The following is a 57,671-nucleotide window of genomic DNA, read 5'->3' on the forward strand; positions in this document are numbered from 1 at the left end:
GATCGACTTACATCCCCTCCACAGGCAGAAGCGCTAGTTCCTAACGCCAAAATCCGCAAGGCTTCATTTCTAATGTTTATCGAGGCGTTTACGTCACGGTCATGGTGAGTACCACAACGCTGACAACTCCATGCTCTAACATCAAGAGTGAGATTATCAACTCGATTTAGGCATACATGGCAAGTCTTAGAGCTAGGAAACCATCGATCAATCTCGATATATTGTTTTCCTTCACTCTCCGACTTGTACTTAAGCATCGTGCAGAACATACCCCAGCCAACGTCACTAATGGATTTGGCTAAATTATGGTTCTTTACCATGCCTTTGATATTGAGACTTTCTACTACAATAACTTGGTTTTCGTTGACTATCTTGCGGGATAGCTTTTGTAGAAAATCTTCGCGGCATCTGGCAATTTTGGAGTGAACTTTTGCCACCGCCCGTCTTGCCTTTTTCCTGTTTTGACTGCCTTTCTTTTTGCGCTCAAGCTTCTGTTGCTTGCGCTTTAAGTTTCTTTGGCGTTTAACAAAATGCTTGGGATTACCGAACTTGGAACCATCACTGGTGATAGCAAAATGGGTTAACCCGACATCAATGCCAATAGCTTTATCTGCTGGGACTAACTCAGGCTTTTCTTTCCCATCGTCAATCAAAACAGAAATAAAATGTTTGCCGTCCGGGTTGCGAGACACGGTAACGGTCTTGATGTCGCCCTCAAAATCACGATGTCGCCGACAGAAAACTAAACCAATCTTAGGTAGGTTGATATAGTCACCGTCGAATTTGACGTTTTGAGGGTAGCTGATCGACTGTCTGCCATGCTTGGCTTTGAACTTGGGCAGCATCGCCCTCTTGTCAAAGAAGTTTTTGTAGGCAGTAGATAGATTCAATGCGACCACTTGCAAGCATTGAGAATAGGGTTCTTTCAGCCATTCGTATTCTTTTTTGAGTACAGGCAGCAAGCCTTGTATGTATGCTCTAGATAGTCCTTTCCCGGTATTCTTGTAAGTTTCTTGACATAGATTCAAAGCATAGTTCCAGAACCATCTCGCACAGCCAAAAGACTTTGAAAGCAAGACTTCTTGCTCATCTGTGGGATAAATTCTGTACTTGTATGCTTTATACATTTATCAAGATTGGCGAATACAGATAAAATCATCATAGCGCACAAAAACGATATTGATTCGCTGTCGCTCAATTTATTTTTACCGCGAGTTTTCATCCCGACGCTCACCTTCGGTAGAGCGCGGGACTTCCCATTCGCATTAGTTAAATAAAAGTTAAAAAACCCACAAAATTATTTGATGGGTGGTATTGCTTTGATGATTGCCGAGGCAGGACATGGAATTTTAGCGATCGGCTATTATTGAAAATAAGCAGGAGTTTAGTTTTTGACGAAAGCTTAAAACAGCAGCTTAAAAATGGAAACTCAATTTCCCTCAAAGCTCAACACATTAGGTGGTAATATGGCTGTTCTGCAACTAGAAGACGGTAGAACATATACGGATATCCGGGCGATCGCGAGTCAACTGGCAGTTTTAAATATTGAGATCGATTTCCTGCCCGCAAACGAAAATCCGGCGTTTCAAGAACTGCTCGTTCAAGACATTCTCAATGTTACAGAAAAACAGCAGATTCTCGCAGCATTTAATAGCGAGTTTGAACAGTTCAAGCGCGTCAGCGGATATAAGTGGTGCGACTTAAAAGTTCTGCATCCAGGTTCGCAGCAGATTTACGCGCTGATGACTCAAAGCGATCGCACTCACACCCACACAGATGCAGAAGTTCTTCACATTTTAGCTGGGGAATGCGTTTTTGGGTTCGTGTATTCTAACGGCTCTCAGGTACAACTAATGCTGCAAGCTGAAGAATACATTAAAGTGCCGGCCAATACCGAGCATTGGTTTTATCTCACTCCGTCGCTGTACTTAAAAGCCTTGCAGTATTACACCACTGCTCAAGGCTGGGTTCCTCAGTATACTAACAGGAAACTAAAAATTAAAAACTAAATGTATGGTGCGCTTCGGCGCACCTTCCTCTATCAAAATAGGCGATTAAAATGGCGACTCAACAAACAAAATCTCTCTCTAAGAGACTAGGATTAAATGCTCTCTACTTCATTAGGTGCGGCCATTTCAATTTCTTCGCAACGCTGCAAAAGTGCTTCTATTTCCTGGGCTAAAAAAATTACTTCCGGCCAAGAAGAACCGTTAATTAAATCTTGAGCGTGAGCTAATTTGTTTCTCAATGCTTCTGCTGACTTTAAAAAACGCTCCCCGTAGCGTTTGGATTTGAGCCCCAACCGATCGACTATTTCAGCAGAAGTCAGGATTAAATCTCGCTTGTCGCAGAATTGCAGGTAATCGATTAAGTCAATTGCTTCATTTCGCGATCGCCCCAATTCCCACAGGTGTTTTGCTGCTAAGATGCGATCGCCCTTAAGCAATTTTTGCCAAGAATCCTGGGGAAAGTAAATCCGCACGATCCGCAGTAAATTCATTTCCAGAAGCGTCACCAATCCAAACAGCAGCATCCGCACTGGTGCTTTTTGCAAATCGCCGCAGGTAACGATACCGTTGATCCTGTTGCTTTCTAATACAAATAATCTCGGTTTTTCTCGCAGCAGCGGCAGCAATTCCATCAAAGGAGTCGAAGCGGCGATTAATTGTGAGGGGTGAAAAATTTGCTGGTAGTCGCTGCACTTGCCTTTACCTAAGTGCGATCGTTCTACATAGCCGCAAACCGTGCCCTTTTCTTCAATACCGAGCACGTCAAAATCGCGGGCCTCCATCCACGATCGCAATTTGGCTGCATCATCGCAAGCGGGGACAGATTTCAGCGGTTCCGCGAGATATTTAACTGTAATGCTGTCTTTGAATAAATCCCGCAAGTCGGCGGAACTTGATTTTAAATGTTTCATCTCATGTCTGGTAATTTCATGGATCGTTGCGCGACAAGAGGACAATTAATATTGTAACTGCAACTAGAGACGCGGCATTACCGTGGGAAACATCTCAGTTTTGTAACAAGTATTTTTTACGAGTGGCAGGGGGACGATCGCACACGGATAGTAAAAGCAAAACTGAGATGCTCGCTTAGCGTGTCTCTCCAAATTTCATGATATTACTTACTGGCTAACTCCGGGCAATAATGGTTGGCGGCAAGGGTGGTAATAATATCGGCATCCGCAAGAAAACTTTCTTTGAGACTTGGATTTTCGATACTGACAGCTTGCCCGATCGCTCTTAATTTAACTTCCGGCAGAGAAACTCCCGCTTTTGCTTCCGCACACATTCTTTTAGCGGCCGCAATTTTTTGACCGGGCGCCCTTTGGATTGCTTGCAGTAAATTATCCGTGGCTTCGGGAGAGTAGCTTTTTGCTAAGCGTTTGTAGTCTTCGAGAAATTTGCCATCGTTTCCTGTCAGCTTAATGTCTGCTTCTTGAGGCGAACACAACAAATTTAAGTTAATTACTTCTCCCACTGAATTAATAAGAAAACATCCTTCGCGTTCTTGGGCGATCGCGCTTTGGTTGCTGGGTACAAATTGTATAATAACCGCGGACAGAAAAGCAGTTAAACGCGAGTAATTTAGCATGGTAATTACGTGATATACTTGGGATTTTTAACCGCATAATGCGGAGCAATATGGCGTTCTTGAGTTAGAGCGAGTCAGGGAAATTAACCGACGAAATACTTGGAAAAGCTAGTTTCACCAACACTCTCTAATTTCTACTAAAAATTGGCATACATAAACCAGCCCCGACTAACCGACAAGAAATCATTGCAGGAAAATCAACCGACATAATATCAGACGAACATTTCGTTGTCTAGCGAAGTTTTCATTAACAGCAAACATCCCCCTCGTGTGAGGGGCGAATGTGTGGAACCGGGAACCGATCGAATGTAGTCGCCGTGATGGCAAATTTCCCCTTCTACAATTAAGTCTCCTTCTAATACAAAAACTTCCTCCGAGGCAGCGTGTCGGTGCAGGGGAAATGTTGCTCCCGGTTCTAGTCGCATCAAGCAGGTAATTTCGCGCTTTTTTTTGTCAATATAAAGCTTGCCAAACGAGACTCCCGGAACTCCATAAGATTTCCATTTGACATCGTGCGATCGCACTATTAAAGATGGAGTATTGTTCTCTGTTGGGCAAGTAACAATTGGCTTTAAATTGACTGATTCTACCGGGGTTGGCGGCCGTTCTGCTATGCGCTGGAACAGGCGGTTTTTGAGGTCGGGTGCGACGGGAACTGGGGGGGCTGTGTAGGCGATCGCGGCAATTGTTGCTTCCAAAGTAGCTAATTCACTTTTAATTTGTGCGGACTCTTTCAATTTCTCTGCAAATGCGCCACGTTCTGACTCGTCGAGGATATCGAGAGCTTGAAGGGCTGCAAGGATGTTATATTCCTCGTCTGGCATCATTTCCATCTGTTTTCCGCGATTAATTTTAATTCAGCCTAGGTTGATTTTAAATTTCAGATTTGTCTACTGCCCTCGCACTCAAGATGGATGATTGGAGATGCCATAATTTTAGATTGATGTTCAACAACTTAAATTTTGTTTTTTGACTCTCTAAAATTCTTCGCTCAAAGCTTGACGCAATTTGGAAATACCCAACCGAATTCTGGTTTTGATTGTACCTGTCGGGATACCAGTTTTAGTTGAGATCGCCGCGCAAGTCAATCCTTGGTAGTAGGCTAGTTCGATCGCCTCTTGCTGTTCCTTTGGCAGTTTTTCTAAGGCTGCTTTGACTTGTTCCCTGCGTTCTTTAAACATTGCATCTTCCATCGGTTCTGCAACGCTAGAGATGGGTACTTTAGCATCTTCCAGACAAGCTTCAGCCGCCCGGACTGTTCGCTGGATCGCTCGCAGGCGATCGAGGGAACGACTGCGGGTAAGCATGAACAACCAGGTATCTGCTCGACTGCGAGAAGGATCGTAAGTTGCTGCTTTTTGCCAAATTTGGGAAAAAACATCGAGTACAACTTCTTCAGCTTCTTCTACCGAACCCAGGATTTTGTAAGCGAGAGCGTAACTTGGGCGACCGTAGCGATCGTAAAGTTTAGCTAATGCCGTTTCGTCTTTCCGGGCAATCTGCACTAAAAGCAGCGATTCATCGCCTGACTTCTGGCCTGTCATTTCAGTGTACCTAAAATTTTTGTTTTGACTGCACAGATCCAAAATTAAAAATTCGGCGTATATCACTACAGAACATAATTGTAAGTTTGAAGTTGGGGTACAAACTGGAGTATGCCTTTTTCGGCTAATTTTGTCGTGCTTTGAATTGTAAAAATCCCAAGTCATCTGGAATTTTACCACCTAATTAGTGCTTTTCTGGAGACTTAGCAATCCGCTTTATGCAGAATAAGCGATGCTCTGGCTCCACTCGATCGAGAGAGGCTCTGTCTCGAATCGGGCCTTCCCAAGCATAGTCCGGGAACGAGTAAATCCTCAATTACCCACTTTTTTACATAAATTAGTCTGGCAGCACAGATCCAAAATTGCGAAACCTTCGTATACCACCAATAGGAGAAGGCTCAGCAATAGCGCAAAAGCCCGACAGGTTGACAGATTTCAACCTGTTGCTACAAAAGTAAAACCCGCGAATGCGGGTTATTTACCATTGATTTGTGGAAAAATCTCATTGAAATAAAGGTGCTAACTGTGAAGCTCACAAAAAAAATTCGCCGAACCATACTAGCTATTGAAGTAGCTCTAATTGCTCTATTAACTCCAGGGATAATTGTCGCTTCGGATCACGACGACGGCGAAGTAGATATCAAAGGTCGCGCTGTAAATTTAACTGACCTGTACGTATATCGCGAAAAAGACCAAAACTCCGGTGCTGCGGACGGGGATTTAGTATTTACCATGAATTCAAATCCCAGGTCTGTAGCTCGCTATCAATATTATTTCAGCACTACAGCCCTCTACCAATTTCACATCACGCAAGTAGGTGACGTGAATTCTACACCTACTGGACGTTCGGATATTATCTTGCGGTTTGCCTTCAGTCCGCCTAACAATCAAGGTATGCAAGCGGTAGCTGTAACTGTTGTTCGCAACGGCTCGGAGACTGTTGCTAAGACTACAGTTAACGGCGGGCTAATTGCCACAACTCCGCTGAATTCTAATGCTGTTTTGAATACAGTACCTGTGGGCGGTTCTAATTTGACTGTATTTGCGGGTTTACGCGAAGACCCGTTTTTCTTTGATGTGGAACAATTTTTCCGAGTTCGCGCCGCAGCTTTAGGAACAGGGCCGCGCACTGCTTTTAAACAACCGAATCAAGCGATCGACTTTACTAAAGGTTACAACGTCAATACAATTGCCGTGCGGGTTCCAAAAGCGTTTTTGCAAGCAGGAACTGGGGCGAATACTTTTGATGTTTGGTCAACTGTTTCGATCCGGGATGGAGCTGGCGGTTTCAAACAATTCGAGCGTTTGGCGAGACCTGCAATTAATGAAGGTTTGATAGTTTCTCCCGCTTATCTGGAGGCATTTAATAATATTCCTCCGAGATTAGATTTGAGTGCTGCTGCTGCTCCGGTGCGGCAGGAAGCTGTTGCTACTCTGAATGCTGTGGATCTTTTGGACGGTCGGGATAATGTCGATCCAAATGCGATCGCCGGAGCTTTCTTGCCCGATGTCATGCGGATCGATACCACAAAAACCAGCGGCTACGCTAGCGCTACAAATGCTCAAGGAAGCTTGATCGGAGGTCGTATGCTGATGGACGACGTTATTGATATCACTCTGGGAGCTTTGGTAGGTTCTCCGGTTGGCGATAACGTTTCATATAACGGAACTCCGGGAAATCCGGCTCAGGGACACAAACCTTTAGAACCGAATTTTCCTTATTTGGCTTTGCCTAATTAGTCATTAGTCATCTGTCATTAGTTATAGTTTAGTGATTAATGACAGATGGAAAATTATTTTTTTAACCGCAGATGAACGCTGATTAAAGCGGATGTATGAAAACTAAAATTAAACCGGAAATAAAATCGGATTTTTTCTCGTGGTGGCTTCTGATAGCGGTTCCTTTAGTTGGGATGGTAGTAGTGAATTTACCTCCTAATTTGCGTTTTATTTCAGAAAAATTTTCTAACAAAAGTCCCGAAAATCTCGATATTAATTACCGCTATCATTTTTCGGAAAGTTTGAGAAATAATCCCAATCAAAAGGAAGCAATTCAGCAAGAGATTGCTTTTTACCAGCAGCGGTTGGCCGTTGATTCCCGCAGCGGTTTGAACCGGGCGGCGCTGGCGGGATCTTATTTAAAAATGGCTCGCGCTACTGGGGAGGGAGGTTGGTTTTTATTGGCAGAACAAGCGGCCCAAAGGTCGATCGCCGATTTGCCTTTTGACAACAAAGGTGCGCTGTTAGTTTTAGCTCGAATTGCCGAGGCGAGACACGATTTTGCTACTGCTTTGCGCTTTGCTAAACAGGCGGGTTCTGACAATGAAGATGCGATCGCCCTTGCAGTTACATCTCACTTAGCGATGGGTAAAGTGAGCGAGGCAAATGCAGCCGCAGAAGCCTTAGTTAACCGGATTCCTAACTTGGGTTCTCTCACTTTGAGAGCTTTAGTGAGAGAGTCTCAGGGCAGAGATGCTGAGGTTGTGCAGGATTACCGCCAAGCAATGGCGGCGGAGGAACCGGGAGAGGTTGCTGGTTCGGCGCGGGCCCGATCGCTCTTGGGTCGATTTTACGCGCGTCGCGGGCAGTTTGTGCAGGCGAAAGCGCTGTTTTTGGAGGCGCTGCGGTTGGTGCCGCGATACCCGCTGGCGCTGATTTATTTGGCGGATTTGGAGACGCGGCAGGGCAATTACCGGGAGGCGGAAGGCTATTACAGCAAGGTTTCTGCCTATTCTGGCGGGGTTGCGACTGTGTTCGATCGCATTGTCGATCGCGGTATGGCAAGGGTGAAGGATTTGCAGGGAGATGCGATCGAATCCCGGCGACTTCGGGAAAAAGCAGAAGCAGGGCTGCGACAGGAACAGGTTTCTGGATCGGGCGGTTTTGGCCACCGCAGGGATTTGGCAAGTTTGCTGCTGGAAAAAGGTCGATCGCAGGATGTCACCGAAGCGCTGGCGTTAATGCAGGAGGAGGTGAAAATTCGGCGGGATGCTGTAACTTTGGATACTTTGGCTTGGGCGCTTTCGAGTGCTGGGGAATGGCAAAAGGCCGATCGAGTGATGGCCGAAATAATACGATCGGGGATTCGGGATGCGGGGATGTTTTACCGGGCTGGTGCGATCGCCCGGACTTTAGGAAAGGATACCGAATCTCGCGCTTATTTTCAAAAGTCAAAGGAAATTGACCCGAATTTTGACGATCGATCCCGCCAAGCATTGGGTTTGGGAAGTTATGAATTTTGAGATTAGCTAATAGCAGCCATTCGGCCAAGTTCGCCATTCCGTCAATCCGCCAGGGGTTGAAACCCCTGGCTCAAAGCTTAAGTCCTCTTGCATAGGACTGAAATGCACAATTGTTAAATTTGATTAGCTATTCAGTCGGTTTTAACCGACTTTCGCTATGAGACGGGGATTTCAATCCCCGGCGGGCTTGCGGGTAAGCGCCCCGGAAAAATCACAACAAAAACAAATAATTCATCCGAAAATCACTAAAACACCCGGGATTTATGCAGTACAAAATTAACCGAATTTACCAATTATTTATCCTATTTTTCCTAACACTTTCATTCTTACTAACAACCTCAACCAGACCAGTTTACTCCCACTGGTCAGACTTATCCGTAGCAGAAATAGTAGTCAACGATTTGCAAACCGAAATAACATTAACTTTCCCAACCGGCTTAACAAACTTCGCCGACGACAATCGAGACAGCCAGCTACAACCTGCTGAAGTTCGCAGCCACCAAACACAACTAGAAAAGTTTTTCAGCCAACAAATCCGCCTCACCAACAGTAGCAACATTCAAGGCTCCGTAGCAGTAACACCGCTAGACATAGCAGCTAAAACCGCCAGTGTTATCCAGCAGCCCAATACCCACAGCACCTTAATTTTAGAATACACCTGGCCCGCACCTTCTCAAGATAAAACCCCCCGTTTACCTGACTCAATTTCCATCTCCAAACCAGAGAAATTGCGTATTAATTACAATCTGTTTTTGCCCGAAGTTCCGACAGCTAGCTGCCAAGCTACGATTGTACAAGCCGGTGCTGTAAAAAGCTTTGTGTTTACGCCGCAAAACCGCGACTTTTTGTTAGCAGGAAAGGAATCTATCTGGGATTCCGGTTGGAGTTTACTGCTAGCAGTAGCGGGAGCATTTGCTTGGGGATGCGTGCACGCGATGTCGCCCGGACATGGAAAAACCATAGTCGGCGCTTATTTAGTGGGTTCGCGGGCTACTCCGGTACACGCTTTATTTCTAGCAGCAACAACTACAATTACTCACACTGCCGGCGTGTTTGCTGTGGGCGGAATTACTTTATTTGCTTCTAACTTGATCGATCCGGAAAAATTAGATCCTTGGCTGAGTTTAATCTCTGGTTTATTAGTAGCCGTAATCGGGTTTAACTTACTCTTATCAAAAATTAAGACGAGGTTGCTAGTGAGGACTGAAGTTCTCAAAAAAATCAAAACTAAAATTTTTAATAAAAACTGGTTTTTAAGGAGTAAAGTCCTTACTGCGGAATGTGAAGAACCAGTAAATCTTTTGAGCAGAGGAAGTTGGGAGCGAGAATTCAAGCCTGTAAAACCCGATATATCTCACCACTACCACCATCACGGAGACGGCCGGATTCACTCGCATTTGCCTCCCGGTGCTGATGGTTCTGCTATCACTTGGAAAAGCTTATTAGCGTTGGGAATTTCCGGCGGTTTGTTGCCTTGTCCTTCCGCTTTGGTGATGCTGTTGAGCGCGTCGGCTTTGGGCAATCTTGGTTTGGGAATGACGCTAGTGGTAGCGTTTAGTTTGGGATTGGCTTTAGTGCTGAGTGCGATCGGATTAATCTTAGTTTATGCCAAACAAAATTTTGAGAAACTGCCAAAACATATAACAGCAGTTAAATTTCTGCCCGCGATTAGTGCGATGTTTGTAATCTTTTTGGGGTTGGGAATTACCGGACAGGCGATGTTGAAAATATTGGCTGCAAATCAGTGGGTAATTGGCAATGGATAAGCATAAAATTAGGACTCTTTCTCCTAACTGCAAACTTACGAATAAGTCTGATTGTAGATACCCGATTTCTGGAAGAATCCGGGTATCTGGGTATCCTGTTTTTTAGCCGTTGCTCACTTATCAGGCCGCACTATGTTTATTAATAATTTGGGCTAAATCCGGTACTCCCTTTTCTACGTAAGTCTTAGCTGAGGGGCGGAGTTTGGCATAGGCGCCTTTAACCATCCCTCTTGTGCTTTTCTCGACCCTTTTGTCACTTATCTGGAGCAATTCGTCTGCTACTTCACCTTTTCTTTGAGCAAAATATTCGACTGGGTTGCCATTGTTTACGGCTTCAGTCCACATCGGATCGAGTGCGATCGAGATTTCTGGCAGAAGTTGATCGACGACTTGGGCGCAATAGTCAGCCCGTATCCCCTTGACAGTAGAGTAGGCAGCTTTAAGAGCCATACCACCCAATCCTGACGCTGCTGCAACTTGTTGGTCTATCAACTTTACACAGTCATCAACAAAAGTTTCTCTGTGGTTTTCATTCAAGAGAATATCACTAAGTCCCATTTTCACTTTCCTTGATTTAATAGTCAATGTGCTTATTAGCTTTAAGCTTAATCTGACATCATATATCTATTTTGACCCTTTACTCAAGGTTTCCCAAGTTTTTTAAGGTTTGAATGTGTCTATGACACAACCTAATGTTGAGATTTGTTGAGTATGTTATGGGAATTAATGTTCTATCTGCTACTAATTATTTGCCTAGGGTTTGTAGTAAGGGCTTTAGTCCTTATTAGGTGATATTAATGAGGACTAAAGCCCTGACTACAAACTGATGAGTTGTGAACAGTCACATAGAAAAGAGAACAGCTTGAAAAAAATATTATAAAGGCTCTGCCTAAGTCCGATCGCACTTGCACGTATGAGCTGGCACGTATCATTAGGATTGGACATTCGGCTTGATGCCCGCAGGTACTGCAACAATGGGAAGTTTCACGGTTTGAGCCGGGCGATCGCTCGATTGCAATACCAAATTTTTCGGTAATTTCGCGGAAGTGCTTAGTCCGGGAAATATGTGAAGCGATAAGGTTAAGCCGGCAGCTAATAATAGTTTTTCTAACATGGCACTGTCTCCCATACATACGCCCTAGGGCATAATTCCTCTTACACCTACAACATATAAACATCCTCAGTCGCTTGGTGCGATCGCACGGGCATAGTTAAGTGACATCTATCACCACTGAGAAGGGGGTGATGGGGATAGGGGGTGTGGGGATAGGGGGTGATGGGCCTTAGGGAAGTGGGGGAGAGTGGGAAATCTTTCATCGCACTTCTACCGTCAACATCCGTTGAGCGTGTTAAATTCCTTACATCGGTTCGTTGCCGAACTTCCCTACAAATCAAGAATTGTCCTAGAGAAAGAAGCCGTTGAGTCTCTCTCAAAGGTAGAATTAGCGCGTAGAAGTTATTTGACACAGCGGAGGTACCGACAAGATGCTTGCATACATTCTGGCGTTGGCGGTCGGTCTAGGCAGCTTCAGTATTTACATGGCGGCCTTCTTTTTTCCAGAAGTGCACCGCAAAAGTGATTTTACCTGGAGCGGGGTAGGGCTTTTTTATGCGTTAATTTTATGGGCTTGTGCGGGACGAATTACTGGTGCTCTCCTGCTTGGTCAAATGGCGGGCGTGGCGATGTTGGGCTGGTTTGCCTGGGAAACTCTGACTTTGCGCCGGCAGGTGACGCCCGTTGCTGAGCAAACGCCGATTCCTCAGTCGGCGAATTTGGCGGCAGCAGGCGTGCCGTTTGCTGGCTTGTTTGCCAAGAAAAAAGAACCAGCAGCAGCGGCGAAAAAACCTAAGTTTGTTCGATCGCCCAAACCGAAAACTGATGTGGTTCCAGCACCCACTCTGGATAAGGGCGAGGTAAAGCTAGAGGAACAGCCGGCGATTTCCCCCATAGCTGAAAGTATTGCTGAAAGTGCGATCGACGAGGCAACTGCAGAAAGTGCGATCGCCCCTGACTTGAAAATTCCCGACTCGAAACCACCTGCAATTGCAGAAATACCAGTGTTTTCAGTCGAAACTCCTGCTGCTGAGACTTCACAACCCCTAACAGAATCAGCAGCCAGCAGCTTCACTCCTCCACCTCTACCTCTAGAAATTTCAGAAATAGCCGTTGCACCAAGTGTGGAGTCAGCAGAGGCTCAGCCAGAGCCTCAACAGCAGCCAGAAGTCGATGATTTTGACGAGGAAACAGAATGGAGGGCAGCCGTTAAAGAGTCGCAGGCGGCAGCGGCGGCGGCAGCGACCCCAACTCCTCCAACTCCTCCAACTCCTAAACCAGTTAAAAAATCCGGCGGTTTCGGAAGTCTGTTCGACAATATCAAAAATAGTCTCGGCGGTATGTTGGGACTCGGTGCGGGTAAAAACAAGTCTGATGTAACTCCCCAGACGCCAAAACCTTCAGCGACTCCAGAATCGACCGTACCTGAATCTAAAATAACGGCAACTCCTGCACCGGGTATCGACCAAATTCTCGAATCCGAATTAGCCCAGGCGGCTGCGGAAGTGGCAGCCGAAAGCAGCAACACTGTTGTGGAAACAAGCCCAGGAGTGCCGTTTCCCAACGATGTTGAAGCAATGGCATTTTTGATGGCAACAGAAACCGCGAGTTCTGACAAAATAGGGGAAACTCCGATCGAAGATCGATCGTCCGCTGAAATCCAGACACCGCTGGCTGCGGTTGGTGAACCGGAAGCAGCAGCAGGCGTGCTAGAAGCAGAAGCCCCTGCAGTATCTCTGGAAACCCAGACACCGCTGGCTGCGGTTGGTGAACCGGAAGCAGCAGCAGGCGTACCGGAAGCAGAAGCCCCTGCAGTATCGATAGAAATGACTGTGGTGGAAATGGCAGAGCCTGTAGAGATAGAAGTACCGGGAGAACCTGGGTTGAGCGTGCAGGTGGAAACGGTTTCAGTATCAGTGATCTCGATCGAATCTACAGATAAAACACCATCTTCTGAGGGAGAACAACCGGAATTGATTCGCCCGAATCCCCCCCCTACAGATAAAAAACCATCTTCTGAGGGAGAACAACCGGAATTGATTCGCCCAAATCCCCCGCCTACAGATAAAAAACCATCTTCTGAGGGAGAACAACCGGAATTGATTCGCCCGAATCCCCCTCCTCCGGATCTAGTATAAGCTGCTCAAGCGGCCACTGAATCCAAGTCTGAGAAGGTATCCGGCGAAGATCAGCCGTCATCTTGAGGCAGAAAGTAAAAGGTAGAAACCAGAATTTTTTTTATTCTGCCTTCTGCCTTCTTACTTTTTACTTCTTACTTTTTTCTTCTGCCCTCTTCCTTCACGCTTGACTTCAGTCCTCAACATCGATCGGTTAAATCCGTTAAATCCGTTATATGGTTTCCGGTTGCATCGGAATAATAAAATTGAGTCAACAGTTAACACTCAACCATTTAGTTTTTAGACTCCGAGTCAACAGTTAACAGTCAACAATCAACAATCACGGACGGTGTAACCGGAATAGATATTAAATCCCTTACACTGCGCGTTGCCGAACTTCCTTCTCCCTTAATATTATGAAAGCAATTATGGTCGTGGGAACAACATCTCACGCAGGGAAATCTTTACTCGTGGCAGCTTTGTGTCGAATCTTTTCTCGGCGAGGCTGGCGGGTAACTCCGTTTAAAGGTCAGAATATGGCACTGAATTCCTATGTCACAGCGGCCGGCGGAGAGATTGGTTACGCTCAAGCAGTGCAAGCTTGGGCTGCGGGCGTCGCACCTTGGGTAGAAATGAATCCGATTTTGCTAAAGCCACAAGGAGACATGACTTCTCAATTAATTGTCAAGGGTCGGGCGATCGCTAATGTGCGAGCATCTCAATATTACGAGCAGTATTTCGATCTCGGCTGGCAAGCTATTCGGGAATCTTTAGAATTTCTCGGCCAAGAATTTGACATGATTGTTTGTGAGGGAGCCGGTAGCCCTGCTGAGATTAATCTCAAACACCGCGATTTAACAAATATGCGGGTAGCTAAATATTTAAAGGCTCGAACTTTGCTAGTAGTTGATATCGATCGCGGTGGTGCTTTTGCTCACATTATCGGTACTTTGGAATTGCTCGATCCAGACGAACGGGCTTTAATTAAAGGATTCATTATTAATAAGTTCCGAGGACAAAAATCGATCTTAGATCCCGGTCTGACTTGGCTAGAAGAAAGGACGGGAATCCCGGTAGTTGGGGTGATTCCTTGGATAGACGAAGTGTTTCCCTCAGAAGATTCTCTGGATTTGCTCGATCGGCGTTCTCCCAATTCTCAAACCGACATCAATATTTCGGTCATCCGCCTGCCCCGAATTTCCAATTTTACCGACTTTGACCCGTTAGAGTCGGAAACTAGCGTCAGCGTCAAATATGTCAGCCCAAAAGACCAGTTAGGCCATCCAGACGCCGTGATTTTACCAGGCTCTAAAACTACAATTTCCGATTTGCAAGTGCTGCGCCAAACAGGTATGGCAAAAGCTATTCAAAATTATTTAGTAGCTGGCGGTACAGTCATGGGAGTTTGCGGCGGCTTTCAGATGCTGGGACAAAGTATCACCGATAAAGAAGGGGTTGAGGGAGAAAAGGGAGAATTTCCAGGATTGGGGTTGCTGCCTTTGAAAACTGCGATGGCACCGAACAAAATTGCCCGCCAACGAATCGTAACATCTAACTATCCTCAACCGGGTTTGCCAGTTTCCGGTTACGAAATTCATCAAGGAAAAACGCAAATCCTAGAGTCAGATTTGACTCAACCGCTATTTGACGATGCTAGTTTAGGCATTGTCAATACTTCTCAATCAATTTGGGGTACATACCTGCACGGCATCTTTGACAACGGAGCTTGGCGGCGAGCTTGGTTAAATCACTTGCGGCAGCAGCGGGGACTCCGCGCCTTGCCTACAGGTATTCCTAATTACCGAGAACACCGAGAAACTCTGTTAGACTCTCTAGCAGATACCGTGGAAAAGCATTTAGATATCAAGCATATTTTAGGTTAATTAGTTAACAGTTGACTGTTGACTGTTGACTGTTAACTGTTAACTGTTGACTGTTGATTATTGTTTGTTATAGTTGAGGTTCAAATTCAATGACAAAAGTTTCTTTTTTACCAGATAACGTGACAGTTGAAGCTGAACCTGGAGAGCTTTTGCTAGATGTAGCTAAACGTGCAGGGGTTTCTATTCCTACCGGCTGTCTCATGGGTTCTTGTCACGCTTGCGAAGTAGAAATTGATGGCGGAGATACGATTTGTGCTTGTATTTCCGGCATCCCTTCGGGGAAAAAGCAAGTGACAATTAATCTGTATGTTGACCCGACTTGGTAATTTGTTAGTTGACGGTTGACGGTTGACCGTTGACTGACAACTGACAACTGACAACTGACTAATTTTTTTGCCATTCTTGCTGTTTCTTGCGAGCAGATTGCAGCCATTTTTGGGATTCGGGATAAACCGTTGTGCCGGGTTTGACGGATTCTAATTGATTGATAATTTGTTGCAACTGGCTGAGGGAGTAACCTGGATTTTGAGAATTCACATTATTTTGCAAGTTGGCAAACAAGTTTTTAGCTGCTTGCAAAGCTGTTGTAGAATCTTTTTCTGCTTGCAGTCTAATCTGGGTAATTCCTAAATTTTTTTGATATTCAGCGAGTTTAGTTTGAGCGTCGAGATAACCCGGATTATCGACTGAAATTAATTTTAGTCGGTTAATTCCTTCTTGCCACAATTCTGCTATTTGCTCCCACTGTGCGGCGGGATGGGGAGGTTTTTGGGAGGCGACGGCGGCGGAGAGAGCAAATTCTTTAGCAGCTTCAATTAAGTTGTCAGCCTGCAAAGAACCGGTGGCGACGCCGCCCATTGCTTGAAAGTCTCTTTCTGCTGCTTTGAGTGTTTTCTTAGCCGTTTCTCCCGCGAGGGTTTCAGCGGGAATTTGATTGAGTTGGTCGATCGCACTTTGCCAATTTACCGTCGCTTTTTGTCTGTCGGCGGCAGTTTTTGCATCTTGATACTCCTGTTTCGCGGCCTTTAGCGTTTGTTCGACTTGATTTAACTGAGTAAAAGCATTTTTTTGCTGGAAAATCTGAGCCTCCATCCGCCCCACATTTTTGCGGGCGGCTTCAAATTCATCGAATGTAAACCGCCAACTGCAGCGGAAAAAAGAGCAGTACCTCTTTGGGTAATAGCCGAGGAACCACACCGGTAAGGCGTCGAGATGTTTTTGCGCCTCTTTTGCTTTAATTTCGCCCAAGTCAAAATCAGCGACAGCAGTGGCTTTATTCACCAGTTGATCGGATTGTTCCACAAGGGCGATCGCCTGCCGGTAATTGTGATCCATACTCATAAAACTCGGCAGCAACAATATCGGCATTGTTTTGGCTACGGGCCAGCGAATCATCGGAAAAGGTAGATTTAGCAGCCAAATTATCCCCGCCGCACTTCCCAGCAAACTCCCAGCAAAGATGATTTTACCGAACAATCCCGGCGGGCGGTTGGCTTTGACGGCTGCTTTGAGAGCTTGTTCGCTGAAGTTGGGAAATTCGTCTTTGAATGTATCGCGGATTTCTTCTATTGAGGCGAAAGTGCCGTTTTGCAAGCGTAATTTCTCTAACCGCTTGATTACCATCCGTCGGTAGACATCACCGGCTAGACTATCAGCCGCCGCGCACTTGTCAACTTCGACCCGCAAAATTTCAAAAGCTCGATCGGTAAGACGCGCCATAAAACTCACCTATTCCCTTTTAATTATTTTACAGGTTCCCGTGTAAATAATTGTTAAAATATATAAAGCCCACATCAAATATCCGAATTAATTTCATGCCGACTGCTTTAATCACCGGTGCTTCTGGCGGAATTGGTGCAGCCTTTGCCGCCGAATTAGCCAAACGCCAGCACAATCTAATCTTGGTAGCTCGATCCGAAGACAAATTGCAACAGCTAGCTGCTACACTGCAACAGGAATTCAAAGTTCAGATAGAAGTAATCGTGCAAGATTTGAGCGCACCGGGCGCTGGAACTGCTGTATTTGAGACGGTTGTTAAAAAAGGTTGGACGGTTGATTTGTTGGTGAACAATGCGGGTTTTGGGGATTACGGTGTTTTTGCCGATCGCCCGCTTGCGAAACAACTAACAATGGTGCAACTAAATATTGTAGCATTAGTAGAACTTTCGCACTTATTTTTGCAGGGAATGCGCCAAAGAAATTCGGGAAGTATCATCAATGTTGCTTCTATCGCAGCTTTTCAACCCATGCCGTACTTATCAATTTACGCAGCAAGTAAAGCCTTTGTTCAGAGTTTCAGCGAGGCACTTTGGGCGGAAAACAAAGATTTAGGAATTGGCGTTTTGTGCCTTTGCCCAGGGCCGACTGAATCGGACTTTTTTGCAGTAGCTGAATTTCCGAAAGCTATGGCATCCAGCAGCGGGCAAAAACTCGTTCCTGCGGCGGAAGTAGTGCGAGATGCTTTGAAAGCTTTAGACAAAAATGAGTCTAATGTTGTGACAGGGGGAATTCCCAATCAAATCATCGCCAATATGCCTCGATTGATGCCGCGAGAACTTTTGGTGAAGTCGGTAGAAAAGGTGTTTCGGGCGAAAGCTTAATTACGAAGGAAGTTCGGCAAGGAAGTAGTCTATCTACGGGATTTAACGGATTTAACCGAGGTGGGTTCTAGGAAAGTTCGGCAACAGATTGTGTACGAGATTTAACCCATTTAGCCGAGATTGGGAAAAAGGAACAGGGGAAAAATTCCTAATTCCCAATTCCCAATTACTAATTCCGAGAATTACAAATATCGAGTTAACTGGACTCGATAGCGTTCCTTCTTAGTAACCGCAACTTCTCCAATTTCCAATCTTCCCTTGCCCGTAACAGCAATTAAATCTCCCGACTTGACATTATAACTAGCTTGAGTAATGTCTTTCCAGTTAACTCGCACGTCACCGCTGTCAATTAAATCGGCCATTTTGCTGCGAGACATTGCGAATCCAGCCGAAGCGACAGCATCCAATCTCATCGATGCTTCAACCGTGGTCATTTCTTTCTTTTTGGGTTCTCTAATTTTGAGTTCGCTCAACTCAATGCGGCGCGTTTGTACAGGAACCGATCGCACTTGCTGCAAACTCATCTCCAAATACTCTACCATCTCCGGCATGACAATGGCTTGCGCGCCGCGTTCTCCCAAAACAATCACATCGCCCGTTTTCTCGCGGACAATTCCCGTACCCAACATCGCCCCCAAAAAGTCGCGGTGAGAAGCTGTATCGAACAAGAAATTGCCAGCGATTTCTACGGCCGCAACGTTAACGCTACCAGAGTCGATCGGGATATCCGATCGCGCGATCGCAATTCTTTGTCTTTCAGCTTGCGGGTAGCCGCCCCAAGCCACTAATTCCACATCTGTTAACCGCTTAAATACCGTCAGAGTGTCCGCCAATTCTGGAGGCGACAGAAAATCAGTCAGAGTAACTTCCCAAGTTTTAATTGCTTGTTCCGCTTGGTCGAGCGCCCGCGCCACACATTCGCGGTTTTCAATGCCTTTTAACAGTTCTTCTCTTGGTAACATCAGTCAATTTTAGATTCTAATTTGAAATTGCCAAAGCTTGCTGTAACTAAAAAGTCTACTTTTTTAACAGTCGCACTAACTTAATTATAGTCTAAAATCATCAAATAACGATCTTACGATTTTAGTTGCTGGTAAAGCTGATATGATGAGCACGATTATTGTACCAAATCTATGAAGTCTTCGAGTTTAAGTTTTTGCAAGAGCTCGAGCGAGTATGGCAGCAAAATTGTCCACCCAACTACTTATTCTTCTTCACCCGCAAATACAACTCTTCCATCGCCTCAATAAACGAACCATCCTTGTGCCAAAACTGTGGAAAATCTCCCTGTTTCTTCACCACGATCGCACTTACCCCACTTTGCGCTGCCACCTCAATCGTCTGCGGTAATCGCTTCGCACCATGCCAAAACTCTTTCAGGCTGACCGTTTGCGCCTCACTGGCGATCGCCCGCGTGTAATAGGAATCCACCGCCACAGGGGCCGCTGCATCCGCCGTTAACTCGGCAGAAAGCGCCATTCCCAAAGGCGTTTTTGCCAATTCGCGGTGCAGCACTTCCTTAGAAAGCCCCCGTAATTCAAACAGTAAAAATGGATCTTTGTCCAATTCGGCCGCCACCAAATAATAAACTCCGGCAATATGTTTGCAGGGATTGCTATAGTCTGGGCAAGAGCAAGTAGTCTTAAAGTCCTCGCGGCTGCTGGGTAAAAGGTGCAATCCGAGGGGTGAGAAAGCATTTTCAATGTTGTCGGGCATTTCGTTGAGAAGCAGCCGGGAAATGAAGCTGGCTTTTGATGCCATTTGGGCGATCGCCATTTGCCACTTTTCCTGACTAATTGGCTCAAACTCAATTTGAGTTGTGTACAGAGGCTCCTTATAAACCCCAAAATAAGGATTAACCGAGCCTCTCACCTGTGCCATCACTAACCCATCATTCATGCCAAAGCTTTTTACCTTGCCGTTTCGTGCATATGAACGTCCCCGTCCGAGTCGCCCCGAATCGGTAAATCTTTCCAGCCCATCGATAAATTTATTGCCCCACCAAGTCCGAGTAAATTGTGACATATTTTTTGGTTTCTCCTAATCTAAAACTGCATTTTTATTGAGCCTAATTAATTTCTTAAATGCCTCATTATCCAACTCAGTCAACCACGATTCATCAGCACCAATAATTGACCCTGCCAATTTCTTTTTGTCCTCAATCATTTGGTCAATCTTTTCTTCCAAAGTGCCAATCGCCACAAACTTATGCACAAACACATTTTTTTGCTGTCCGATCCGAAACGCCCGATCCGTCGCCTGATCTTCCACCGCCGGATTCCACCAGCGATCGAAATGGAACACGTGATTGGCTTTTGTCAGCGTAATTCCCACGCCACCCGCCTTCAGTGACAGAATAAAAACCGAAGGTTCAGACTCTGGATCTTGAAACTCTGAAATCATCCGTTCCCGTTTTTCGCGACTGGTTCCCCCGTGGATGTAGTAAGTGTTGTAATGTAGCGTTTGTTTAATATATTTTTCCAATGCGCTTCCCAGTTCTGTAAACTGCGTAAATACCAATAAACTTTCGCCTTCTGCTTTGACTTCCTCAATCATCTCGATCAGCCGTTCCAGTTTGTGCGATCGCTCTGGTGTAAACTCACTTTCATCTTGCAAAAACTGGCGCGGATGGTTACAAATTTGCTTCAGCTTCAGCAGTGTCGCCAAAATCATCCCCTTGCGCTTCATCCCTTCCGCCGCGTCAATTTCTTGTTCTACCTCTTTCACAATCGCTTCATAAAGCGAAGCTTGCTCGCGGGTGAGATTGCAGTAGAGTTTTTGCTCAACTTTGTCGGGGAGATCCTGAATAATCGACTTATCGGTTTTCAGGCGCCGGAGAATAAAGGGTTCCACTAATTTTTTGAGCGCTGCCGATTGCGTGCGACTCCCATTTTTTTGAATCGGGATCTCAAACAACTTCCGAAACTGTGCCTCTTTGCCCAGATAGCCCGGATTGAGGAAATTAAAAATTGACCATAAATCCAGCAATCGATTTTCCACGGGTGTTCCAGTCAATGCCAGTCGATGGGTAGCGGGTAACTTTAAAATCGCCTTGGTTTGCGCCGCTTTCGGATTTTTAATATTCTGGGCTTCATCAATTACCACGCGATGCCACGCTACGCTGCTCAACAGCTTCTCATCTTTTCGCACCAAGGTAAAGGAAGTAATCAACATATCGCAACCTTGGACGGCGGCTTTGAATTCCTTGGCATCTTGCAAGCGCCCAGGGCCGTGGTGTATGAGCGATCGCAATTCGGGAGCAAACTTTTCCATTTCCTTTTGCCAGTTACCAACTACGGAAGTGGGCGCAATTAGCAGCGTGGGTAGAACCGAAGGTGCGATCGCATTTTCTGTCTTTTGTTCCGTCTCTTTTGTAGTATATAAAACTTCCCGCTCTTGCAATAATCGAGCAATTACCTGCGCCGATTTACCCAAACCCATATCATCGGCAAGACAGCCATTTAATCCCAAACTTTCCAAATAACTCAACCAAGAAACGCCGCGCTTTTGGTAATCCCGTAACTTGCCCTGAAACTTTGCTGGATCTGCAATTAACTCTAACCGACTCTTATCGTTCAGCTTCTCCAACATATCCGATAAAGCCCGATCGCGCTCCACCTCCAACTGTTCGCTCGCTTCTCCTTCTGCCGTCAACTTCATAAAGTCAATCAGGCTTAAATCGGGGTTTTCTTCGCGATGTTTTTGCCAAAAACTTAGCATCTCCTGCATCTTGTCTTTGTCCAGTTCCATCCATTGTCCTCGGAACTGCACTAAAGGCGTTTTAGCGCTTACTAACGCCTGCCATTCTTGTTCGCTAACCCGTTCACCCCCGATCGCCAATTCATACTGATATTCCACCAAGGAATCCGCCGAAAACAATCCTTTGCCCTTGATTGCCGCGCTCTTGCTGCCCTTCCCTTTAACTTGCAGGCGAATCTTCGCCCGCTGTCGTCCCTTCGGCGTCCACCAAGCGGGGACAATCACTTTGTATCCGGCATCTTCTAATACCCAAGCGGACTCGCTGAGGAAGGTGAAAGCATCATCTAAGCTGAGGGAAATGTTAACGGGTTTGTCGGTTTCTAGCCCTTGCCAAAGTTGGGGATAAATGCGGGCAGCGTAGCCGAGATTTGTCAGCAAATGTTGCTCAAAGTTGTCTCCGAATTGTGTTTGCAACTGTTTTTGTTGAGTCGATCGCGATCGCCAATAATCCTGCAACGGCATCCGCAGAGATGGATCTTTTTTCGCAGCCACCTGAAACTCTAAAACCCAAGGCTGTTCTGGGTTTTCGGGGGATTGTAATTGAAAGCAGAGGGAGAATGAGTCAGCAGATTGATTGCGCGTAATGCGATCGCGCCAGGTTTGCCATTGCCGGTATTGCTCAAGGCTTACTCGCGCGATTTTTCGTGTTTGGTTGAGGCAGATTTGCAGTAAAGAATCCGCAATCTTATTTTCAAACGATGCTGGGATGGGGGTTTGAGTGACAATTTCCGCGATCGCACACTCGGAAAAATGCCGCAGTAACCGTTCGCGATCGTATAACTTTGGTGTATCTTGTAGCTGGATCTTCCGAAAACCGGACACACAAACTAAAGGCATCCATTCAACATAGCGTTGTAAATCAGTTTCGTACTGTGTTGAAACAATTTCCCATCCCGGATAAATCTCAAAGCTGGGTGCAATTTTGGCAGGTGTTTTTGGAGTTTTTGCAGTTGTTTTGGTTTTTGTCTCGCCCGCTTTCTTACGCCCGCGCGTGGCTTTCTCAGCGGGTTCGGATGTTTCGATGGGTGCGATCGCGATCGGAGCAGTTTCTCGATAGCGCAACGCCGGAATATAATGATCTTTCAGAACAATTTGCTTAAAAAATTGGGTGTAGTGATACCAAAATAGCAAGTCTGAACCAAACTGAACTTCTGCTAAATCGTAGAGGGCAAAAAAATGCAGATCGTTCAATACTTTAGTCAAAGTGTGGGTGGCGATGGACACACAATCAACTTCCCAATACTCCAACTCAAATGTTTCGGGTAACTCTGTCTCTAAATATCGCGCTAGTTCTAAAGAGGGCAACGGCTGGTTGTCGGCAGTGGGCAGTAAAAAATACCGAGGGACGATCGCGTATTCTCGCCCCATCGCACTTGTATTGCTGACTGGTGACAGTTGAATCCCGGCTTCTTTCGTTAGAAACTCTCTTAACTGTGCCGTCTCCAATTGTCGGGGATGAACCTTAGCAGGCTGTTTTTTCTTTTGAGTGGTTTCAACCCAAAGACAAAAAGTTCCACCTTGAACAAAACTCTCTTCTGTTTGAGGAATCCAAGTGCCGTGGAGGATTTTCATAGGTCATACCAAACGCAACCTTTGGCAGCCTATCATATCATGAATGAGTGGGAAAAGATAAGAAGGCGGTTGGAAGCAGGTTTATACAAACCATGTCTGCTGGATGCCGAATAACGTAATTTTACCCCAGTTGTCCTCTTTAACCACCCTCTGCTGGTTTTGACTTGATAGATGCGGTTTCAACCGCCGAGTCTTCTTACCAATTTAGAAAATATCTGTTAAATCCAACACAAAACCGGGTAATACATCTTCACCGGACAGAGTTGCAGGTTCATCTAAAATTTCTACTTCTCTACCTTGACGGGATATCTCTACTTTTCTATTTTTGCGATCGAGCAACCATCCCAACCTCGCTCCATTTTTCACATACACTTCCATTTTAGCCCGCAATTTTTCTAGGGAGTCAGTGGTCGATCGCAATTCCACCACAAAATCGGGACAAATCGGCGCAAATTTCTTTTTTTCTTCCGCAGTTAAAGCATCCCACCTGTCGCGCCGAATCCAAGCAGCATCGGGAGAAATATCTGTACCGTCGGGCAGTTTAAATCCAGTTGAAGAATCAAAAGCCATTCCCAAATGCTTATTTTGACGGCTCCAAGATTGAAGTTGATACGATAAGTCAATGTTGAAATTACCCGTCTCGCTACCTGTAGGTGGCATAATAATCAATCCTCCACTAGCAGTGCGCTCAAATCTTAAATCCCGGTTGTCTATACACAACTGAAAAAACTGCTCATCAGTTAATTCGAGCGTTAATTCTAGGGGAGAATGTAGGGGGATAGTTTGTAATTCCATAACTGCCTCCAAATATTACACGAGTTGAATGTCAACAGTTAACAGTTAACCGTCAACTGTTAACAAACAAATAACTAAGTCTCTGTATAACCTTGGATATTTTCGGGTTTAAACTGCTGCAAAATCTTCGCAGCTTTCCCAGTCAAATCATCAGTACCCTTAACCGCAATCAAAAATTTACCCGCATTCAAACGGTTGCGGTAGGGCAAAGCATCGCCGCTACCAAAAGCCATACCGCCCGCGCCTCCAACAAAAACGCTGCCCATTGCAGCGGCGATCGCACCTAGCACTCCGCCGATCGCGTGATCGCCAATTTCGCCCGCCCAGGCAAAAGTCTTCAACTCAGTCATCAGACTGAAAGTAACGCCAGCAATAAAGCCAAAGGGAATCAGCCAAATAGCCATGAGTTTAGCTTGTTTCTTCGCTTGCTGGTTCGGGTCGATCAAGCCAAATTCATCAGCAGTTTTGTAGCCGCGGCCCAAAATACTCACTTGCTTCATAGGCAAGCCTTCTTTTTCGAGAGCACAGTAGGCAGCTTCGGCTTGAATTCGATCGGACAGTACGGCGATAAGATAATTCATTAGAAAACAATTCCTGATAGTTAGGCTTGAATACCCAAAGTCTATTATAGACCGAAAAGACATACTAGCTAAGCACTTGGGGGATTTTCAGACACTCAGAGAGTCCGATCGCCCGCAAAGCTAAAATATTTCACGCAAAAAACGGCCGACCTTGACCGAATACAGATACAATTCAAACTGCACAAAGGCAAGCTTGAGCTGAGCTGTTAGATACTGCTCTAAGTCATAAGTCTCAACTTTGAGCTCGCCAACGCTCGGTCTATTTTTACTATTGCACTCAATTGCTTGCTATGCCTAAAGTTCTAGTATCCGATCCGATCGATCAAGCCGGAATTGACATCCTCTCCCAAGTCGCGCAAGTTGACGTAAACACAGGACTCTCAGCCGAACAACTGGTAAAAATTATTCCCGATTACGACGCTTTGATGATCCGTTCTGGCACCCAAGTTACCAAAGAAATCATTGAAGCCGGGAATTCACTTAAAATCATCGGCAGAGCCGGCGTCGGCGTAGATAATGTCGATGTACCCGCCGCTACCCGCAAAGGAATTGTAGTCGTCAATTCCCCCGAAGGCAATACGATCGCCGCCGCCGAACACGCCCTCGCCATGATGCTCTCGATGTCCCGCCACATCCCGGAAGCTAACGAATCCGTCAAAGGTGGTAAATGGGAACGCAACCGCTTTATCGGCGTAGAAGTTTACAAAAAAACCCTCGGCATCGTCGGTTTGGGCAAAATCGGCTCCCACCTCGCCGCCGCAGCCAAAGCAATGGGCATGAAACTGCTGGCCTACGACCCCTTCATTTCGACCGAAAGAGCCGACCAGTTGGGCTGCCGCTTGGTAGAACTCGAACTGCTGATGCGCGAATCCGACTACATCACCCTGCACATCCCCAAAACGCCGGAAACCCTGCACTTAATTAACGCTGAAGTGCTCTCGAAAATGAAGCCCACGGCCCGCATCATAAACTGCGCCAGAGGCGGAATCATCGACGAAGCAGCCCTCGCAGAAGCCATCAAAGAAGGCAAGATCGCCGGCGCAGCTTTGGACGTTTACGAACACGAGCCGCTGGAAGCTGATTCCCCGCTGCGGAGTGTCGGCCAAAACATTGTGCTGACGCCCCACTTGGGAGCATCCACAGCGGAAGCTCAGGTGAATGTGGCCATCGATGTTGCTGAACAAATTCGCGATGTACTGTTGGGGCTACCCGCACGATCGGCTGTCAACATACCAGGAATTTACCCAGACTCGATCGAAAAACTCAAACCCTACCTGCAACTCGCCGAAACCCTCGGCAACCTCGTCAGCCAGCTAGCCGGAGGCCGAGTCGATTACCTCAACGTTCAACTGCAAGGCGAATTGGCCAGCAACCAAAGCCAGCCCGTAGTCGTCGCCGCCCTCAAAGGCCTGCTCTCCCAAGCCCTGCGAGAGCGCGTTAACTACGTCAACGCCAGCATCGAAGCCAAAGAACGCGGAATTCGCGTCGTCGAAACCAGAGACGCCTCAATTCGCGACTACACCGGCTCCCTGCACCTCTCGGCCAAGGGAACCCTCGGCGAACACACCGTCACAGGTGCAGTGCTCGGCGAAAGCGAAATTCGGATTACCAGCGTTGACGATTTCCCGGTCAACGTTTCCCCCACTCACCATATGCTGTTTACCCTGCACCGCGATATGCCGGGGATTATTGGCAAAATTGGTTCCCAATTGGGCAGTTTTAATGTCAATATTGCCAGTATGCAAGTAGGCCGTAAAATCGTGCGAGGCGATGCGGTGATGGTTTTGAGCCTCGATGACCCTCTACCAGAGGGGATACTGGCTGAGATCCTAAAAGTTCCGGGAATTCGGGATGCTTACACGGTAAATCTTTGACGGATTTTGGAGTTTAGATTTTGGATGCAAGGGCTGATAATTGGTAATGGGTAATTGGTCATTGGTCATTGGCAAGAAAGCGGGAATTTTTCTATTAGCCAATCCTCCTTCCTCACTCCCCACTTCCCAGTCTCCAGTTCCCCTGGGCCAATCTAAAATCTAAAATCTAAAATCTAAAATCGTTATGGCACATAGCTGGTGGGAAATTAGAATTCTTTGCGATCCGGCGCTGGAAGATATCATCTTTTGGCGTCTGGAACGGTTTAACTGTCGGGGAACTGCTACGGAGCTCAAAAGCAATTCCTGCCTGATGTCGGCTTATTTGCCCGAAGAACAGGCAGGATTGCTGGATTTGGCCGCTCTGTCTCTGTGGCTGCGCCAAGATGCTCTGTGTGCAGGTTTGCCCCTACCTGCGATGCAGTGGGATTTAATTGAAGACGAAGACTGGGGCAGCACTTGGAAGGAGCACTGGCAGCCTCAAGAAGTGGGCGATCGCTTTTTAATTAACCCGGCATGGCTGCCCCCGCCGACTGATACCGATCGCATCATTTTGCGTTTAGATCCGGGTGTGGCTTTCGGTACTGGTGCTCACGCTACTACTCAACTTTGTCTGGAGTCGCTGGAAATGCGGCTAGGTTTTGATGACAGCAAGTCCGTAGTTGCCGATATCGGCTGCGGATCGGGTATTTTGTCGATCGGCGCGGTGTTGTTGGGCGCTACAAAAGTTTATGCTTTGGATACAGATCCTTTGGCAGTGCGATCGACCATTAGCAACAGACTACTCAACCGCGTTAATTCTCAGCAGTTAGTTGCAGAGCTCGGAAGTATCGATCGCCTGAAAGAAATGGTAGATGAGCCGATCGACGGTTTGATCTGCAACATTTTAGCAGAAGTAATCATTGATTTAATCCCGCAGTTCACTGCAATTAGCAAACCCACTACTTGGGGCGTGCTCAGCGGCATTTTGCTCGAACAAGCTAAGCCAATTGCCGACACTCTGGAACAGCACGGCTGGATTGTGGCTACTCTGTGGAAGCGCCAAGATTGGTGTTGTTTTAATATTCGGCGTAGTTAACAATATGGTAATTGCTAATTCCTAATTGCTAATTGGTAATTTTGAGTTCATGTTTCATCTTTGGGAAGTGAATTTAAATAAGTCTCTAACCTGAAAATAAACCGCGCCAGCCCAGTAAAAACCATTCACCAAAATCAACAACGTTTTTCCAGCAGAAGAATTAACAAAACCAAAAACGCGGTAAGTTGACAGCAGCACTAACAACATTTCAACGACAGAAACAATTGACCCGTAGTGCTTCCGATCCCAATAAGAAAAGGGACTGATAAAACGGTAATTGCTGAACGGAAAAAAGTGTCGGTGAGCGTCGTCATTGTGGACAGGCAAATCTCCCAGAGAGTGTAGTATCATACTGATAAACAGAATTTCCACGCTTTGCCAGCCAAAGTAATAAGCAATTAGCAAACCAATAACCGCAAGGGGAATTGAATGAAACAGAGCCACAATATCTTGCACAAAAGGCTCATAATATGCTTTTGACCAAATTGTAGCTGCGGGCAAGCGAGCAATGTATTTCGCCCAAAAGTAAAATAAAAATATTGGGATGTCGGGTAAAATACCGCCGATCACAATAATTAGATTAGCTTGGGGCAGTTGCGGTTTACCAAGAATTGCCAGATTGATAATAGCGTGGCTGGGAGTCTTCATAAGTAGGGTGCGTCAACTAGGATTATCTGATTCATAATTAATCAGATATTAACTGACGCACCCTACGTGTGAGATAATTGGCTCCGGTTACAAGTAAGGTTGCACTCGATCGATCAACTGCGCCGCTTGCATCACTCCCTCAATTCGATCGACCTCAGCGCCATTTTTGAACAACACCAAAGTCGGCAAAGCATAAATGTGATGCTGCGACGCCAACTGTTCGTACTTATCGGTGTCAATTTTGACAACCATCAGCTTGTCTTTCATCTGACCGCTGACTTGCTCCAAAATCGGTGCCATCATCTGACAAGGCCCGCACCAAGTAGCGTAAAAATCTACCAACACCGGCAAGTCAGAGCCCGATAGTAACTCTTCAAAACTGCTGAACTGTTTTTGAACTGCCATAAGACAAAATAATTTTTTGGGTTCTGGCTCGATTTTAGTGCAAAATTCTCTGGTAGATTGCGAGGATACAATTATGGAACTATTACCAGAGACTTTTCAGAGATTGCGGGGTCAAGTTGCTGTCGTGACCGGTGCGTCGCGGGGAATCGGCCGCGCCGTTGCTTTAACCCTAGCAGCAGAAGGCGCTAAAGTCGCCGTCAACTATGCGAGTTCGAGTGCTGCTGCTGATGAGGTGGTAGCAGAAATAGTCGCTGCTGGAGGAGAAGCTGTCGCACTTGCAGCAGATGTCTCGAAAACAGACCAAGTAGATTTACTCACCAGTAATGTCATGGAAAAATGGGGACGAATTGACATTTTGGTGAACAATGCCGGCATTACTCGCGATACTTTGCTGCTGCGAATGAAGTTGGAAGATTGGCAAGCGGTAATTGATTTGAATTTAACGGGCGTATTTTTGTGTGCGAAAGCTGCCAGTAAAATCATGCTGAAGCAGCGAAGCGGCCGAATTATTAATATTGCTTCGGTGGCTGGGCAAATGGGCAATCCGGGACAAGCTAATTACAGTGCGGCGAAAGCTGGGGTAATTGGGTTTACTAAAACTGTGGCGAAAGAGTTGGCCAGTCGCGGGATTACTGTGAATGCAGTTGCACCGGGTTTTATCACTACAGATATGACGAAGGATGTCAAGTCTGATGAGATTTTGAAGTATATTCCGCTGGGGAGATACGGGGAAGTTGAGGAAGTTGCTGGGATGGTGAAGTTTTTGGCGGCCGATGCGGCGGCGGCTTATATAACGGGGCAGGTTTTTAATGTGGATGGGGGGATGGTAATGGCTTAGGATTTCGGGATTTTTTTAACCGCAGATGCACGCGGATTAACGCGGATATTTGCGGTTAATAATTACTTTAAGGCGGCACACAACTGACTGAGGACTTTTTTGTATTTTGCAATGCGTTGAAAATCAGCCTCTGTGGGATTGGCGATGCGACGAATATCGAGGTTATGAGTAACATCAGCGATTTTGACTCGCAGTGCGATCGGGTTGGCAATCACACGTTCTAAATAAGCTGCATAAGCTTCTCCTTCTATTTTGGTAATCGCCTCGAGCGCCGATACGATAACTTCAGGAAAACCTTCGCTTCTAAGTTGCTCAAGTGTCAGTTCAGAATCTTCGACCGCATCGTGTAGAACCGCTACAATTTTCTCCTCTATAGAGTTTACATTTTCCATCACAAATACCGGATGATCTAGATAGGGATTGCCTGCTTTATCCACCTGCCCTTCATGAGCTTTGGCTGCGAGCGCGATCGCCCGTTGTAGTAATGATTGGTAATCTGAATTCGTATTTGACAACATAGTCAAGAAGTTCTGTATTAAAGTTTCTGTACCCTCGCGGGGAAAAGGTCGTGTGTGGTTTTTGATTTTAAATATTCCTGCAACAATGTCCAAGCCATTTGAGTACCTTCCCCGGCGTTGACTTTTTCAAAATCTACATCTTTTCTCAAAACTACCAAACCCACACCTTCTTTAATTTCTATTTTATCACAATCGCTAACTCTAGCCAAAAAAAGGTGGTTTTTTTGTAAAATTTTTCTCTCTTTTTGGGTTTTTTGGTGAGTAAAAGTTGTGATAAACTCCATTTTGTAATCATTGGTTGTGAGGCAAGTTTCTTCCTCCATTTCTCGCAGGGCTGCCTGCTGTGGACTTTCTCCACTGTCCACGCCACCACCAAAAGTAGAAAGCATTCCTTGACTGGCAATACCTGGAATATTATCTCGCAGTTGTGCCCCAATCTGACCGTTGGGGAGCATGAGAAAAATGCGAACTATTGACTGAGGAATATTCATGTTATCGATGGAATAACAAAACTCAAAAAAGTTGAGCTAGAGTTTTCTAATTTGAATCCAAATTTTCCTAATCCAATTGTACACCGCAGCATACAAAGCCAGTAACTTATTGACAAAACTTTGCCAAATAGAACCTTCCCTTACCTCAGAAACTTCTTCGGTTTCCACGGACAGCGGGGGCATCCCGACTACTTCATACAGCGGATATTCGCCACTTTTCCCCGGAATTGGCACGGATACGCACCGATCGACGATCGCCAATTCCTTCACTTCCTGATAAGTCTCCTCGGAAATCAGTAAACTTGTTCCCACTTGCTTGTTAGCAGCCTCGATCCGGCTGGCCAAATTCACCGCATCCCCGATCGCCGTAACTGTCTGACTCTTCGACGCGCCCAACTTCCCCACAACCACGCAGCCGCAGTGAATGCCAATCCCAATCCGCAATCGGTGACGGTATAAAGTCTCAAAATAAGGATTGAGTTTCTCTAGTTCCTCCAGCATCTCCACCCCAGCCCTCACTGCTTGTTCCGCCGCTTTGTCGGGATTTTCCAACCCAAACAGCGCCATAAAACCATCTCCCATGTAATTATTAATCATCCCGCCATTGCGGTTGATCACATAACCCATTTTTTGGAAATAGCGATTTAAAACATAAATTACATCGTAGGGCAACAGCGACTCTGCAAACGTAGTAAACCCTCGAATATCGGCAAACAAAATTGCAATTTTCTTCTCTTGCCCGACAGGAGCCGAAATTGACTTTCCCGCCATTTCGTCGTTAAATGATTCCAAGTCTTCAGAATCGATCGCCAATCGGCGCAAAATTACCTTGCCGCCTGCAACCTGTGTCTGACAAGCTAGCCTAATTTCCGGTTCTAAACGCAATTTTTTGGCAAGTTCCTCTTCCGGCGAAGTGCGCGGAGAGCAAAATTCCAAACCTTCGACAATCAATACCCGGCAAGTCGAACATCGAGCACTACCGCCGCAGATGTGGGTGTGGGGAATGTCGGCACGCAGGGAAGCTTCGAGAATTATATCGTCGTCGTCTATCTCGATCGTGCGATCGTCCGGCAGATAGTGAATCTGTGGCATATTTGGCGCGTCTAGCTAATTAGCGAGGAATCTCGCGGACATCTGTTATTGCAGCGAACCTGTATGCAAACCCGGTTTCTGGGCATTTTTTCTGTATCCCTGATTCCTTAACTATAAGTCGCGATCGGCATTTGCTTCTCGTTTCGCCAGCTCAACCGCCCCAATGAAACCAGTTTAAAAAAAGAGAGCAACTCTAGACAAGAGTCCAACTCTTAGCTCATCATTTATTCTCAATTCTCAAATCTAAAATGGTATAACTGAACACTAAAATTTTCATCTCACCGTGAAAATACCCCAATTCAAGCTGTGGAGTTAATCTAAAATCTAAAATCTAAAATGGACGGACATAATTCTTAATAAAATTAATATCGCCCAAAGCCCTATAAATCCGTTATCAAATCCCCTTCAACAGCCATATATTTTTAAGATTTGGGGGAGTTTTGCTGTGCAAACCTTACTGGGCAATAGTTTTAGCTTTTTTGCTCTCTAACAACCACCCAATTTTCGTGAGATAGAATAGCAGAATCTTTAAAACCAGTATAACCATGACTTCATCAACAGCCCTACAAAACATCGAAAACCACATTCCCCTCGTGGGAAATATCCATACCAAAAGTCCGATCGCCTACGGAGCAACCCGCCTCGCAGTCAGTGCAGTTAACACGGTGCAAATGGCAGTAGCAGAGTCTTACATCAACGGATTAGAAGTCCCAGATTCAGTATTGCGATCGCTTTTTGATACCTGTATGCCCGTCTTTTTTAAGCATTTCCCGTCCCTGCTTGCACCCTACGAATGGGTACTAACAGAAACAGACCACACAGCCGAAGGGCCGCGGGATTTAATGAAGATTCAGTACGACTTACCTCAAGCAATGCTGAATCCGATGTTAGGCGATGGAAAACTCATTTATCCTAAATACAGCATGGGGTTATGGGAAAAAGGAGCCACCAACCTTGAACAAGCGCAAATGCAGATGATTGATGATGTGATTGAGAAGCTAGAGATTCAAGATGGCGACAATATTTTAGACTTTGGCTGCGGTTGGGGTTGTGTTCCCAATTACATTCTTTCCAAATTCCCCAATGTGACCTTTACCGGGATTAACCTCAGCCACCACCAATGCGAGTATATGCGTCAGAAGATGCAAGACCCCGAAAGCTACCTTAGTTCCGGTCGATTCACCCTATATGAAGGCGATTTGAACGACGCCAACTTCGAGACAAAATTTGATAAAATTCTCTCCATTGGAGTTTTTTGTCATGTAGGTAATTTAACGAAGGCTTTCCAAAAGCTGGCATCTTTCCTGAAGGATAACGGCAAAGTGTTTATTCACATCATCACAGTTCGCACTCCCAACAATATATCCAGCGTTTTCACCCACAAATACATTTTTCCCCACGGCCGTTACTGGAAATACGATGCCGTTCCCAGCCACAATAAAGACCTCAAAACCATTCAAAGATGGTATCTCAACGGATACAATTACTCCACAACCTTTGCTAACTGGCTGAAAAACTTTGACGATTCTCAGGTAATAGTCAAAGATTTGGACTACGGCATCGACTATGCCAAATTTCGGCGAATCTGGCGGTTTTACTTGATTTGGTTTGTGTCTAACTTCGCGAGTTGCGACGGCGAATATAACGGCAACGGCCAATATTTAATGGTTCGTGCCTAACCGCTAATCAGTAGACCAAGCTCAAAAAACCTAACACCACGAACCCCGACTTCTCAAAGAAGTCGGGGTTCTCAAATGCGAGCTACTTATCTGGATAATGAAACCGCCCTATGTGGATTGAGGGCGATCTAGAAGTGTTGCATTATTTTGAGAAACTTGTCTGAGTTTAAAAAAGTCCGGAATCAGATGATCGATCGGTGAATAAGACCTATATCAAGCATGAACCCGCACAATACTTTTTAAATTCCATCCTCGATCGGTAGTGATGATATCCGATATTTTACTACAAAAAAAGCGTTACTTTATACAATGGTACAGAATATGAAACCTTCTCTTCCTCAAGACGATCCGAACCAAGAACAGCGCCGCGATTCCTTGAATCGTCAGCAACAAGCTTATCAGTTTGACCATGACAGTTTATCACCTTTGGCATTATTGAAAGATCTGCCACCAGTCGAGAACTTTTCGAGCAAGTATATTGGAGAGCGGATACTAGCAACATCGGAACTTCCCGGAAATATGCTGGCGGCCGATTCGAGAAGTTTTCTCGATCCTCTCGACGAGCTCCAAGACTATGAAGATTTCTTTACTCTGCTGCCACTACCTGCTGTTGCCAAAATCTACCAAACCGATCGCTCTTTTGCAGAACAGCGCCTGTCTGGAGCAAATCCGATGGTGCTTCGTTTGTTAGATGCCGGCGATCCTCGGGCGCAAACACTGGCACAAATTTCCAGCTTTCACCCATTATTCGATCTGGGCCAAGAGTTGCAACAAAAAAACATTTACATTGCCGATTATACGGGTAGCGACCAACACTATCGCGCGCCTTCAAAAATTGGAGGCGGCAGCTCTGAAAAAGGCAGAAAATTCTTGCCAAAACCGCGAGCTTTTTTCGCTTGGCGGTGGACGGGAATCCGCGATCGCGGTGAACTGGTGCCGATTGCCATTCAACTAGATCCCACGCCAGATAGCCATGTCTACACCCCGTTCGATCCTCCTGTGGATTGGCTGTTTGCGAAACTCTGCGTGCAAGTAGCAGATGCCAATCACCACGAAATGAGCTCGCATTTAGGTCGAACTCATTTGGTGATGGAACCAATCGCGATCGTCACCGCCCGACAGTTGGCTAAAAATCACCCCCTTAGCCTGCTGCTGAAACCGCACTTTCGGTTTATGTTGACGAACAACGAGCTGGCACGTTCTTATTTGATCGCTCCGGGCGGGCCAGTCGATGACTTGCTAAGCGGTAGCTTGCCAGAGACAATGGAAATAGCTAGAGAGGCTTGCAGTAACTGGAGTCTGGATCAATTTGCCTTTCCAACCGAACTGAAAAATCGGGGCATGGACGATCCAAATCAACTGCCTCACTATCCTTACCGAGATGATGGATTACTGCTGTGGAATGCGATCGAAACCTTTGTATGTGGCTATCTCAAATTCTTTTACCCGACAAATGAAGCACTCGTCCAAGATGTGGAACTGCAAACTTGGGCCCAAGAATTAGCCTCGAATGAGGGCGGTAAAGTCAAAGGAATGCCCAGCAAAATAGACACAGTTGAACAATTAATTAAAATTGTCACAACCATAATTTTTACCTGCGGCCCGCAGCATTCAGCAGTCAATTTTCCCCAGTATGAATACATGAGTTTTGCCGCCAATATGCCTTTGGCAGCATACCGGGACATTCCCAAAATTAATGCTTCTGGGACTCTCGAAGTGATTACGGAAAAGGACATTTTACGGTTGCTTCCTCCGTACAAGCGAGCGGCTGAACAACTAAAAATTCTGTTTATTTTGTCAGCTTATCGATATGACCGTTTGGGTTATTACGATAAATCTTTCCGAGAACTCTACCGGATGAGTTTCGACGAAGTTTTTGCGGGAACGCCGATCGAATTTTTAGCCAGACAGTTCCAGCAAAATTTGAATATGGCTGAACAGAAGATTGATGCTAACAATCAAAAACGAGTCATCCCTTATTTGGCTCTCAAGCCTTCGTTGGTACTAAATAGCATCAGTATGTAGGAGTTTATTTTTGGGGCGGGCGAGACGCCCACCCCACAATAAAATTCATTTTTTGTGGAACAGGCCCAAAAGCCTGTTTTTCAGCATGGTTCAAGATGTGAGTTGCGCGAATTCTCCGCTTTTATAGTCTTCAACAATCGAGCAATTCACGGCCATTGTACCCGCAGAATCAGTGAAGGTGACTTCATCTTGATAATGCCGGGGTGTTTGCATCAGCAACCGCCAAGCTTTGCCACCATCGATTAAATTCAGGCGTCCGGGATAGTGAATTTGCAACAACTCTTGCACCATCGGATAATAGTTTGAGTTGATGCTGGGGAAAATATGATGCTCTGTGTGGTAAGAAAAATTCAAGTGCAGCAGGTCAAATATTTTAGGAACCCGCACTGACATACTGTTGATCAGCGGGTCATTAATGGCGGTCATCCGGCAACCCATGTGGTTGGTATAGATGTAAAACATTGCGCCTGCATGACCAATTGCGATCGGCAAAATGTAGGCAAGAGCGATTTTAAGCGGATGAAAATTTAGGTAGAACAAAATGCTGGCATGAATTCCTAAAATTCCCAGACATTCAAATGCGATTGTCAATCTATCTTTAGGACTAACTGTAAAGGCAGCCGGTACGTAATCGACAGATTTATCGTTAAATAACAGTACCGAGGTGAGATTGCGGAAATTATGCACTAACCACGAACCGGCCATCCCTACCATTAACCACACCGGATTGACTTCCACCGAGGGTACAAACAGATTTTGAATCCATTTTCCCCAAGTATCTGGTTGCTGGTACAGATAGTTGCGATCGGGGTCGGCCACAGAGTTCGTGTTATTGTGATGTACGAGGTTGTGCAGATTTTTCCACTGAGTAGGCGGCATAAACAGCATACTTAGTCCCAAAAAGGCGATCGGATAAGTGAGGCGCGACTTTTTCTGAACACTACCGTGCATCAAATCGTGGGAGCTAAATAGCAAAACTATGATACTATTGCCCATGATGACGGCTAAAGGTAAGTAAAGCCCTAAAAGATAGACAGGCCAGCGATCGAGATTAGCAGCAATTCCCCATCCCAGCAATAAAATAGCAGCGTTGATGAATAGTATTGCTAACTTGCTAGGATCTGGTTCAAAGGCATCTGATGGCAGTAGCAGACGCAATTTTTTAACATATACCGAGTGGTGAATTAGCGTTTCTTCGCCTAAAGTCGGCGTTGCCGCCTTGTCTAGAGTATTGAGTAATTTTTGGGATTTCATGTTATCGCTAAAAGTATTTTCATGGGTGAGTTAATAACTTTTTAAAGTTAATTAGAGCCAGTACCGATTTGAGATTGACCCACAAATGAATCGGGGGCTTATTATCAGGACGCGGAAATTTTATCTGTGTCCACGGTGTCGTTCCGGGAGCTTGTGACTAAATTGCTTGATATCAAAGCTGCCTAATTGTTGTACCAAGATATTATTGTCTTCCCTCAATAAAAATTGGGGAAACAACTATTAAAGGCTTATAAAGGCTTAGCCATCGATAATACTATCCGACTTTTGACTTGGGTTTAATATTCCAATAACTAATCCTAAATATCCTATTAGATTAAAAAAGTCCGTTTCCTTGAACAATTTCTTTAATTGTCGTCAGCGTATCTAACCCGATTAATCCCCGACGATAACCTTTTTGGTTGGACATTCCCAAAAATATCGCATCTCCCCGATTTTGATAGCGCCAAAACCGAGGTGAGGCATTAATAAAAGTTGAGGCACTGTTAACATCCAGAGCAAATTGGCGACTTTCTAAGTAAGATTCAGTGGCAATGCAGTCAGCGTGGCCGCTGCTGTAGCGGTTGATCCAGCCGATCGCAATCTCTAAACTATCGACAACTTTAAACGCTATGGTTTTGTTTAAATACGGTTGAGTCCACTCGTATGGTTCCGCCAGCTTCAAGTCGGGGAAATCTGCAACAAGATCCGCATCGGCGCTAATTTGAAAGCCTTTTTCTTTTAAACTGTTCCACAGCCTGACTAAGGAAGAAGGCTTTTGGTTGCGATCGATCAGCACTTTCTCGATCGCATTAACAGGATCGGGAACGCTTTGATGGCTGTCCAAAATCATCCACCTTGCCATCTCCAAACTGCCAGTCGGTGACCAATAAAGGTAACAATTTCCCATTGCCGACCTCAAAACTGGTGCTGTACACAACCTTACTACCTGCTGCACCAAACTTGGCCTGCCGTAGGGAATAATTAAATTGAGATATTGGTCTTGAGTTACCAATTCTCTGATTGAAGCGCCCCGATCCGGCGGCAGTACCTGCAAACATCCCGATGGCAAACCGACCTCATCGATCGCCGAAACCAAAGCTTCTCCAATTACACTATTAGTGTGCCAGCTTTCGCTGCCGCCTTTAAGAATCAAACTGTTAGCGCTTTTGAGAGACAAACCCGCGGCGATCGCCCCCAACTCGGGAAACGCCTCGTAAATTAGAGCGATCGCCCCCAGCGGTAGCGACTGACAGTAAACCTGACAGCGATCGACCTGATAAGAAGCATTGATCACCCTGCCGATGGGATCTGGCATTTCCCCCAACCGTTCCAGAATTTGCACAGTTGTCTTTATCCGTTCCGGCGTCAGCTTCAGCCACTCCACGATCAACTCCGGAATCGCCATGTCCCGACTTGCTTCTAGATCCAGAGTATTTGCTTCTAAAATGTCATTTTGTCTGCGTTTCAGCGAGCCCGCCATCGCCTGCAAAGCTGCCGCGCGATCGGCACTCTTTGTCGCAGCCAACTCCAAAGAAGCTTGATAAGCACGACGCGCGACATTTGCGGCATCTGATGAATGGGTAAAATCCTCTATTATCATCTAGCTAACGCCTATAAGCCAGCCATACCATCAGCGCCGGCAGCATTGCTAGCAGCACCGCGACCATTGCCCACAGAATAATATTCGGGCCCGGCGAGTGTAGCGCCAAGGGCAACCAAATCACTAGCGGCACCAATATCATACCCAAAGCCAGTGGCAAGTAATGGGCCTTCAAACCCGGATGCGCTCTGTTCCACTGGTTGCCCGTCCACCGCCAAGCCTGCTTGTAAGGATAGTTCGTTGATAGTTGCTCAATCACGTATCCACTTTCGTCCAATACAAATATTTGTTGACAGCGGTTGCAGCCAAAGGCTTCTGTCAACGTTATGGGAACTAGACGACCCCGGCGTCGGCAAGGACAGGGGTACTCATCGTTTAAGTCAATCTTTGGAGCTTTTTGAGATGGCACTAGCGATCGGATAAAAAAAGCGTTTTTGCAAAAATAATCGTTAACATATCCACTTAATCAAACTTGTCAATTTCGGCATATCGAGGCTTTCAACTCCCTATTCCGATATCTCGCCCGATCGGCAATTTTGACTTGCAAGTTCTGGATTCAATCTTACCACTAACTTAGGTATTTTCAACCATCATTAGGACTATACCGAAAACTTTCTTAATATACTTTCCGGTTTCCTTGATTTTTTTATCTTCTAAAGCGGGTGACGCGATTCGAACGCGCGACATTCACCTTGGCAAGGTGACGCTCTACCACTGAGCTACACCCGCATTTCCTGCGGTATTAACAATATTGTCTCAATTCTCGAAATTTGTCAAGTCTTTTTAGTAAGTTTTTTTCACAAACCCAGTAAACCCCCCCCAAACCCACCCCCCACCTGCAATTTCAGCAGCCCGATCATTAACCAAATCAGTAATTGCCGTGAAAATTGACCGCCATCGGCCGACGGCAAAGCTACAATCAAGCTGGAATTGTGGGAGAACACTGTCATGTCAGATTTAAATCGCGGAATCATGAAGTTCAAGGGAGCTGACAGTCCTATAGCGATCGCCATTTCGGCGATTGTCATTGCCGGCGGCATCGGCTTCTTGATCTGGTGGGCGCTGCAATCAGCCTACACCTTCAGCTAACAGACTACTCAAACGTAAAACTTATAAGGTCTTGCTCAGAAGGCAGAATTTAAGAAAAATTCTGTCTTTTGCATTTTTTGCCATTAGTCTGGAATTGATTGCCCAGGAATGCGGATCGATTGCTGACGATCACATGATTGCCATAAATCACCCGATCGGGCGAGTCGCTAGCATGAGCCGAGATGACTCCCCGATCAACTACTTTTGTAGTACACTTGTAAACAAAGCGCGCCGAGAGCGCAATTTTAGATGCAAGTGTTTGCAAGGGTTGTATCTCCACACAAATTTATGGCAAGCTTTCAGGACATTTTCCAATACTACAGTCGCTACTGGAAAATATCAGTCTACAGCATAGGCGCATCCAGCGTTTTGGCACTAGCCGATTTGCTTGTTCCCTACGCGATCGGTCAAATATTAAACGTATTGTCGGGTCAACCTACAGATACAGTAACCCAAAAACTGATAACAGCGATCGCCTCTGTTACCCAGCACTCACCCAACAAAATATTATCGCTATCGGTCTTGCTGGGCATAATTTTTCTGGTAACAGTCGCCAAAGCACCGGTACAGCCTTGGGTGGGAAATTGGTTCCACTGGGCGATACCGTTGAGGGCAAGGCGCGATCAAATGAGAAGTGCGATCGGCAAAATCCTCACCTTACCCCTAGAATTCTACGACGAAAACAACGCCGGACGGATTGCCAGCCGCATCGCCAAAGGCATCGCCAACCATACTTGGACTTACCCAGAAATTGCCGGCGAATTCATCCCCGAAGTCGTCCGCTTAATCGGCATTTTTGCCGTTATCTGCTTAATTGAGTGGCGGATTGGCTTATTAATTTTGGTTTCATTTCTATTTATCCTCAGTTTCACCTTAAAAGGCCTGCAACAGGTGACGGCGCAGGAAGAAAGTCTGGATGAATACATCGAAGATACCGAAAGCCGCAACTCGGAAATTATCACCAACATCAAAACAGTCAAAGCTTTTGCGACAGAAAGCCATGAACTCAAAAGGCAAACAACCAGACTCGATCGCGAATCAAAAGTCGTGATCCACCGCATTCACAAAGGATACGTCATCCTGGGGACATACCAGCAGACGATCGTCCAGTTGTGTTTGTTTTCAGTCCTCGGTTTTAGCCTAGCAGCCACGGTTGCAGGCAAAATTTCCCTCGGATATTTTGTTACCGTCTACACCCTGGCAAGCATGGCATATTCCCAACTGCGTCCGATTAGCGTTATCGCCGAATTATTGGCGCGGCGTTATTCTTCAATGATCCGGTTCCACGAGTTTATGCAAACGCCAGACGGTGTTGATGCGGTTAATTTAGCAGAAAATGCTCGATCGGCGTCGCCTTATAAATTTACCGGCAAAGTTGAGTTCAGCGGTTTGACCTTCGGGTACGACAGTCAAAAACCCGTTTTGCAAGATGTGAATTTATTGATTCATCCCCGTCAAACTGTAGCATTAGTCGGGCGATCGGGTTCCGGGAAATCGACTTTAGTGAAACTTTTGTTTCGCTACTTTGAACCTAACTCCGGCCGCATTTTGATCGACGGAGAAGACATTTGCAGCTTAGACGTGACTCGCTATCGCCAGCGTTTAGCGATTGTCCACCAAGAAGTAGACGTTTTTAACGGTACTTTGCTGGAAAATTTGACTTACGGAAACAGAAATGCAACTTTCGAGCAAGTTGAGGATGCTTGTCGCATTGCCAAAGTAGACGATTTTGTGCGACTGTTGCCCCAAGGTTACTATACCGTGGTCGGAGAGAGAGGAATGCGGTTGTCCGGCGGTCAGCGGCAGCGGTTGGGGATTGCGAGGGCGCTGTTGGTGGAGCCGGATGTGTTAATTTTTGATGAGGCTACTTCTAGTTTGGACTATGAATCGGAGCGATCGATCCAGCTAGCCATGCAAAATATCCTCGGTACGCGCACCACCATCATTATTGCCCACAGACTCAGTACAATTCGCGAAGCCGATACGATCGTCGTACTCGACGGGGGTAGAATCGTCGAAATTGGCAGCCACGAAGAACTCTTAAGCCAACAAGGCATTTACCGCCGCCTGCACTCCCTGCAAGAAACCGGAGAATTACTGAATTAGGGATTTGGGCTAAGTCTAGACTTAGGGTGCTCCGGGCGGGCACCCAGCCTAGACGTAGCAATGCACACCTTAAACAGTGTTCAAATTTCCCGTCGGCCGCTAACTAACTTATGTGTTCTAAACTTAATGATTAGAGTTTTAAATATAATGTTGCAAATAAAGATTCTGGTGCTAGGATATATAACTGTGATGGAAATGGGTCGATGCCCGAGCGGTTAATGGGGGCGGACTGTAAATCCGCTGGCTACGCCTACGCTAGTTCAAATCTAGCTCGGCCCACCTCAATTTAATAAAAAGTTAAAATTTAAGAATTAAAAATTAATTTTTTAATTGGAGGTTCTTAATTTTTTATGCCCGTGTAACTCAGTGGTAGAGTACCTCCTTGGTAAGGAGGAAGTCACGAGTTCAAATCTCGTCACGGGCTTTCTAGTCTCTGCTATATCCATCAAGGGTTTCAGGTTCATCGCACATCAAGAAGGTTAGTTTTACGATCAACTTTCGTGCTGATGGTTTTCTAATATTTCCAAAACGACTTCCATATCTGCCAAGTCCGCCCTCGACTTTTTGCCTCTGGTCTTCAACTGGTTGATCAAGTCGGCTGGCTCTGGAAATTCTGCGACTCCCCACAAGAAAACTTATTCTTTGTGGAACAGGCCGGACAGCCTGTTCTTGAGAATGGTGTCACATCTCAGTTCTCACCGACTTTAGCGATGAGACTGGGGTTTCACCCCCGGCGGACACTGCCACAAACTGATCACAATATTGTACCCGTATCGAAATCCCCGACTTCTTGAAGAAATCGGGAATCTAATCATCCTCATCCAATCCCAGCGGCACAAAATATTGACTGTAAACCACACTATCCGGCTCCCAAAGAGGCCGCCAATAAACATTTTGCATCACCGCTTTCTCTCCATCACCCTCAGCAGGCCACTGAAAACTGACGATCGCAATATTGCTATATCCCACAATCTCATCACCCTCTTGCAGCCAGCGATTGCGCCACAACAGCGATATAAAATTCCACAACCTACGCAGGAATGACAATTGTTTATTTTTATGCGATCTATCTGACGCAGTTCCCTTTTCTAGCAGCAAAAATACCCGAGCTCTTTGCCGTTTAATCCAGTCAATCCGATAGCCCCAATCAGGCAGAGATTGTCTATTCCTGAGAGCAGCCGCCATAGCTTTCTTTCGGCCACCCCTCGAAATCTTCATTAATTCCAGTGGCTCATTCCATCCCAAACATTCGTGCGATCGCTCAGGAAACAGCGACTTAATTTTAGTATGAACTAAATGCGTTTTCCACTCCTCATTGATCAAAGCACTAGCAGTCAACTGCGCCAACACAGAATTTTGACAATTTGACTTATAATTCGCCCCCTTCAAAGGCTCAATATTCGATCGAGAATCGCCAAAATGACAATCCGACCAATAACTCAGTCGCACAGCAGCAGCATAGTGAATATCCCCGGTCAACACAATCACCCGATCGCGCTGCTTAAAAAACTCCGACAACAGCTTTACAAAAGCTAACTCATGAAAATTCCAAGCATCCCCTGCATCACTATTAAAAACCTTCCCCTGTTCCACATCCCACTTTTGCACCGCATCAATAATCCACAGACCCACCAAATTTGTTGGTACAACTACCAGCGTCGCCTCAATCTCAAACTCCCCTGTTTTATTCAGCAAATCAGTCTCCTTAAAAGGTTTTTGAATTTGCTCCTCAAAACCTTTGTGAGTCAAAAGCATGGGCGGATCGATTGCGCTTTTCACCGGATACCCCCGCCAACTCCGCGTATCCAGCACAATCACCTCGTGCTTAAAACTTCTCACATTAAAATGCCAATTCAAAACCTCACTTACACCCTCCTCATATCGATCCAAAATAAAAACATCTTCATCTAATTTCAACTTAGGCAAATGAGTTTTCGGATCGAGTCTGGGAATTCCCAAATACGAAGCCGCCTCCTCCCAAGCAGAAACATCATTCCCCGCCGAATTCGACCATTTTTCAGCAGTTGTTAATAATTTATCTCCCGGTTTTTCGCGATCGAACTGTGCAGGCGTATTTCCCCACGCCTGAAACACAGCGTAAGCCAGCAAAGCATTCTGCACCACCCGCCGTCCCAGCGGCTTTCCCAGCACTCGGTAACACCACTCTCGATTCAAATACAAATCGTCGCTAACATCATGGTCGTCGCAAATCATATAAGTAGGAATATTCGCTAGCGCCCTCCTCACCCTCCACAAATTGCGAGCAAAACCGTCAAGTTCAACAACTTCTCTATCCCAGACTTTTGCCTGCTTAGAATTTGGGCAAATATCCTTACCCTTCGGAAAACTCGTACACCAGAGTACCGGCGACCAAACTAACAAATACATCGCATAATATTCGCCCAAGCTAAACAAGTGACTTTTAGCATTGTTGGGTTTATTTACCAACATCGCCGTAAAGCCGCCAAAATCTCTGGCAATATCGCTGCGAGTCCCCGGCTGTAACTCAATTGGTTTTTTGGACTCATACTCAGCATCAGACGGTTTCTGAATTGGCGACTCTCTAAAAATTTCCCTCTCTTGGCCCAGTGCAGTTTCGTTTTCCGAATTTTTAGGTATACTGATACACAAATTCTTTTTTATTTGGGCATCATCCATCAGGGGTAGACTCTCTTCCCAGCCCAACAGTGTATCGCCAGCATCAGTCAGGGCCCACAGCATGGCATCGGCAACGTCGTCGCCGTAAATTTGGTCGCCCGTTAAAAACAGTTGATGGGGCCTGCTATTTGCCGTTCCTGCAAACTGTTCGATCGAATTATCCAAGATAGGCAGCGCATCTCTGCCGTCTCCGTGGGGCTTGCGACAAGAACCGTGAACGATACGCAAATAGTTTAAATCGTTCGGTGGCAGGGCAAAAGTCGGCAACTGGTGAGCGAAATAACTAATCGTCCCCGGCCCCAAAGCCGATAAATCAGGGGCGGCAGGCCACAGGCAAGAAATGAGATTTTCTTTCTCATTTTCTGGGACTGCACCCCCGACGTTCGACTCGCTACTCGCAGCAAACTCGATGTTGTAAGCATAAATTTCCCCCGATGTCAAGACATTGGTGTTAATTGGTTTAGCAGTCACCGCGACTACGTGCAGGTATTTGCCGAGCTGCACGGTAGAGTTTGCACCTTGGAGCAAGGGCCGATCGACAATTTCGCCGGTTCCGCCCTCAGTCGAATAAACCTTGAGTTCGACTCGGCGGGGTGCTTTCAGAGCCAGCCAAACTGTCACGGCCCGACTTTCAGTCCGGCGCAAAATCGGACCCGCAAGGATAAGCGGCAAGTGATGAATTCGATGACTTAAGGGAGTCCACGACATAGAATTTAAAAAATAAAAATTAAATAAGGGTGTTCTAGCAATCAGATTTTAGGCGATCGAGCATCTCTCACTCGCTTAATTAATGCTAAGTCTGCCAACCCAAGTCTCCAAAATTGTAACAACTCATTAAGTAAAATTAATAATCATGCTACAAGAAGAAAAATTACAACATTTCCGAGATTTAGCCCCGCAGTTGCCCGTAATTAAATCATCAGAACCGGCCGGACGCCCTAACAGCCGGCCGCTCTACTCGTCACCTTTAGATCGGGCGATCGACCGCCACCCCCTCACCGTGGCTCCACAAACCCCGATCGCCCAGGTGTTGGCTCTCATGAATCCGATGCGCGTCTCCTGTCAGCTTTGTGGCGAAAAACAAAACGCTGTTGCTAGCGCAGCCAAGCGCAGTTGCGTATTAGTCGTGGAAGATAATCGACCGATCGGCATTTTTACAGAACGGGATATCGTCAAGCTAACTACCGTCGCAGCTTGTACAGTCGGACTGACAATTGCTGACGTAATGACTCGATCGCCCATTACCCTCAAACAATCCGAGTCTCAAGATATTTTCACAGCTATGTTCACGTTGCGCCAGCACCAGATCCGGCATTTGCCCGTAGTGGACGACGACTCGCGACTTCTCGGCATCATCACCCGCGAAGCTATTCACGAAGCCCTGCAACCGATTAACTTGCTCACCAATTTGCGCTGTGCAGCAGATGTCATGACGAAAGAAGTCATTTCTGCCCCAACAACTGCCTCAGCCCTCGATTTAGCCCAGCTCATGGTCAAGCATCGAGTTAGTTCCGTCGTCATTGTCAAAGAGCAAACTCAGCATCCCGATCGGGCGATCGCACCACCACAAAATTATCAAATTCCGATCGGCATTGTCACCGAGCGCGACATCGTGCAGTTTCACGCCCTCGAGCTCAACCTCTCGGAAATCCCAGCAGCAAGGGCCATGAGTGCGCCTTTATTTTGCATATCTCCCGCCGATTCCCTGTGGAGTGTCCACCAGTCCATGCAGCGCCACTGCGTCCGCCGTTTGGTAGTAGTTGGCAGCCAGGGAGAACTTTTGGGCGTTGTGTCTCAGACAAATTTGCCGCAAGTTTTTAACCAATCTGAAATGTATGGGACGATCGAGCTGTTGCAACAAGCAGTGGACGATCGAGCCACCCAATTGCAGAAAGCCAACCAACTTTTGCAGGAAGAAATTTTAGAGAGGCAACGGGCCCAAGAAGCCCTGCGCCAAGCTCACGACGACTTAAAAAAACAAGTTGAAGAACGCACGGCTCAACTTTTAGAATCCAATGAATTGTTGAGACGGGATATTATCAAGCGCCAGAGAGTCGAAGAAGTCCTGCGGCGAAAGCAAAATTGCTTGAAAAATCAAGCACAGCAATTAGAGGAGACTGTGCGAAAGTTGCAGCAAACTCAAACTCAATTAGTGCAAACCGAAAAAATGTCTTCTTTGGGACAAATGATTGCCGGTATCGCTCACGAAATTAACAATCCTGTTAATTTTATCTACGGCAACCTTTCCCACGCCAGCCACTACATCAAAGAATTGCTCCAACTTTTGGGACTTTATCAGCAGCACTATCCGGAACCAGTCTCGGAAATTCGGGAAGCAGCAGCAGAGATGGAAATCGATTTTTTGGTAGAAGACTTATCTAAGCTAGTGTCTTCTATGCAAGTAGGAACCGAGCGCATCCGCCAAATAGTTGTGTCGATGCGTAATTTTTCCAGATCCGATCAATCTAACACCAAGCTCGTTGACATTCACGAGGGACTCGAAACCACTTTGTTGATTTTGCAGCATCGGCTCAAACCCCACGGCGGACATCCACCTATCCAGATTATTAAAGAATATGGCAATTTGCCCCACATCGAGTGCTGTGCCAGTCAGATCAATCAGGTGTTCATGAATATTATCGGCAATGCTATTGATGCTTTGGATGAAGAAATCCAGAAAGGGGAATGGGCGACGAGAAATGCGAAAAATTCACTCCCGTCAAATCCTAGTTCTCCATTGACTCTTCCCACTATTACAATTCGCACTGAAGTTGTTGGTGGCGATTTTGTGGCGATCCGCATTTCCGACAACGGGCGGGGCATACCTGATGAGATTCGTCGCCAATTATTTGACCCGTTTTTTACTACCAAACCAGTCGGCAAGGGCACTGGGTTGGGACTGTCGATTTCTTACCATTTAGTTGTCGAACAGCACGGGGGGCGGCTCGACTGCGTTTCCGAAGCTGGACGGGGCACTGAATTTGCGATCGAGATTCCGATCGTCAGTTGTCATTAGTCAGCAGTCCTAAGATTTTAGATTTTAGATTTTAGATTCTAGATTTTAGATTGAAAAATTGAAGAATTGGAAATGACTCATTAAGCTCGTGGTTTGGATCACGGGCCTATAGTTGCATTCTTTTTTTCAACTGGTATCAGTAGTCATGGGGAAGACATGATATTCTCCCAATCCCCCACTCTCCCCATCCACTCTCCCTCTTCCCGACTCACTCCCCCACTCTCCAAATCCCCACCATTTCCTAAAAATTCACAATTTTTTACAAAACACCAGAAACCCCACCAAAGTGCATCTTTCCCAATCTCAAATCTCAAATCTCAAATCTCAAATCCCATAACTTTGCCCTCCCCTGACCCAACTGATCCGAACTCACTTCGAGTTTGCCTCATCCACTAGCGCCTTTATGACCGTTCCAGTTACCCGCACAAGCCATCAACTGCCTGCATCCTAGCCCCAAAGCCAAAAGCCCAGATTGTTTGAGAAGTTAATTTTTGTTTTATTTTTGTACCTCTTTATATTAAGAAAGTATTCTAAAATTAATTTAAAATCTAAAAATAATCTAAAAATAGATTTTTATATCAAAAAACCAGTTAAAATTCCCAAAGATGCAAAATAAACCAATTTACTAGCATTTTCATTTAGACGCCCCCTTTCTTTTCATCGCAAGTTAGCTAATAATGCTTTCAACGAGGTGACTAAGGGCCGAGTCCAAAATTGGTCTAACCCAAAGACGGATACAAGCCCCAAACAAAAGTCGTCGAGAGAGAAAATTTAAGTTAGAGAAAAGCCCCAGATTCATCTGTGGAGTCCATTCTTTAATCTGAAATCTCAAATCGACTGACATTAAGGGAATTGCAATTGGGCTATTGCAATTGGGCTATTGCAATTGGGCGAGCGAAAAAAAGCATGAAAACCCAGCCCTCATCGTTTTGATAGAAACCTATAGGAGAACCAAGAGTGAAACTAGCAGTTTACGGAAAAGGTGGAATTGGTAAATCAACAACAAGCTGCAACATCTCCGTTGCCCTAGCCAAGCGCGGCAAGAAAGTTTTGCAAATCGGTTGCGATCCAAAGCACGACAGCACATTTACCCTCACTGGCTTCTTGATCCCCACAATTATTGACACCCTTCAGCAAAAGGACTATCACTACGAAGACGTTTGGCCCGAAGATGTCATCTACAAAGGCTACGGCGGCGTTGACTGCGTAGAAGCAGGCGGCCCTCCCGCAGGAGCTGGCTGCGGCGGCTATGTAGTCGGTGAAACCGTCAAACTCCTCAAAGAACTCAATGCGTTCGACGAATACGACATCATCCTGTTCGACGTACTCGGCGACGTAGTGTGCGGCGGTTTTGCAGCCCCATTGAACTACGCCGATTACTGCATGATTGTTACCGACAACGGGTTCGACGCTTTATTTGCAGCCAACCGCATCGCCGCCTCAGTCCGCGAAAAAGCCCGCACTCACCCGTTGCGGCTCGCCGGTTTAATTGGCAACCGCACCTCAAAGCGCGACTTGATCGACAAATACATTGACTCTGTACCGATGCCGGTGCTGGAAGTGCTGCCCCTGATTGAAGACATTCGCGTTTCTCGCGTCAAAGGCAAAACATTGTTTGAGATGGCTGAAAGCGATCCTTCCCTCAACTACGTCTGCGATTACTACCTCAACATCGCTGACCAGATTTTGGCCATGCCCGAAGGAGTAGTGCCCAACGACACGCCCGATCGCGAATTATTCGCCTTACTTTCAGATTTTTATCTAAATCCAGTGCAACCGGTGGTCAAGAAGGAGGAAGATGAGCTAGACCTGATGATGGTTTAATAGGTCTAGCGATCAGGATGAGGATAAAGAGGTTATGGCTTTTTTTGATACTTTTTCAGTTGCTCTCAAACAGAAGTGGTTGGACTACTACCAGGTAAATCGGGCTTGGCTGCTCCTGCACATGACGGCTGAGAACACGGTCGCCACACCCGACGGCGGGAAAAGGCCTGTTTCTTACCTCATCCTGGGAATTGCGGCTGCCCTGGAGCCGGAACTCCAGCAATTAATGCTGCCCTTCTCAAAACTCAAGCCGGATGCAGACAGCCTGATCGAAGTGTTGGGGCTAAATTTTGACCCGGACATAGCGCTGGGTATGCCCTCAAATCTCGCGCCGCAGACGGCCGGCAAATCTCCAACACCCGCAGCAGCTCAAACTGCAACTGCTGCAACCGCAGCAGCTCAAACTGCAACTACTGCACCCGTAGCAGCTCAAACTGCAACTGCTGCACCCGTAGCAGCTCAAACTGCAACTGCTGCACCCGTAGCAGCTCAAACTGCAACTGCTGCACCCGCCGCAGCCAAATCTAATAAATTGGGCGGTGCTGCCTTAGCAGCCGGCGGAGTAGTCGCCGGAGTCGCCGGAGTCGCCGGTCTGGCAGCAGCAGCGTCAGCACTGAGCTCAGAGGAGGAATCCTTCGATGAGTTTGAGGAAGAAGCGGTTTCCGACTTCGACATGGGCGATGACGAGGAAGAAGCTGTCTCCGACTTCGACATGGGCGATGACGAGGAAGAAGTTGTCTCCGACTTCGACATGGACGATGACGAGGAAGAAGCTGTCTCCGACTTCGACATGGACGATGACGAGGAAGAAGCTGTCTCCGACTTCGACATGGATGATGACGAGGAAGAAGCCTCGGCTTTGGACGGTCTCGGTCTAGAAGACGATGAGGAAGACGCCGTATCTGACTTCGGTATGGGCGACGATGAGGAAGACGCCGTATCTGACTTTGATATGGGCGACGATGAGGAAGACGCCGTATCTGACTTTGATATGGGTGATGACGAGGAAGATGAAGCCTCGGCTTTGGGCGGTCTCGACCTCGGCGATGACGAGGAAGATGAAGCCTCGGCTTTGGGCGGTCTCGACCTCGGCGATGACGAGGAAGATGAAGCTTTGGCTTTGGGCGGTCTCGACCTCGGCGATGACGAGGAAGATGAAGCCTCACAATTTGGGACTTTGACCTCGGGAGATCTCGAATCGGGGATTTCCGATCCGTTTGGGGAAGAAGATGAAGAGTTTGTCGCCGAAGAAATACCCGATCCTTTTGGGACAGCGACCTCAGATGACCTAGACATGGATCTGGGCGACTTGGACGATGACGGTATTGACGATTTCTCTGTATCTGATGACGATGACCTCGATGATCTCGGACTCGACGATCTGGGGGAAGCAACTACCGGAGATCCTGACGAAGATGATTTAGATGCTCTAGGTCTCGGCGATTTGGATTCCGACGATGAGGATGAAGAAATTTCCGGGTTTTTATCTGATTTTAAGTGAGGTTGTTGCGATCGCCCGCATCTGTTCTAGTCTTGAAGTTTCCCGCTCTATTTGTGAGTTGTGAGTTGCGAGTTGTTAATTTTTAATTAGCTCCAACTCACAACTGCCAAAAGGCTTTTTTCCTTAGCGATTTGAAGTAAACTAAATCCCTGCTGTGAGGGATTGTATGCCCTCGCGCAGAATTTTTTAGCCAGAATTTTGGATGCTGCGGCTCCTGCGGAAATATTGAGTGGTTGCATCTATTTTTCACAGGAATTAGCCCAAAAATAGGTATTTCTATTTATTGTTCGCTGTGCGTCGCGATCGCGCAAAACAGGTGTTTTATCCCCACTGCGCCTGTTCGTGATCGAGAGGAAAAACAACCTATTCCTCTCCTGGGCGACCGCACCGAGACGATGGCAAAATCCAGGCGTTTCCTCGCTCCGCCGCAAGTCCTGTTCGAGAAGAAAAACAATTTAAAGGGAGAAGATTTGAGATATGACTGCTATTACTACTAATGAACCGGAAGCTTTAAACTTTGAATGCGAAACAGGCAATTATCACACATTTTGTCCGATTAGCTGCGTAGCTTGGCTTTATCAAAAAATTGAAGATAGCTTTTTCTTGGTCATCGGTACCAAGACTTGCGGCTATTTCTTGCAAAACGCAATGGGCGTGATGATTTTTGCTGAGCCTCGCTATGCGATGGCTGAGTTGGAAGAGGGCGATATTTCCGCTCAGTTAAACGATTATGATGAGTTGAAGCGGCTGTGCTTGCAAATTAAGCGCGATCGTAACCCCAGTGTAATTGTCTGGATCGGCACTTGCACCACCGAAATCATCAAAATGGATTTGGAAGGGTTAGCGCCGAAGCTGGAAGCAGAAATTGGCATTCCCATCGTCACAGCGCGCGCTAACGGCTTGGATTACGCTTTTACTCAAGGGGAAGATACCGTTTTGGCAGCGATGGCTGCTAAATGCCCTGAGAAAGCGCCCGTGATGGAATCTCAGAAACAAGAACGCAATGCTATCTCTCAACTGCTGAATTTCGGCAAGAAAAAAGAGGAAGTTGCAGCAGATGAATCGGAATATGTCAAGCACACACCGCTGGTACTTTTCGGTTCTTTGCCCGACCCGGTTGTTACTCAGCTAACTCTAGAATTGAAGAAGCAAGGAATCAAAGTTTCCGGTTGGCTTCCTTCCAAGCGCTACACTGAATTGCCAGTCTTGGAAGAAGGCTATTATGTATCGGGCATGAATCCGTTCTTGTCGCGTACTGCTTCTACGTTGATGCGCCGCCGCAAGTGCAAGCTAATTGGTGCGCCATTCCCGATCGGCCCTGACGGAACTCGCGCTTGGATTGAAAAGATTTGCTCAGTGTTGGGAATTGAACCAAAAGGTTTGGACGAACGGGAAGCGCAAATTTGGGCTGGTTTGGAAGATTACCTGCAAATAATTCGCGGTAAATCAGTCTTCTTTATGGGCGACAATTTGCTGGAGATTTCTTTAGCACGTTTCTTGATTCGCTGCGGCATGACTTGCCCGGAAATTGGCATTCCTTACATGGACAAGCGCTATCAGGCGGCCGAATTGGCTTTGTTAGAAAAGACTTGTCACGAGATGGGAGTTCCTACTCCTCGGATTGTGGAGAAACCGGACAATTACAATCAGCTTCAGCGGATTTACGAGCAGAATATTGATTTGGTGATTACTGGTATGGCTCACGCTAATCCTTTGGAAGCGCGGGGGATTAATACTAAGTGGTCTGTTGAGTTTACTTTTGCTCAGATTCACGGCTTTGGTAATGCGCGGGATATTTTGGAGTTGGTGACTCGTCCGTTGCGCCGGAATAATTCGCTGAAGGATTTGGGTTGGGGTAATTTGGTGAAGAATGAAGCGAAGGTTTAATTTTTGAATTTCACCGGACTCCTAGCAAGGGTGGGCAATGCCCACCCTTGTTTATTAGAATAGTACAAGCATCTGTAAAACTTCATGGGCAAGTTAGGAAAACTGGTCGAACAATTTTTAGCAAATCCACCAGAAGTGCGCTTTGACGATGTGTGCTATATTCTAAAAGCTTTTGGATTTGAAGAAAAGCGATCGAAAGGAAGTCACCATACTTTTGTCAATGCTGATGGATTAAATATTACAGTTCCTAAAAAAGGCGGTCAAAAGGTAAAAGGAATATATGTAAAGCAAATTGTTGCGCTATTGAAACTGGAGGAATGGAGCAATGAATCAGAAGATAGAAGTGAAGAATAAATCTTTAGAATATTACTTGAGCCTGAGATATGCTATAAGTTTTTACCCAGATCCAGAAGGAGGCTATACAGTCCTCATCAAAGACCTTCCAGGTTGTATGTCTGTAGGAGAAACTTTGTCAGAAGCGATGGAGAATATTCAGGAAGCTAGGGAACTGTGGATAGAGACTGCTTACGAGTGCGGACATGAGATTCCTTTACCTGCAACGGAGGTTGAGTATAGCGGAAGTCTATCTTTACAGATTCCTAAATCTCTACATTTGAGTTTAGCAGAAAAAGCGGAAAGGGAAGGAGTTAGTCTTGACCAGTACATTCTGGTTGTGTTAAGTAAAGCAGGCTAAAAGATAATCAGATAAGGACGATCGAGTTTGAGCGAGGGTTAAAGGGCGATTCCCTTCGGGATAGCTTCGCTTCACGCTCTTTTATTTTTTTATGAACCGCTGATACAGGCAGATTAACGCAGATTAACGCGGATAAAGAGTGCGATCGTACTTTTCAATCAATTTACAATGACGCCAAATTTTAATAACATGCTAGGCAAATAATCATCCAAATTTTTGATATGTTCATCTGTTAACTCAATTAGGTTGAGTTCGTACTTTTGATATAGTTCTTGCTTGACTTTCTGACGCGCAACATACTCGGGGTTGTTCTCATATCCCCAGTATTCAATATACACCTTTCCGCCAGGAATATAAAAGTCACAGTAAGCTTCTTCCTCTATGGGTAGTCGGCGTTCATAGGCGTGAACTAGCTCCGCCATATAGAGCCAATTATCAATCAAAACTTCAGCTTTAGACCGCACAAAATGACCGTCGGTTGTTCGATGCTGTGCACTCGCCCGAAACTTTTCCCGGAACCCTAGGTTTGTGTTTACTTCTGTTTTGCTCTGTTCTGAATTGTCACCTTTAAGACTCTCAATAGTCGCCCGAAAAACTGGATTTGTCAGTATAGATTCTGGCCAAAGCACATAAGGAGTGTTGTCTTGAGGGTAGGTTTTTTGCACCGCCCCAAAACCTATTCCCCGCTTAGTGGCTACCCAGCCGTTGCGCTCTTTGTTTACTAATCCTAATTCTGCTAAAATAGGGTTGACTTTGTGCTTTGATATTTCTAGTTTCTCGCTGATGCTGGTAGCGGACAGAAGTGAGGGGGAAGAGGATTGTTGGGGTTTAGGTTTGGGCGCTGACACGGGTTGAACGTTGTTAGCTTTCCAATGTTCGTAGCATAATTTGTGACCGGGTTTGGAAACTGCTTGATTGCATCCGGGCGCCGTGCAGGTTTCTGCTGAAATGGCAGATAAAGCTTGATTTATGGCTGCTAGCTTGCGGAGCAAAGGATCTAAGGTCATATTAACAGCTTGAGATATATTCAAAAATAGTACCACTTTAATTTCTATGCAGTCAAGAATTAAAAACGGGCGATTTTCGGTGGTATAGCTTCACTAGCGCGGACTTTTCCCCAACCTTTCCAGAATCCCAGGCCACAGGCCCGTAACACGATCGCAAGTACGATCGCCTATAATCGAAACTAGCCCAACTCTCATCAGTTGAGAAACCGCCATGAGTCAAGACAAGGAAGAAATTAGCTATTCAGAGAAAACAGAACGTCTCAGAGTTATCGGTCAGTTTATCAAAACAGTGACACCGATGATTTGGACGATCGTAATTTTAGTAGTCATCATTCCCCTATTAGGTAACTTTCTAATTTCCCAGTCCCTAACCAATACCGGAACCACAGCAGTTGTCGTCTCCCCGCCGCACGATTTTAGCAAAGTCAACCAAGACATTAAAAACGCTATCCAACAATCCCATACAACAGCCGAAACTTTCGCATCAAAAGAATTGGACAAATGGGAAACCGAAGTAATTGCCCGAGTAGACAATAGCTTCCTGGATTGGTACTTCGATTACTTCAATCAAAAAAAGATGGAGTTTACCGTACCTTTTAATTTCGTGAAATCTGCCGTACTCAACAGATTTGATATGACAGCAGCTTCTCAAGCTGTTTCCGAAAAATTAACCGAAGACTTTCAAAGAGAATTTGCTAACCGAGTGCTGGTCCCCAAAAACGCTCAACTGCGATTTCAATTAATCACTCAAGATACTGCTAACTTGTATATATCAGAAGTTAGCAAGAATGTGAAAGTAGTTCAAAACAATTATAACATACCGCAAGTACAGTGGGACAAATACCTGAACGATATTGCCACCACTATTAGCGACAAAGGAAATGTCTCGAATTTATCATTAAAAGTATTAGTTGGCGGTAGCGGTTACTTGGTTGCTAAACCCTTAATTTTGGGAGTCGCAGCTAAAGTTGGTAGTAAAGTTACGGCAAAAGTTGCCAGCAAAGCCGCCGCCAAGGTAGCCACAAAAACAGGCGGTACAGTTGCTAGTCAGTTGGGAGTAAGTTTAATCGACCCGATTGTCGGCATCGGAATTATCATTTGGGATTTGTGGGATTACAATCACACCGTCAAAGTAGAAAGACCGATTTTGCGGGCACACATTGTAGAATACTTGAAAGATGTCAAAAAGTCGCTGCTCACAAATCCTGAAAGCGGGATTATGGCAGCAATTTATCAGTTGGAAAGCGGTCTTCTCAAGTCACTTTAATCATTTAAATCGCGTCTGAATAATGTGTGTAAATCCCCGAAGAGTGGTAATATCCGCTGCAAGAAGGAAAGGGGGGGTAGACCATTAGTTAGTGCCAGCAGCGGGCGCTCCGACTCGCTACTGTGCGCGATAGAACACCCGACTGTGGGCGAGCGCGCTCATGTAGCAAAAAAAGAGAAAAAAATGAATGTTAAACGAGGCAAAAAAAGAGAGGATATGGGGACAAAAAGAAGACTTTCCTGTATTTACCATGATAAATATTTTCCATAACTGAAAATAAAACAAGCTGTTAGACTCATATTACACGGATTTAGTGGGCGCCACTTTAAAAAATTTAGCTGTTGATTAATTATGAGTTTCTGGAGTTGTGGCAGTTGCAGCAAAACAATTTAAAAGTTCCCGTTGACCGAGGTAGAGTTCTGGCGGGAGTGCGTTTTACCGATGAATCTCTACGGCGAGGTTTGTACGGAATTGCTGAAGTATTTGACGGAGTTGTTTTAGTTCAAAAAGGCATAACTTCTAAGCCGGAAGTTTGGTCGGCTTGGTCGAAATTACGGCAAGAAATCGAAGCGTTGATGAAATAGTCGAAAGTCAAGGATCTAGCAGGCAGTTGCGATCGCCCCCAGAGACTAAAATCAAGTAAAATTGCAAGTATTGGTCGATCGACCCCCGTTACTCGACTATATTTGGATTCAAGGTTTGCTATACTCCAGAAATAGACATATATTAACCTTTGCAAAATCAATAGGCCGGAGCTATGACATCCTATGCAACCTCTACAGCAAGAGCCGAGATGAGTGAGATCCGGCGCTTGAAAAACATACTGCCCCCAGAACTCCAAAGTTGGGTAACAGTAGAAAAAACAATAGAAGTTAATCCTACCCTGATCCGCAGCGAAGAAATAGGCAAAGACCAGGTAGAAATCCAAATAGACCTGATCCGCTGGGAACAGCTAGCAATGGATCAGCGCAACCTCCTATTTTGGCACGAAGTCGCCAGAATCCAAAACGACACCATCCCCAGAGACGGTTGGGAAATGGCGGCCCTGGCCATTGGTTTAGGCGGCGCTGTCGGCGAACTTTGGGTGCAAGACGGCTTGCTGCTGTTATTAGCCCTATCCCTGTGCGGCGTCTCCGGCTGGAGACTTTACCAAAAAAACAACGGAGAGAAAAGTTTAAAAGAAGCAGTAGACGCAGACGAAAAAGCCCTCGCCCTCGCCACCCGCTTCGGCTACACTCTCCCAAACGCCTACAAAAGCCTCGGCAGCGCCTTAAAAACCTTAATCGAGCAAACCTCCAAAAAACAGCAGCGGGCTAAATACGAAGCTCGTCTCCAGGCCCTCAAACGCAACGCAGCCAAAGCCAAAGCCAAAGTCAAACCCATCACCCGCGAAACCTCCCAGTCAGAAAACGTCTACAATTCTTAACCTCATCCCCCGACGCTTGTTACGGGGGTTTTCCAGTTAACCGTTAACTGTTGACTTCTGTGTTAGCTGTTAACTGTTAACTGCGATGGCTATCCGGTGCAAGACAGGCAGGAAAATTATTAACGACAAGATTAAGCGGCCTGAATCCACAAAAATCTTGATTCCGATGTCAAAGTTTGGCAGCGACTGCGTTCAAAAATCTTTGGGCCAAAACTGGCACTGGTAGACTTAAGTCTATTTTTGCCTTTGATATCATTCTCGGTGGGCGAGTTTGCAGGCGTTTTTGTAAAGTTTGTATAAAGCTAGCCTTTTGTTAACCATAATATTTGGTAAAGGTGGAGCTGCTAGGACAGAATAGGCTAAAGACATCAGCTTGAAATTTGAAACCAGGACTTCATGGTCAGTCAAACCCCAGAGGCAGATTTTCGGGTAACGTACTCGGACGAGATTCCCTCAGTTCACATACCCGTGCGCTTGAGCGTACTTGAAGCTGTTAACTTCAAGACAACCTGCCAGCAACTTTTTTCGGAAAGCACCACCGTTCCCAGCAAGATTGTCCTAGACTTCAGTCAGACGACATTCATCGACAGTAGCGGGATCGGTGCTTTAGTCAGCAATCTGAAATTTGCCAAACAGCGTGGTAGCGACTTGGTGCTCCGAAGCCTCAAGCCGCAGGTGATGGCAGTATTTGCTCTCACCAGCCTAGATCAAGTGCTGACGATCGAGCAGCCCTCTGCAACCTCAACTCCCACAGAGACCAACCCCTCGGACAATCAGCTACCGATGACGCACCCCTCAGTGCAATCGTGGGTGAAGCGGCTGATAGATATCGTTGGGGCAATCGTCGGTTTGATAATTACAGGAATTTTGCTCGTACCTATAGCTGCAGCCATCACTATCAACGATCCAGGCCCGATATTTTTCGGTCAAACCCGCTGTGGCTGGATGGGTAGACAATTTCGGATTTGGAAATTTCGATCGATGTGTACCAACGCCGAAGCCATGAAAGCCCAAATCAAAAACCAGGCTTCTGGCGCATTTTTCAAAAATGACAACGACCCGCGGATTACCAAAGTCGGGCGCATCTTACGCAAAACCAGCCTCGACGAACTGCCGCAGTTTTGGAACGTGCTCAAAGGCGAAATGAGTCTAGTGGGCACTAGACCGCCTACCCCAGACGAAGTTGA

50 protein-coding genes and 3 tRNA genes (1 of these 53 running past the window's edge) are annotated in these 57,671 nt (G+C 46.1%); 27 read left to right on the forward strand and 26 right to left on the reverse strand.

Annotated elements, in window-relative coordinates:
- Positions 1–1,127 (reverse strand): RNA-guided endonuclease TnpB family protein (locus QUA25_RS18265; RefSeq protein WP_333040268.1); only part of this gene is annotated, 1,127 nt, incomplete at its 3' end.
- 294 nt (positions 1,128–1,421) lie between these two features.
- Between QUA25_RS18265 and QUA25_RS18270 the strand changes: the two genes are divergently transcribed.
- Entirely contained in the window at positions 1,422–2,009 is a 588-nt protein-coding gene (locus QUA25_RS18270) for an acireductone dioxygenase (RefSeq protein WP_333040269.1), read from the forward strand.
- 92 nt (positions 2,010–2,101) lie between these two features.
- Here QUA25_RS18270 and QUA25_RS18275 read toward each other — a convergent pair whose 3' ends face one another.
- From QUA25_RS18275 to QUA25_RS18290, 4 genes are all read right to left on the reverse strand, one after another.
- On the reverse strand, positions 2,102–2,920 hold the full coding sequence (locus tag QUA25_RS18275) for a hypothetical protein (protein ID WP_333040271.1): 819 nt from the start codon (positions 2,918–2,920) through the stop codon (positions 2,102–2,104).
- A gap of 203 nt (positions 2,921–3,123) precedes the next feature.
- Positions 3,124–3,597 (reverse strand): DUF732 domain-containing protein, encoded by a 474-nt coding sequence (locus QUA25_RS18280; RefSeq protein ID WP_333040272.1) that lies wholly within the window; start codon positions 3,595–3,597, stop codon positions 3,124–3,126.
- A gap of 212 nt (positions 3,598–3,809) precedes the next feature.
- The gene (locus QUA25_RS18285; RefSeq protein ID WP_333040273.1) at positions 3,810–4,424 is read right to left on the reverse strand and encodes a cupin domain-containing protein; all 615 of its coding nucleotides are present in this window, start codon (positions 4,422–4,424) and stop codon (positions 3,810–3,812) included.
- A 150-nt stretch (positions 4,425–4,574) separates the two neighbouring features.
- Positions 4,575–5,141, reverse strand: coding sequence for a sigma-70 family RNA polymerase sigma factor (locus QUA25_RS18290; RefSeq protein ID WP_333040274.1), 567 nt, complete (start codon positions 5,139–5,141; stop codon positions 4,575–4,577).
- Positions 5,142–5,666: 525 nt separating this feature from the next.
- Between QUA25_RS18290 and QUA25_RS18295 the strand changes: the two genes are divergently transcribed.
- The 3 genes from QUA25_RS18295 to QUA25_RS18305 all read left to right on the forward strand — a co-directional run bounded on the left by QUA25_RS18295 (position 5,667) and on the right by QUA25_RS18305 (position 10,149).
- The gene (locus QUA25_RS18295) at positions 5,667–6,881 is read left to right on the forward strand and encodes a DUF4331 domain-containing protein (protein WP_333040277.1); all 1,215 of its coding nucleotides are present in this window, start codon (positions 5,667–5,669) and stop codon (positions 6,879–6,881) included.
- 95 nt (positions 6,882–6,976) lie between these two features.
- Positions 6,977–8,383 (forward strand): tetratricopeptide repeat protein, encoded by a 1,407-nt coding sequence (locus tag QUA25_RS18300; protein WP_333040279.1) that lies wholly within the window; start codon positions 6,977–6,979, stop codon positions 8,381–8,383.
- 263 nt (positions 8,384–8,646) lie between these two features.
- Positions 8,647–10,149 carry a HoxN/HupN/NixA family nickel/cobalt transporter gene (locus QUA25_RS18305; protein WP_333040281.1) on the forward strand — a complete coding sequence of 501 codons (1,503 nt, stop codon included), beginning with the start codon at positions 8,647–8,649 and terminating at the stop codon, positions 10,147–10,149.
- 120 nt (positions 10,150–10,269) lie between these two features.
- Here the strand turns inward: QUA25_RS18305 and QUA25_RS18310 are convergent, their stop codons facing one another.
- Both QUA25_RS18310 and QUA25_RS18315 read right to left on the reverse strand, forming a co-directional pair.
- The gene (locus QUA25_RS18310) at positions 10,270–10,707 is read right to left on the reverse strand and encodes a DUF6918 family protein (RefSeq protein ID WP_333040283.1); all 438 of its coding nucleotides are present in this window, start codon (positions 10,705–10,707) and stop codon (positions 10,270–10,272) included.
- A 373-nt stretch (positions 10,708–11,080) separates the two neighbouring features.
- Complete coding sequence (locus QUA25_RS18315) at positions 11,081–11,263, reverse strand: hypothetical protein (protein WP_333040285.1); 183 nt, start codon at positions 11,261–11,263, stop codon at positions 11,081–11,083.
- A gap of 371 nt (positions 11,264–11,634) precedes the next feature.
- Between QUA25_RS18315 and QUA25_RS18320 the strand changes: the two genes are divergently transcribed.
- The 3 genes from QUA25_RS18320 to QUA25_RS18330 all read left to right on the forward strand — a co-directional run bounded on the left by QUA25_RS18320 (position 11,635) and on the right by QUA25_RS18330 (position 15,529).
- Positions 11,635–13,341 (forward strand): Ycf66 family protein, encoded by a 1,707-nt coding sequence (locus QUA25_RS18320; protein WP_333040287.1) that lies wholly within the window; start codon positions 11,635–11,637, stop codon positions 13,339–13,341.
- 395 nt (positions 13,342–13,736) lie between these two features.
- Complete coding sequence (gene cobQ / locus QUA25_RS18325; protein ID WP_333040289.1) at positions 13,737–15,203, forward strand: cobyric acid synthase CobQ; 1,467 nt, start codon at positions 13,737–13,739, stop codon at positions 15,201–15,203.
- Positions 15,204–15,292: 89 nt separating this feature from the next.
- Complete coding sequence (locus QUA25_RS18330) at positions 15,293–15,529, forward strand: 2Fe-2S iron-sulfur cluster binding domain-containing protein (RefSeq protein WP_333040291.1); 237 nt, start codon at positions 15,293–15,295, stop codon at positions 15,527–15,529.
- A 58-nt stretch (positions 15,530–15,587) separates the two neighbouring features.
- Here the strand turns inward: QUA25_RS18330 and QUA25_RS18335 are convergent, their stop codons facing one another.
- Positions 15,588–16,922 carry a hypothetical protein gene (locus tag QUA25_RS18335; RefSeq protein ID WP_333040292.1) on the reverse strand — a complete coding sequence of 445 codons (1,335 nt, stop codon included), beginning with the start codon at positions 16,920–16,922 and terminating at the stop codon, positions 15,588–15,590.
- A gap of 95 nt (positions 16,923–17,017) precedes the next feature.
- On the opposite strand from QUA25_RS18335, the gene QUA25_RS18340 reads away from it, so the two are divergent.
- Complete coding sequence (locus tag QUA25_RS18340) at positions 17,018–17,803, forward strand: SDR family oxidoreductase (protein ID WP_333040294.1); 786 nt, start codon at positions 17,018–17,020, stop codon at positions 17,801–17,803.
- A gap of 182 nt (positions 17,804–17,985) precedes the next feature.
- Here QUA25_RS18340 and QUA25_RS18345 read toward each other — a convergent pair whose 3' ends face one another.
- The 5 genes from QUA25_RS18345 to QUA25_RS18365 all read right to left on the reverse strand — a co-directional run bounded on the left by QUA25_RS18345 (position 17,986) and on the right by QUA25_RS18365 (position 24,510).
- Positions 17,986–18,765, reverse strand: coding sequence for a photosystem II S4 domain protein (locus tag QUA25_RS18345; RefSeq protein ID WP_333040296.1), 780 nt, complete (start codon positions 18,763–18,765; stop codon positions 17,986–17,988).
- 238 nt (positions 18,766–19,003) lie between these two features.
- On the reverse strand, positions 19,004–19,828 hold the full coding sequence (locus QUA25_RS18350; RefSeq protein ID WP_333040298.1) for an SWIM zinc finger family protein: 825 nt from the start codon (positions 19,826–19,828) through the stop codon (positions 19,004–19,006).
- A gap of 15 nt (positions 19,829–19,843) precedes the next feature.
- Complete coding sequence (locus QUA25_RS18355) at positions 19,844–23,134, reverse strand: DEAD/DEAH box helicase (RefSeq protein WP_333040299.1); 3,291 nt, start codon at positions 23,132–23,134, stop codon at positions 19,844–19,846.
- Between the two features lie 204 nt (positions 23,135–23,338).
- Entirely contained in the window at positions 23,339–23,929 is a 591-nt protein-coding gene (locus QUA25_RS18360; protein ID WP_333040301.1) for a Uma2 family endonuclease, read from the reverse strand.
- A gap of 74 nt (positions 23,930–24,003) precedes the next feature.
- Positions 24,004–24,510 carry a hypothetical protein gene (locus tag QUA25_RS18365; protein WP_333040303.1) on the reverse strand — a complete coding sequence of 169 codons (507 nt, stop codon included), beginning with the start codon at positions 24,508–24,510 and terminating at the stop codon, positions 24,004–24,006.
- Positions 24,511–24,800: 290 nt separating this feature from the next.
- Here QUA25_RS18365 and serA point away from each other — a divergent pair, with 290 nt between their 5' ends.
- Positions 24,801–26,384, forward strand: coding sequence for a phosphoglycerate dehydrogenase (gene serA, locus QUA25_RS18370; protein WP_333040304.1), 1,584 nt, complete (start codon positions 24,801–24,803; stop codon positions 26,382–26,384).
- A 184-nt stretch (positions 26,385–26,568) separates the two neighbouring features.
- Entirely contained in the window at positions 26,569–27,459 is an 891-nt protein-coding gene (prmA, locus tag QUA25_RS18375) for a 50S ribosomal protein L11 methyltransferase (RefSeq protein ID WP_333040306.1), read from the forward strand.
- 54 nt (positions 27,460–27,513) lie between these two features.
- On the opposite strand, the gene QUA25_RS18380 is transcribed toward prmA, so the two are convergent.
- Together QUA25_RS18380 and trxA are read right to left on the reverse strand one after the other, a co-directional pair.
- Positions 27,514–28,107, reverse strand: a complete 594-nt coding sequence (locus QUA25_RS18380) for a hypothetical protein (RefSeq protein ID WP_333040307.1) — start codon at positions 28,105–28,107, stop codon at positions 27,514–27,516.
- Positions 28,108–28,194: 87 nt separating this feature from the next.
- Positions 28,195–28,512, reverse strand: a complete 318-nt coding sequence (gene trxA, locus QUA25_RS18385) for a thioredoxin (RefSeq protein ID WP_015178505.1) — start codon at positions 28,510–28,512, stop codon at positions 28,195–28,197.
- A gap of 73 nt (positions 28,513–28,585) precedes the next feature.
- Here trxA and fabG point away from each other — a divergent pair, with 73 nt between their 5' ends.
- A complete protein-coding gene (fabG, locus tag QUA25_RS18390; protein ID WP_006634175.1) occupies positions 28,586–29,350 on the forward strand; it encodes a 3-oxoacyl-[acyl-carrier-protein] reductase in 765 nt (254 codons plus the stop codon).
- 62 nt (positions 29,351–29,412) lie between these two features.
- On the opposite strand, the gene QUA25_RS18395 is transcribed toward fabG, so the two are convergent.
- The 3 genes from QUA25_RS18395 to QUA25_RS18405 are packed head-to-tail and all read right to left on the reverse strand — an operon-like array spanning position 29,413 to position 31,451.
- Positions 29,413–29,868, reverse strand: coding sequence for an HD domain-containing protein (locus QUA25_RS18395; protein ID WP_333040309.1), 456 nt, complete (start codon positions 29,866–29,868; stop codon positions 29,413–29,415).
- A gap of 17 nt (positions 29,869–29,885) precedes the next feature.
- Positions 29,886–30,359, reverse strand: coding sequence for an NUDIX domain-containing protein (locus tag QUA25_RS18400; RefSeq protein ID WP_333040310.1), 474 nt, complete (start codon positions 30,357–30,359; stop codon positions 29,886–29,888).
- 36 nt (positions 30,360–30,395) lie between these two features.
- Complete coding sequence (locus QUA25_RS18405; protein ID WP_333040312.1) at positions 30,396–31,451, reverse strand: adenylate/guanylate cyclase domain-containing protein; 1,056 nt, start codon at positions 31,449–31,451, stop codon at positions 30,396–30,398.
- 545 nt (positions 31,452–31,996) lie between these two features.
- Between QUA25_RS18405 and QUA25_RS18410 the strand changes: the two genes are divergently transcribed.
- Positions 31,997–33,130, forward strand: a complete 1,134-nt coding sequence (locus QUA25_RS18410) for a class I SAM-dependent methyltransferase (RefSeq protein WP_333040314.1) — start codon at positions 31,997–31,999, stop codon at positions 33,128–33,130.
- Between the two features lie 321 nt (positions 33,131–33,451).
- Positions 33,452–35,155, forward strand: a complete 1,704-nt coding sequence (locus QUA25_RS18415) for a lipoxygenase family protein (protein ID WP_333040315.1) — start codon at positions 33,452–33,454, stop codon at positions 35,153–35,155.
- A 90-nt stretch (positions 35,156–35,245) separates the two neighbouring features.
- On the opposite strand, the gene QUA25_RS18420 is transcribed toward QUA25_RS18415, so the two are convergent.
- The 5 genes from QUA25_RS18420 to QUA25_RS18440 form a co-directional block, all read right to left on the reverse strand.
- Complete coding sequence (locus tag QUA25_RS18420) at positions 35,246–36,409, reverse strand: fatty acid desaturase (RefSeq protein ID WP_333040316.1); 1,164 nt, start codon at positions 36,407–36,409, stop codon at positions 35,246–35,248.
- Positions 36,410–36,743: 334 nt separating this feature from the next.
- The gene (locus QUA25_RS18425; RefSeq protein WP_333040318.1) at positions 36,744–38,009 is read right to left on the reverse strand and encodes a glutamate-5-semialdehyde dehydrogenase; all 1,266 of its coding nucleotides are present in this window, start codon (positions 38,007–38,009) and stop codon (positions 36,744–36,746) included.
- Between the two features lie 4 nt (positions 38,010–38,013).
- On the reverse strand, positions 38,014–38,418 hold the full coding sequence (locus tag QUA25_RS18430) for a hypothetical protein (protein WP_039888086.1): 405 nt from the start codon (positions 38,416–38,418) through the stop codon (positions 38,014–38,016).
- Between the two features lie 248 nt (positions 38,419–38,666).
- Positions 38,667–38,738, reverse strand: a tRNA-Gly gene (locus tag QUA25_RS18435).
- A gap of 68 nt (positions 38,739–38,806) precedes the next feature.
- Positions 38,807–38,959: a hypothetical protein gene (locus QUA25_RS18440; RefSeq protein ID WP_333040321.1), complete on the reverse strand. Its 153-nt coding sequence runs from the start codon at positions 38,957–38,959 to the stop codon at positions 38,807–38,809.
- Between QUA25_RS18440 and QUA25_RS18445 the strand changes: the two genes are divergently transcribed.
- The 4 genes from QUA25_RS18445 to QUA25_RS18460 all read left to right on the forward strand — a co-directional run bounded on the left by QUA25_RS18445 (position 38,958) and on the right by QUA25_RS18460 (position 41,628).
- On the forward strand, positions 38,958–39,098 hold the full coding sequence (locus QUA25_RS18445) for a hypothetical protein (RefSeq protein ID WP_172188980.1): 141 nt from the start codon (positions 38,958–38,960) through the stop codon (positions 39,096–39,098). The genes QUA25_RS18440 and QUA25_RS18445 overlap by 2 nt on opposite strands.
- A 288-nt stretch (positions 39,099–39,386) precedes the next feature.
- Entirely contained in the window at positions 39,387–41,204 is a 1,818-nt protein-coding gene (locus tag QUA25_RS18450) for an ABC transporter ATP-binding protein (RefSeq protein WP_333040323.1), read from the forward strand.
- Positions 41,205–41,401: 197 nt separating this feature from the next.
- Positions 41,402–41,483: transfer RNA gene (locus tag QUA25_RS18455), tRNA-Tyr, on the forward strand.
- A gap of 73 nt (positions 41,484–41,556) precedes the next feature.
- Positions 41,557–41,628: transfer RNA gene (locus QUA25_RS18460), tRNA-Thr, on the forward strand.
- 383 nt (positions 41,629–42,011) lie between these two features.
- On the opposite strand, the gene QUA25_RS18465 is transcribed toward QUA25_RS18460, so the two are convergent.
- Positions 42,012–44,570, reverse strand: coding sequence for a PhoD-like phosphatase (locus QUA25_RS18465; RefSeq protein WP_333040326.1), 2,559 nt, complete (start codon positions 44,568–44,570; stop codon positions 42,012–42,014).
- Between the two features lie 145 nt (positions 44,571–44,715).
- On the opposite strand from QUA25_RS18465, the gene QUA25_RS18470 reads away from it, so the two are divergent.
- The 3 genes from QUA25_RS18470 (at position 44,716) to QUA25_RS18480 (ending at position 50,203) form a co-directional block, all read left to right on the forward strand.
- On the forward strand, positions 44,716–46,878 hold the full coding sequence (locus tag QUA25_RS18470) for a CBS domain-containing protein (RefSeq protein WP_333040328.1): 2,163 nt from the start codon (positions 44,716–44,718) through the stop codon (positions 46,876–46,878).
- A gap of 957 nt (positions 46,879–47,835) precedes the next feature.
- On the forward strand, positions 47,836–48,702 hold the full coding sequence (bchL, locus tag QUA25_RS18475) for a ferredoxin:protochlorophyllide reductase (ATP-dependent) iron-sulfur ATP-binding protein (RefSeq protein WP_006634709.1): 867 nt from the start codon (positions 47,836–47,838) through the stop codon (positions 48,700–48,702).
- 34 nt (positions 48,703–48,736) lie between these two features.
- A complete protein-coding gene (locus tag QUA25_RS18480) occupies positions 48,737–50,203 on the forward strand; it encodes a DUF5331 domain-containing protein (protein WP_333040330.1) in 1,467 nt (488 codons plus the stop codon).
- A gap of 86 nt (positions 50,204–50,289) precedes the next feature.
- On the opposite strand, the gene QUA25_RS18485 is transcribed toward QUA25_RS18480, so the two are convergent.
- Positions 50,290–50,442, reverse strand: coding sequence for a hypothetical protein (locus tag QUA25_RS18485; RefSeq protein ID WP_333040332.1), 153 nt, complete (start codon positions 50,440–50,442; stop codon positions 50,290–50,292).
- A 238-nt stretch (positions 50,443–50,680) separates the two neighbouring features.
- Here QUA25_RS18485 and QUA25_RS18490 point away from each other — a divergent pair, with 238 nt between their 5' ends.
- The 3 genes from QUA25_RS18490 to QUA25_RS18500 all read left to right on the forward strand — a co-directional run bounded on the left by QUA25_RS18490 (position 50,681) and on the right by QUA25_RS18500 (position 52,784).
- Positions 50,681–52,090 carry a ferredoxin:protochlorophyllide reductase (ATP-dependent) subunit N gene (locus QUA25_RS18490; protein ID WP_199292772.1) on the forward strand — a complete coding sequence of 470 codons (1,410 nt, stop codon included), beginning with the start codon at positions 50,681–50,683 and terminating at the stop codon, positions 52,088–52,090.
- An 84-nt stretch (positions 52,091–52,174) separates the two neighbouring features.
- A complete protein-coding gene (locus QUA25_RS18495; protein WP_333040335.1) occupies positions 52,175–52,444 on the forward strand; it encodes a type II toxin-antitoxin system HicA family toxin in 270 nt (89 codons plus the stop codon).
- On the forward strand, positions 52,416–52,784 hold the full coding sequence (locus QUA25_RS18500; protein WP_333040336.1) for a type II toxin-antitoxin system HicB family antitoxin: 369 nt from the start codon (positions 52,416–52,418) through the stop codon (positions 52,782–52,784). Before QUA25_RS18495 ends, QUA25_RS18500 begins: the two co-directional genes overlap by 29 nt.
- A gap of 158 nt (positions 52,785–52,942) precedes the next feature.
- Here QUA25_RS18500 and QUA25_RS18505 read toward each other — a convergent pair whose 3' ends face one another.
- On the reverse strand, positions 52,943–53,815 hold the full coding sequence (locus tag QUA25_RS18505) for a hypothetical protein (protein ID WP_333040338.1): 873 nt from the start codon (positions 53,813–53,815) through the stop codon (positions 52,943–52,945).
- 187 nt (positions 53,816–54,002) lie between these two features.
- Between QUA25_RS18505 and QUA25_RS18510 the strand changes: the two genes are divergently transcribed.
- The 4 genes from QUA25_RS18510 to QUA25_RS18525 all read left to right on the forward strand — a co-directional run.
- Positions 54,003–55,058, forward strand: coding sequence for a hypothetical protein (locus tag QUA25_RS18510; RefSeq protein WP_333040340.1), 1,056 nt, complete (start codon positions 54,003–54,005; stop codon positions 55,056–55,058).
- A 341-nt stretch (positions 55,059–55,399) separates the two neighbouring features.
- Positions 55,400–55,642, forward strand: coding sequence for a hypothetical protein (locus QUA25_RS18515; protein WP_333040342.1), 243 nt, complete (start codon positions 55,400–55,402; stop codon positions 55,640–55,642).
- 173 nt (positions 55,643–55,815) lie between these two features.
- A complete protein-coding gene (locus QUA25_RS18520; RefSeq protein ID WP_015178535.1) occupies positions 55,816–56,484 on the forward strand; it encodes a DUF3318 domain-containing protein in 669 nt (222 codons plus the stop codon).
- Positions 56,485–56,880: 396 nt separating this feature from the next.
- Positions 56,881–57,671, forward strand: the 5' portion of a protein-coding gene (locus QUA25_RS18525) for a sugar transferase (RefSeq protein WP_333040343.1). 211 nt of this gene lie beyond the right edge of the window; the window shows 791 of its 1,002 coding nt (coding positions 1–791); its start codon is at positions 56,881–56,883; the stop codon falls past the right edge of the window.

This window comes from Microcoleus sp. Pol17C6 (assembly GCF_036701145.1).
In the GTDB taxonomy this organism is placed as follows: Bacteria; Cyanobacteriota; Cyanobacteriia; order Cyanobacteriales; family Microcoleaceae; genus Microcoleus.

Bases quoted from the DNA above. Each gene is read 5' to 3' on its own strand.
- QUA25_RS18410 (WP_333040314.1), top strand. From the start codon at position 31,997: ATGACTTCATCAACAGCCCTACAAAACATCGAAAACCACATTCCCCTC.
- QUA25_RS18500 (WP_333040336.1), top strand. From the start codon at position 52,416: ATGAATCAGAAGATAGAAGTGAAGAATAAATCTTTAGAATATTACTTG.
- QUA25_RS18285 (WP_333040273.1), bottom strand. From the start codon at position 4,424: ATGATGCCAGACGAGGAATATAACATCCTTGCAGCCCTTCAAGCTCTC.
- QUA25_RS18400 (WP_333040310.1), bottom strand. From the start codon at position 30,359: ATGAATATTCCTCAGTCAATAGTTCGCATTTTTCTCATGCTCCCCAAC.
- QUA25_RS18380 (WP_333040307.1), bottom strand. From the start codon at position 28,107: ATGAAGACTCCCAGCCACGCTATTATCAATCTGGCAATTCTTGGTAAA.
- QUA25_RS18315 (WP_333040285.1), bottom strand. From the start codon at position 11,263: ATGTTAGAAAAACTATTATTAGCTGCCGGCTTAACCTTATCGCTTCAC.
- QUA25_RS18405 (WP_333040312.1), bottom strand. From the start codon at position 31,451: ATGCCACAGATTCACTATCTGCCGGACGATCGCACGATCGAGATAGAC.
- QUA25_RS18420 (WP_333040316.1), bottom strand. From the start codon at position 36,409: ATGAAATCCCAAAAATTACTCAATACTCTAGACAAGGCGGCAACGCCG.
- QUA25_RS18510 (WP_333040340.1), top strand. From the start codon at position 54,003: ATGAGTCAAGACAAGGAAGAAATTAGCTATTCAGAGAAAACAGAACGT.
- QUA25_RS18335 (WP_333040292.1), bottom strand. From the start codon at position 16,922: ATGGCGCGTCTTACCGATCGAGCTTTTGAAATTTTGCGGGTCGAAGTT.
- fabG (WP_006634175.1), top strand. From the start codon at position 28,586: ATGGAACTATTACCAGAGACTTTTCAGAGATTGCGGGGTCAAGTTGCT.
- QUA25_RS18415 (WP_333040315.1), top strand. From the start codon at position 33,452: ATGAAACCTTCTCTTCCTCAAGACGATCCGAACCAAGAACAGCGCCGC.
- QUA25_RS18330 (WP_333040291.1), top strand. From the start codon at position 15,293: ATGACAAAAGTTTCTTTTTTACCAGATAACGTGACAGTTGAAGCTGAA.
- serA (WP_333040304.1), top strand. From the start codon at position 24,801: ATGCCTAAAGTTCTAGTATCCGATCCGATCGATCAAGCCGGAATTGAC.
- trxA (WP_015178505.1), bottom strand. From the start codon at position 28,512: ATGGCAGTTCAAAAACAGTTCAGCAGTTTTGAAGAGTTACTATCGGGC.
- QUA25_RS18305 (WP_333040281.1), top strand. From the start codon at position 8,647: ATGCAGTACAAAATTAACCGAATTTACCAATTATTTATCCTATTTTTC.
- QUA25_RS18275 (WP_333040271.1), bottom strand. From the start codon at position 2,920: ATGAAACATTTAAAATCAAGTTCCGCCGACTTGCGGGATTTATTCAAA.
- QUA25_RS18310 (WP_333040283.1), bottom strand. From the start codon at position 10,707: ATGGGACTTAGTGATATTCTCTTGAATGAAAACCACAGAGAAACTTTT.
- QUA25_RS18360 (WP_333040301.1), bottom strand. From the start codon at position 23,929: ATGGAATTACAAACTATCCCCCTACATTCTCCCCTAGAATTAACGCTC.
- cobQ (WP_333040289.1), top strand. From the start codon at position 13,737: ATGAAAGCAATTATGGTCGTGGGAACAACATCTCACGCAGGGAAATCT.
- QUA25_RS18480 (WP_333040330.1), top strand. From the start codon at position 48,737: ATGGCTTTTTTTGATACTTTTTCAGTTGCTCTCAAACAGAAGTGGTTG.
- QUA25_RS18345 (WP_333040296.1), bottom strand. From the start codon at position 18,765: ATGTTACCAAGAGAAGAACTGTTAAAAGGCATTGAAAACCGCGAATGT.
- QUA25_RS18340 (WP_333040294.1), top strand. From the start codon at position 17,018: ATGCCGACTGCTTTAATCACCGGTGCTTCTGGCGGAATTGGTGCAGCC.
- QUA25_RS18320 (WP_333040287.1), top strand. From the start codon at position 11,635: ATGCTTGCATACATTCTGGCGTTGGCGGTCGGTCTAGGCAGCTTCAGT.
- QUA25_RS18425 (WP_333040318.1), bottom strand. From the start codon at position 38,009: ATGATAATAGAGGATTTTACCCATTCATCAGATGCCGCAAATGTCGCG.
- QUA25_RS18350 (WP_333040298.1), bottom strand. From the start codon at position 19,828: ATGTCACAATTTACTCGGACTTGGTGGGGCAATAAATTTATCGATGGG.
- QUA25_RS18365 (WP_333040303.1), bottom strand. From the start codon at position 24,510: ATGAATTATCTTATCGCCGTACTGTCCGATCGAATTCAAGCCGAAGCT.
- QUA25_RS18470 (WP_333040328.1), top strand. From the start codon at position 44,716: ATGCTACAAGAAGAAAAATTACAACATTTCCGAGATTTAGCCCCGCAG.
- QUA25_RS18450 (WP_333040323.1), top strand. From the start codon at position 39,387: ATGGCAAGCTTTCAGGACATTTTCCAATACTACAGTCGCTACTGGAAA.
- QUA25_RS18465 (WP_333040326.1), bottom strand. From the start codon at position 44,570: ATGTCGTGGACTCCCTTAAGTCATCGAATTCATCACTTGCCGCTTATC.
- QUA25_RS18355 (WP_333040299.1), bottom strand. From the start codon at position 23,134: ATGAAAATCCTCCACGGCACTTGGATTCCTCAAACAGAAGAGAGTTTT.
- QUA25_RS18445 (WP_172188980.1), top strand. From the start codon at position 38,958: ATGTCAGATTTAAATCGCGGAATCATGAAGTTCAAGGGAGCTGACAGT.
- QUA25_RS18395 (WP_333040309.1), bottom strand. From the start codon at position 29,868: ATGTTGTCAAATACGAATTCAGATTACCAATCATTACTACAACGGGCG.
- QUA25_RS18270 (WP_333040269.1), top strand. From the start codon at position 1,422: ATGGAAACTCAATTTCCCTCAAAGCTCAACACATTAGGTGGTAATATG.
- QUA25_RS18485 (WP_333040332.1), bottom strand. From the start codon at position 50,442: ATGCAACCACTCAATATTTCCGCAGGAGCCGCAGCATCCAAAATTCTG.
- QUA25_RS18520 (WP_015178535.1), top strand. From the start codon at position 55,816: ATGACATCCTATGCAACCTCTACAGCAAGAGCCGAGATGAGTGAGATC.
- QUA25_RS18300 (WP_333040279.1), top strand. From the start codon at position 6,977: ATGAAAACTAAAATTAAACCGGAAATAAAATCGGATTTTTTCTCGTGG.
- QUA25_RS18440 (WP_333040321.1), bottom strand. From the start codon at position 38,959: ATGACAGTGTTCTCCCACAATTCCAGCTTGATTGTAGCTTTGCCGTCG.
- QUA25_RS18490 (WP_199292772.1), top strand. From the start codon at position 50,681: ATGACTGCTATTACTACTAATGAACCGGAAGCTTTAAACTTTGAATGC.
- QUA25_RS18280 (WP_333040272.1), bottom strand. From the start codon at position 3,597: ATGCTAAATTACTCGCGTTTAACTGCTTTTCTGTCCGCGGTTATTATA.
- QUA25_RS18495 (WP_333040335.1), top strand. From the start codon at position 52,175: ATGGGCAAGTTAGGAAAACTGGTCGAACAATTTTTAGCAAATCCACCA.
- prmA (WP_333040306.1), top strand. From the start codon at position 26,569: ATGGCACATAGCTGGTGGGAAATTAGAATTCTTTGCGATCCGGCGCTG.
- QUA25_RS18290 (WP_333040274.1), bottom strand. From the start codon at position 5,141: ATGACAGGCCAGAAGTCAGGCGATGAATCGCTGCTTTTAGTGCAGATT.